This is a genomic window from Streptomyces sp. NPDC028635, assembly GCF_040637635.1.
Classification (GTDB): Bacteria; Actinomycetota; Actinomycetes; order Streptomycetales; family Streptomycetaceae; genus Streptomyces.
Genome location: NZ_JBEZWX010000004.1, coordinates 125,934 through 183,604, shown reverse-complemented (window position 1 = coordinate 183,604; position 57,671 = coordinate 125,934). Strand labels below are relative to the sequence as shown.

The window sequence follows — 57,671 nt, the reverse complement described above, 5'->3', positions numbered from 1 at the left end:
CGGCCTGTACGACGGCCGGCAGGGGGCGGCCTGGAAACGGATCGTGTCCTTCGTGCACGCGCAGTCGCCCGGTACGGCGATCGGTGTGCAGCTCGGCCACAGCGGCCGCAAGGGTTCGACGAAGCTCATGTGGGAGGGCATGGACGAGCCGCTGCCCGACGGCAACTGGCCGGTCCTGGCCCCCTCACCGCTGCCGTACAGGCCGGGCGGTCAGGTGCCGCGCGAGCTGTCACGGGCCCAGCTGACCGACATCCGGCAGCAGTTCACCGGCGCCGCCGTACGGGCCGCACGGGCCGGTTTCGACCTGCTCGAACTGCACTGCGCGCACGGCTACCTGCTCTCCGGCTTCCTGTCCCCGCTGACCAACCGCCGCACGGACGCCTACGGAGGCAGCCTCGGCAAGCGGCTGCGGTTCCCGCTGGAGGTCTTCGACGCCGTCCGCGAGACCTGGCCGGCCGAACGTCCCCTGACTGTACGGATCTCCGCCACCGACTGGGCCGACGGCGGCACCACCGCCGAGGACGCCGTGGAGATCGCCCGCGCCTTCGCCGCGCACGGCGCCGACGCGATCGACGTGTCCACCGGGCAGGTCGTCGCCGAGGAACGGCCCCGGTTCGGCCGCTCCTACCAGACGCCGTACGCGGACCGGATCCGGCAGGAGGTCGGCGTCCCGGTGATCGCGGTCGGTGCGATCTCCTCCTGGGACGACGTCAACTCCCTCATCCTCGCCGGGCGCACCGACCTGTGCGCGCTGGCCCGCCCGCACCTGTACGACCCGCACTGGACCCTGCACGCGGCCGCCGAGCAGGGCTACACCGGCCCGGGCGCCGTCTGGCCCGCCCCGTACCGCGCGGGCAGCCGCCGCCCCCAGACGGGCCGTACCGACGCGCCGAAGCCCCGGCTCGCGCTGAGCGGCGGCCGCTGAACCGGCCCGCACTGCCTCTTCCGAGGGGCGTGATGGCCTGTGTGTCAGGCCGCCGGCGGGCCGGGGGTCACGCCCGCGAACGCGCCGCCCGCGTCGCGCAGGCGCTCGTGCAGGGCGCGGAACACCGCCGCCGAGCGCACCCCCGGCCAGTCGGCGGGCAGCAGCCGCGCGGGCAGGCCGGGGTCGGCGTACGGCAGGTGGCGCCAGGTGTCGAGGGCGAGGAGGTAGTCGCGGTAGGCCTCCTCGGGCGGGGTGCCGGTGCGCTGCTGCCAGGCGTGCAGCACCCGTTCGTGACGGTCCAGGAACGCCTCGTGCTCCTTGGCGATCGCCGCGAGGTCCCACCAGCGGGCCACCGCCTCGGCCGTCGGCGCGTAGCCGAGGTGCTCGCCGCGGAAGAAGTCGACGTAGCCGTCGAGGTGCAGTCGCTGAAGGGTGTGCCGGGTCTCCTCGTACAGCCGGGCCGGGGCGATCCACACCCCGGGCGCCGCCGTGCCGAAGCCGAGACCGGCCAGCCGTGAGCGCAGCACGTGCCGCTTCTGCCGCTCGGACTCCGGTACCGAGAACACCGCCAGCACCCAGCCCTCGTCCTCGGGCGGAGCGGTGGCGTAGATACGGCGGTCGCCGTCCTCCAGCAGCTGCCGCGCCTCGGGGGAGAGCGCGTAGCCTGCCGCGCCGCGCTCCGTGCGGGCGGGCAGCAGCAGCCCGCGCCGTTTGAGCCGGGACACCGAGGAGCGCACCGAGGGCGCGTCGACGCCGACCGCGGCCAGCAGCCGGATCAGTTCGGCCACGGGCAGCGGGCCCGGGACGAAGCGGCCGTAGGCGCCGTAGAGCGTGACGATCAGGGACCGGGGAGCGTGCTGGTCGGACACGTTGATCATTTTAGGTCTTCGGTGTCGGTGCCGGTCACGTGCGGATGCCGGTCAGCCGTCGGTGCGCAGCCGGAACCGCTGGAGCTTGCCGGTCGCCGTGCGCGGCAGCGCGTCCAGGAAGACGATCTCCCGCGGGCATTTGTACGGTGCCAGCTCGGACTTGACGTGCGCGCGCAGCGCCTCGGTGTCCTGTGCCGCGCCCTCCGCGAGGACGACGTGGGCGACGACGACCTGCCCGCGGTCCTCGTCGGGCCGGCCCACGACCGCCGCCTCGACGACGTCGGGGTGGCGCAGCAGGGCGTCCTCGACCTCCGGTCCGGCGATGTTGTACCCGGCCGAGATGATCATGTCGTCGGCGCGGGCGACATAGCGGAAGTAGCCGTCCTCGTCGCGGACATAGGTGTCCCCGGTGATGTTCCAGCCGCCGCGGACGTACTCGCGCTGGCGCGGATCGGCGAGGTAGCGGCAGCCGATCGGGCCGCGCACGGCGAGCAGTCCCGGTTCCCCGGCGGGCAGTTCGCGGCCCTCGGCGTCCTGCACCCGAGCCTGCCAGCCGGGCACCGGAACGCCCGTCGTGCCCGGCCGGGCGTCGTCGTCGGCGGCGGAGATGAAGATGTGCAGCAGCTCGGTGGCGCCGATGCCGTTGATGATGCGCAGGCCGGTCCTCTCGTGCCAGGCGTGCCAGGTCGCGGCCGGCAGGTTCTCGCCGGCCGACACGCAGCGGCGCAGCGACGAGACGTCGTGGCCGTCGAGTTCGGCGAGCATCGCGCGGTACGCGGTCGGCGCGGTGAACAGGACCGAGACGCGGTGCTCGGCGATCGCGGGCAGCAGCTGCTTCGGGTGCGCCTGTTCGAGCAGCAGCGCGCCGGCGCCCGCGCGCAGCGGGAAGACCACCAGTCCGCCCAGGCCGAAGGTGAAGCCGAGCGGGGGAGAGCCGGCGAACACGTCGTCGGCGGTGGGTTTCAGCACGTGCCGGGAGAAGGTGTCGGCGATGGCGAGCACGTCCCGGTGGACGTGCATGCACCCCTTCGGGCGGCCCGTGGTGCCGGAGGTGAAGGCGATCAGCGCCACGTCGTCGGCCGCGGTGTCCACGGCCTGGTACGGCTCCTCGGGCGCGGGGCGGTTGAGCAGGTCGTCGGGGGCGTCTCCGCCGTAGGTGGCGAGGACGAGACCGGGTATCTCGGCCTTGGCCAGGTCGTCGACCGAGCGGATGTCGCACAGGGCGTGCCGGACCTGGGCGATCTCGCCGATCGTGGCCAGCTCGTGCGGGCGCTGCTGGGCCAGCACGGTGACGGCGACGGCGCCCGCCTTCAGCACCGCGAGCCAGCACGCGGCGAGCCAGGGGGTGGTGGGGCCGCGCAGCAGGACCCGGTTGCCGGGGACGACACCGAGATCGCGGGTGAGCAGGTGCGCGAGCCGGTCGACGCGGGCGCGCAGGTCGCCGTAGGTCCAGAGGTCCCCGGTGGGCGTGCGGAAGGCGGGGCGGCCGTCCGGGGGGCCGGTGAGCAGGGCGTCCGCGCAGTTCAGCCGTTCGGGGTAGTGCAGCTCCGGCAGGGCGAAGCGGAGCTCGGGCCACTGCTCGGGCGGCGGGAGGTGGTCGCGCGCGAAGGTGTCGAGGTGCGCCGAGGTGTTCATGGCGGGTCGCCCCCTTGCCGAGTCGGCCGTGATGGTGGGCTCGCTTACCGGGCTCGCTATCGGGAGCGTATCGCCTTGGTGACGACAGTCAACGGTACGCGATATCGTCGGTGCGAGCCCGTGGTCGAGCCCTTGGTCGAGCCCGGGGCCGACTCCGCGGGAGAGAGGACCGGCAATGCCCGCATTCTCGCTCGAACCGGAACAGACCGCCTGGTGTGCCGAGCTGCGCACCCTGGCCGCGCGGCGGCTGGGCTCGCTCGCCGAGAAGGGCGAACCCGGCCACGTCAACCGGGCCCTCGTCGCCGAACTGGGCCGGCTCGGCCTGCTGCGCCGCGTGTTCGCCTCCGGCGCGCTCGAGCTGTGCCTGATGCGGGAGTCCCTGGCGTACGCCTGCACCGAGGCGGAGACCGCACTCGCCCTCCAGGGCCTGGGCGCCCACCCCGTGCACGCCTACGGCACCGAGGCCCAGCGCACCCGCTGGCTCCCGGCGGTCACCGACGGCACCGCGATCGCGGCCTTCGCCCTGAGCGAGCCGGGAGCGGGCTCCGACGCGGGGGCGCTGCGCTTGGCTGCGGAAGGGGAGGCGCTGCGCTCGGCGGCGGAAGGGTCGGCGCTGCGTTCGGCGGCGCAAGGGGAGGGGCTGCGTTCGGAGGCGGAAGGGTCGGCGCTGCGTTCGGCGGCGCAAGGGGAGGGCGGCGGGGCCGGCGGTGACGACGAGACGGCGGTCGCCGAGGCCGACGGTTCGGGGCGCTGGCGGCTCACCGGGGAGAAGTGCTGGATCTCCAACGCCCCCGAGGCCGACTTCTACACCGTCTTCGCCCGCACGACCCCCGGCGCCGGCGCCCGTGGCGTCACCGCCTTCCTCGTGCCGGCCGATCGCCCGGGGCTGAGCGGCAGCGCCCTGGAGATGCTCTCCCCGCACCCCATCGGAGCCCTGCGCTTCGACGCCGTGCCCGTCACCGGGGACGACGTCCTCGGCGAGGTCGACCGCGGCTTCGCCGTCGCCATGGGCACCCTCAACCTGTTCCGCCCCAGCGTCGGCGCCTTCGCCGTCGGCATGGCCCAGGCCGCCCTCGACGCCACGCTCGCCCACACCGCCCGCCGCACCGCCTTCGGCGGCACCCTGAGCGACCTGCAGGCCGTCTCCCACCAGGTCGCCGAGATGGCCCTGCGCACCGAGGCCGCCCGCCTGCTGGTGTACGCGGCGGCGTCGGCGTACGACGAGAAGGCGCCCGACGTGCCGAAGCGCGCGGCGATGGCGAAACTGCTGGCCACCGAGACCGCGCAGTTCGTCGTCGACACGGCCGTCCAGCTGCACGGCGCCCGCGCGTTGCAGCGCGGGCACCTGCTGGAGCACCTCTACCGCGAGGTGCGCGCCCCGCGCGTCTACGAGGGCGCGAGCGAGGTCCAACGGGGCATCATCGCCAAGGAGTTGTACGCCCGACAGGAGGCCGCCGAGTGACCGCCGAGCGCATCAACCCGCCCGGGATGTCCCCGCCCGCCGGCTTCTCCCACGCCGTCGTCGCCACGGGCTCCCGCGTGGTCTTCCTCGCCGGGCAGACCGCCCTGGACGCCGACGGCAAGATCACCGGCGCCACCCTGCCGGAGCAGTTCGCACGGGCACTGGCCAATCTGCTGACCGCGCTGCACGCGGCGGGCGGCACCCCGGCCGACCTCGCCCGCGTCACCGTCTACGCCACGGACGTCGCCGCGTACCGCGCCCACGCGGGGGAGCTGGGGCGCATCTGGCGGGAGTCGGCGGGGCGCGACTACCCGGCGATGGCGGTCGTGCAGGTGGTGCGGCTGTGGGACGAGGAGGCACTGGTCGAACTGGACGGGTTCGCTGTGCTGACCTGAGCGGGTTGCCTGCGGCGCCGGGTGCTTTGTCGGGTGCGGGTGCGGGTGCGTTGTGGCCGGTCGCGCAGTTCCCCGCGCCCCTGGGAGCTGGGGTGCCTGGTCGTGTTTCGGGTGCGGGTGCGTTGTGGCTGGTCGCGCCGTTCCCCGCGCCCCTGAGAACTGCGGTCGTGTTTCGGGTGCGGGTGCGTTGTGGCTGGTCGCGCCGTTCCCCGCGCCCCTTTTGTGCCTGCGGCGGCCCCTCGCGGTGCGTGGTGGGCTGGTGTCGCGCCTGCGGCCGGTTTCCAGGGCGGGGCCGGGGTGGGGGGTCTCCGTCCTCGGTCCGGCCGGCCGTCACTCGGTACGGCGCCCTTGCCCGGTGCCGGACGCTGCGGGCGGACACCCCCCACCCCGGCCCCTTGCCGCCGTACGCGGCTGCGGGACGTCGCCTGTCGCCGTGCCCGGTTGGGGTGCCTCGCGTGGTGTCAGGCGGCCATCGTGAGGTGGTCCGGTGTCGTCCGGTGCGGGGCGACCGCGTGGCCGTCGGGGCGGAGCTCGCCCGTGTCGTCGAAGGCGATCGTGCCGTCGCACAGCAGGCTCCAGCCCTGCTCGGGGTGGGCGGCCACGACGTGCGCGGGGCGGCTGTCGGCCGCGGGGCACGAGGAGCGGTGGGAAGACATGGCGCACCTCCACGTGATGAGGCCGGTCGGGTGACCGTCCGTATGGCTCGACCATGCGCCCGCCGGGCGGTGCCTGCCCAGGGTCGGCCGGGAGACGTGACAGCCCTACGACACGGCGGGGACCGTCCCGGGACGGCCGGGGTGGGACGAAGACGCGCGGGCGGCCGAGGGACACCACCCGCAAAGCCGCGGGACGCGCCACCGAAGGGGTGACGATCACGCGCGCGGGCACGCCGGGCCGGTACCAGTGGAAACCCCCACCTCAGGAGGTTTCCGATGACCCTGTCCCCACTGCGCCGCACCTCGCTGCGCACCGTCCTCGGTACGGCGGCCGCCGCGCTGGCCCTGCTGACCGCTGCTCCCGCCGCCTCGGCCGACCCGTCCGAGACGATCACCGTCGACCCGGTCGGCCGTATCACCGCCGACGGCACCGTCACCCTGTCCGGGACCTACAGCTGCCTCGGCAGCTCCGGCCCGGTCTTCATCAGCGCCGCCGTCTCCCAGAACGCGCCGGCCAACGGCCCGTACGCCTCCACCCGGCGGTACGGCATCGGCGGCACCCGTGCCGTCTGCGACGGGGCCGAGCACACCTGGCAGAACACCGGCAAGGTCGCCACCGACGCCCTGGGCCCCGGCGCGGCCCATGTCGAGACCACCGTGCTGGAGCTGCGTCCCCAGGGCGGTCTCCCGCTGCCCCACTTCCACGCGGCTCGCCAGCAGGACATCACGCTGACGCAGGTCTGACCCGCGCCCGCCGCCCCGGCGGAGCGCCCGGGCACGCCGATGCCCCGGCGCGAGTCCCGCCGGGGCATCGGTCGTCTGTGCGTTCAGGGGCGCCGACGGGCTCAGTAGTCGATGCGGTCGGCCTTGGCCAGCCACGCGTCGAACGGCGCCGTGCGGTTCGGCAGGTCCAGCTGCTCGACCCGGGTCGGCCACTTCGACTGCGGCTGCTTCTCGAACAGGTCGTAGAACTTGCGGTCGTCGAAACCGGCCACCGCGGCGTCGTGGCGGTCGGCGGAGTAGACGATGGCGTCGACGCGCGCCCACAGGGCGGAGGACAGGCACATCGGACACGGCTCGCACGAGGTGACCAGGATGCAGCCGGCCAGCGAGAAGTTGCCCAGCTCCTTGCAGGCGGCCCGCATCGCGCTGACCTCGGCGTGAGCCGTCGGATCAAGAGACGCGGTGACCTGGTTGTTCCCGAGGGCGACGATCTCGCCGTCCTTGGCGACCAGCGCGCCGAACGGGCCGCCGCCGTTCGCGACGCTGTTGGTGGCCAGGCTGATCGCCTCTTCCATCCAGGCGCGCTTGAGGTCCTGGATGCTCGTTTCCTGAATGTGCGCGGTCACGGCCACTCCTTTTCGGATGCGGTGGGAACAGATGGGGCAGTCCGAAATGACCATCGCATTGCGGGTGCCGATCGGATCTACGACGCGTTGCAACTCGTGTCAGGAGTACACCGCCAATCAAGGGGTGTCAGCTAGGGGTGGAAGGCACGAAGACACCGCAGGCTGAGGCAGGGTCTTCGTAGACTTCTACAAGTGCCGTCCACCTGGAACCCACCGTCCGTGTGGCTGTTGTTCCACCTGAGGTCATGTGCGGTAAAAGCCGAAAGGAGCCACGGAGTGGCTCCTCGGAGGGGCAGGCGGGACCGCGCTCAGTGGCCGTCCTTCTCGAACGTCAGCAAGAGGTCCGCCGCGACGCTCACCGCGATCGTGGCGGGCTCCTTGCCCGTGATCTCGGTCAGTCCGATCGGCGTCTTGATCCGCTCGATGGTGGCGTCGTCGTGACCGCCCTCGGTGGACAGGCGGTGCCGGAACCGCGCCCATTTGGCGGACGAGCCGATCAGCCCGATCGACCCGAGACCCTCCGTGCGCAGCGCCGCGTCGGCCAGTGCGGCGTCCTCGGCGTGGTCGTGCGTCATGATCAGGACGTGGGTGCCCGGTGCCAGCTCCCCGAGCACTTCCTCCGGGAGCAGCGGGATGTGGTGCACATGAACCTGCGCCACCGCGTCCGAGAGCAGCACGCCGAGCCGTTCGTCGGTGAGCATGTCGGCGCGGGTGTCGGTCAGATGCAGATCCAGGTTGTGGCGGGCCAGGATGCGGGCCAGCTCCAGCCCCACATGGCCGATGCCGAAGATCGCCACCGCCGGCACCACCGGGAGCGGTTCGAGCAGGACGGAGACGGCTCCGCCGCAGCACTGCACGCCGTGCCGGTTGGTGACCTTGTCGTTGAGGGCGAAATCCATCAGCTCCGGCTCCGCGTCGGGCGTGCCGATCAGCTCGCGGGCCCGGTCGATCGCGACGGCCTCGATGTTGCCGCCGCCAATGGAGCCCCACGTCTCGGACGGTCCCACGACGAGTTTGGCGCCGGCCTTGCGTGGTGCGTGACCGCGCACGGTCGCGACGGTCACGAGCACACCGGGTTCCCGGTGGGCTCGCAACCGCGCGACCGCGGCCACCCAGGTCATGTCAGGCATTGCTCAGAGCGTTGACACCGGCGAGGACCGTGCGGCTGTCGCGGGCCTCGCCGTCGAGCTTGGCGACGCCGCTCAGCTGTGCGTCGCCCTTGCGGGCGTTCTCGATCGCCCAGTACACGGCCTCCGGCGTCGCGGGGGACGCGAGGTCCACACTGACGCCGGCCGGGCCGAACGCCGCCGCGGCCTGCCGCAGCGCCTCGCGCACCGAGAACGCCAGCATCAGCGGAGGCTCGCCGACCGCCTTGGAACCGAACACCGCGCCTTCCTCGGTGGCGTTCTCCAGCAGCGTGACGTTGAACTCCTCGGGCATCTCCGAGAAGCTCGGCAGCTTGTACGTGCTCGCCGCCTGGGTCAGCAGCCGGCCGCGGTTCGGACCGTCGCTGGTGTCCCAGCGCAGGTCCTCGAGCGTCAGCCACCCGGCGCCCTGGACGAAGCCGCCCTCGACCTGACCGATGTCGATCATCGGGGAGAGGCTGTCGCCGACGTCGTGCACGATGTCCACGCGGCGGATGCGGTAGGCGCCGGTGAAACCGTCGACCTCCACCTCGGTCGCGGCGGCGCCGTGCGCGAAGTACTTGAACGGCGAGCCGCGGAACGACTTCGCGTCCCAGTGCAGCCCCTCGGTCCGGTAGTAACCGGCCGCCGACAGCTGAACGCGCTGGAAGTACGCGGTGTGCACCAGGTCGTCCCAGGCCAGCTCCTTGTCGCTGCCGAGCGCGCGGGCGACGCCCTCGACGATGCGCACGTCCGAGGCGTTCGCACCGAGCTGGGAGGCGGCCACCTGAAGCAGACGCTCGCGCAGCTGCTCACAGGCGTTCTTGATCGCTCCGCCGTTGAGGTCCGCGCCGGAGCTGGCGGCGGTGGCCGAGGTGTTGGGGACCTTGTCGGTACGGGTCGGGGCGAGGCGCACCTTGTGCAGCGGGATGCCCAGCGTGGTCGCGGCCACCTGGAGCATCTTGGTGTGCAGGCCCTGGCCCATCTCGGTGCCGCCGTGGTTGATCAGGACCGAGCCGTCCTTGTAGATCAGCACCAGCGCGCCGCCCTGGTTGAAGGCGGTGAGGTTGAACGAGATACCGAACTTGATGCCGGTGATCGCCAGCGCCCGCTTGGTGTTCGGGTGCGCGGCGTTGAAGGCGGCGATCTCCCGCTTGCGGTCGGCGACACCGGCCTCGTCCAGCACCTGCTGCCAGACGGTGGAGATCCGCTCGGGCTGGGTGACCGGCTGGCCGTACGGCGTGGTGTGGCCCTGGCCCGGCTGGTAGAAGTTGCGCTCCCGCAGCTCCAGGGGGTCCAGGCCGAGCAGCGGCGCACAGCGGCCCAGGATGTCCTCGATCACCAGCATGCCCTGCGGTCCGCCGAAGCCGCGGAAGGCGGTGTTGGAGACCGTGTTGGTCTTGGCGATGCGGCCGGCGACCCGTGCGTTGGGGATCCAGTACGTGTTGTCGATGTGGCACAGCGCGCGGGCCAGCACCGGCTCGGACAGGTCCAGGCTCCAGCCGCCGTCGGCGACCAGGGTGGCGTCCAGCGCCTGGATACGGCCGTCCGCGTCGAAGCCGATCTTCCACGAGGCGTGGAAGCCGTGCCGCTTGCCGGACATGGTGAGGTCCTGCGTCCGGTTGAGCCGGAAGCGGACCGGGCGGCCGGTCAGCTTGGCGCCGAGCGCGGCGATGGCCGCGAACCCGTGCGGCTGCATCTCCTTGCCGCCGAAGCCGCCGCCCATCCGCAGGCACTGCACGGTGACCTCGTGGGCGGGCACACCGAGCACGTGGGAGACGATCTCCTGGGTCTCCGACGGGTGCTGGGTGCTGCTCTGGATGAAGATCTGGCCGTTCTCGTCGACCTGGGCGAGCGCCGCGTGCGTCTCCAGGTAGAAGTGCTCCTGGCCGGAGAACTGGAACTCGCCGGTGAACACGTGTGCCGAGTCGGCGAACCCGGCGTCGATGTCGCCGGCCTCCATCACGGGCTGGGCGCCGTGGTAGCTGCCGGCCGCCATGGCGTCCTGCAGCGTGACCAGGGCGGGCAGCTCTTCGAGCTCCACCTCGACGGCCGCGGCACCGAGCCGGGCCGCCTCCAGGGTCTCGCCGAGCACCCAGGCGACGGCGTGGCCGTGGAACATGACCTCGTCGGGGAACAGCGGCTCGTCGTGCTTCATGCCGGCGTCGTTGACGCCGGGCACGTCGGCCTTGGTCAGCACCCGCACCACACCGGGCACGGCGAGAGCCGGCTCGGTGTTGAGGGCGATGATCTGGCCGTGGGCCTTCATCACCTGCACCGGGTAGGCGTGCAGCACGTCCTTGGTGCGGTGGACCAGGTCGTCCGTGTAGAGCGCGGTGCCGGTGACGTGCAGGTTCGCGCTCTCGTGCGGCATCGAAACACCGACGACGGGCTTTTCGGGGCGCTCGGACAGATGGCTCATGACGACACCGCCTCGGGGGTCTGTGCGTACAGCTTCAGCAGGCTCTGGCCGAGCATCGCGGAACGGTAGAGGGAGCTGGCGCGATGGTCGTCCATCGGCGTGCCCTCACCCCGCAGCACCTTCGCCGCGGCCTCGACGGTCTCCGTCACCCACGGCTTGCCCTCCAGGGCCGCCTCGGTGGCGAGGGCACGGATCGGGGTGGCGGCGACGCCGCCCAGACCGATGCGTGCCTTGCGGACGATCCCGTCCTCGATGTCGAGGGCGAAGGCGACCGCCACGCTGGAGATGTCGTCGAAACGCCGCTTGGCGATCTTGTGGAAGGCCGTGACGGGCGCCAGCGGCAGCGGGATGCGCACCGCGCGGATCAGCTCGCCGGGCCGGCGCACGCTCTGCCGGTAGCCGGTGAAGTACTCGGCCAGCGGGACCACCCGCTCACCGTCCGCGCCGGCGAGCACCAGCGACGCCTCCAGCGCGAGCAGCACGGGCGGGCTGTCACCGATGGGGGAGCCGGTACCGAGGTTGCCGCCGAGGGTCGCGCTGTTGCGGATGAGGCGGGAGGCGAACTGCGGGAACAGCTCGGCCAGCAGCGGGACGGCGCCGTCGAGGCGGCGCTCGATCTCGGTGAGCGTCTGCGCGGCACCGATCTCGATGTGGTCGGACTCGACGCGCAGCTCCCGCAGCTCGGGCAGGCGGTCGACGGCGACGACACAACCGGCCCGGCGGGCGCGGATGTTCACCTCCACGCCCCAGTCGGTGCTGCCGGCGACCACGACCGCGTCGGGGCGCTCGCTCAGCACCCGCACCGCGTCGGCCAGGGTGGCCGGCCGCACGAAGGTGCTGTCGTCCTGGGCGTACTCGGTGGCGACCGGCTCCGGCGGGGCCTGCTCGCGACGCTGCGCCAGCGGGTCGTCCTCGGCGGGCGCGCCGACCGCGTACGCGGCGTCGCGGATCGGGCGGTAACCGGTGCAGCGGCACAGGTTCCCGCTCAGCGAGTGCAGGTCGAAGCCGTTCGGACCGTGCTCGGCGTCGGTGCCCTCGGCCGCGTCGGCGTCCGAGTGCGCGTGCGCGCAGCGGTCGGGCCGGTAGTACTCGGCGGCCATGCTGCAGACGAAGCCCGGCGTGCAGTAACCGCACTGGGAGCCGCCGCGGACCGCCATCTCCTCCTGCACCGGGTGCAGCGTGGGCGCCGTACCCGGCTCGCCGGGGGTGGCGAGGCCCTCGGAGGTGACGATCTCCTGACCGTCCAGGGCCGCGACCGGCACCAGGCAGGCGTTGATCGCCACCCAGTCGGTCGGCTTGTTCACGCCGGGACGGGCCACCAGGACCGAACACGCACCGCACTCACCCTCGGCACAGCCTTCCTTGGTGCCCGTGAGTCCACGGTCCCGGAGGAAATCAAGAACCGTCGTGTGGGGTGCGGCCGGGGAAATCGGAGTGGTCTCCCCATTGACCGTGATCCGCGCCGCTACCATGGCACGTCCTCATTTCGGAGCGCGGTCGTACAGATGATGCTAGTCGCCATTTCAGGGCTTTCTCTTTCGGCGGCGAAGCTGAAGCGTAAGAACCCGCAGCGCAAATCAGCACGCGCAGACGTGCCGCAGGCGGGTGAAGACATCAGAAGGCACCGGGGCCACTAACGGGCACGCCGGAGAAGAGGGCTGTTCAGCAGCCGTGTGCTACGCGACCCGGGACCCAGACGGTCCGCTGGGCGAGGCGATGCAGGTCGGAGATGATCGACATCCGACTTCGCCTCCTTCCAGCAGTTTCTCAAGTCGGTTCGTTCGAAAATACGATGCGCCGGGCCCCACGGTCAAGGGTCCGCGCACCGGGATCCGCACAGCTCACGACGGGTCTCCGGGGCTCGCCGGGGCGTCGCGGGGAGCGGCGGTGCGGACGTGTACCCGCCGATGCGCCTCGCACATGCGGGACCCGATGAGCGAAGCCCATCGCATATGCGGATCCCTGTCCGATCGCGGATGCGGGGTCCGGATCAGGTGGTGATCGGCGCCGACGCATTCCTCTGCGGCGGGCGGTGTGGGAAATCGTCACCTCGAGCGGCACCGACGGAAGAGATCCCCGATCTCCCGGCGCCGGCCGGCGGGCCCACACATCCCCCGATCCCCTCACCCACGACGAAGGCGCCGCCGCAGCCCTCACCGGCCCCGCGCTCACGCGGGACGGGCAGGGGAGCGGCGGCGCCTCGCGAGCGCCCCTCTTCGACGGCCCTCAGATGTCCCGGAAGATCTCGATCTGCGCGCCGATCGAGTTCAGGCGTTCGGCGAGGTCCTCGTAACCGCGGTTGATGACGTACACGTTGCGCAGGACCGACGTGCCCTCCGCCGCCATCATCGCCAGCAGGACGACCACCGCCGGGCGCAGGGCCGGCGGGCACATCATCTCGGCGGCGCGCCAGCGGGTCGGGCCCTCGACCAGGACCCGGTGCGGGTCCAGCAACTGCAGACGGCCGCCGAGGCGGTTGAGGTCCGTCAGATAGATGGCCCGGTTGTCGTAGACCCAGTCGTGGATGAGGGTCTTGCCCTGCGCGGTGGCCGCGATCGCCGCGAAGAACGGCACGTTGTCGATGTTCAGGCCCGGGAACGGCATCGGGTGGATCTTGTCGATCGGCGCCTCCAGCTTGGAGGGGCGCACGGTCAGGTCCACCAGGCGGGTACGGCCGTTGTCGGCGAAGTACTCGGGGGTGCGGTCGTGGTCGAGGCCCATCTCCTCCAGGACCGCCAGCTCGATCTCCAGGAACTCGATCGGGACGCGGCGCACCGTCAGCTCGGACTCGGTGACGACGGCAGCGGCCAGCAGGCTCATCGCCTCGACCGGGTCCTCGGAGGGCGAGTAGTCGACGTCCACGTCGATGTCCGGCACGCCGTGCACGGTGAGCGTCGTGGTGCCGATGCCCTCGACCCGTACGCCCAGCGCCTCCAGGAAGAAGCACAGGTCCTGGACCATGTAGTTGGAGGACGCGTTGCGGATGACGGTCACGCCGTCGTGGCGCGCGGCGGCGAGCAGCGCGTTCTCGGTCACCGTGTCGCCGCGCTCGGTCAGCACGATCGGGCGGTCCGGGCGCACGGAACGGTCGACCTGGGCGTGGTACTGACCCTCCGTCGCCGCGATGTCCAGACCGAACCGGCGCAGCGCGATCATGTGCGGTTCGATGGTGCGGGTGCCGAGGTCGCAACCGCCGGCGTAGGGAAGCTTGAAGCGGTCCATGCGGTGCAGCAGCGGACCGAAGAACATGATGATGGAGCGGGTGCGTACGGCGGCGTCGGCGTCGATGGCGCCCATGTCCAGCTCGGCCGGCGGCGCGATCTCGAGGTCCACGCCGTCGTTGATCCAGCGGGTGCGCACACCGATGGAGTTGAGCACCTCCAGCAGGCGGTACACCTCCTCGATCCGCGCCACCCGGCGCAGCACCGTGCGGCCCTTGTTGAGCAGGGACGCGCACAGCAGGGCCACACAGGCGTTCTTGCTCGTCTTGACGTCGATGGCCCCCGACAGCCGGCGGCCGCCGACGACCCGCAGGTGCATCGGGCCGGCGTAACCGAGCGAGACGATTTCGCTGTCCAGCGCCTCACCGATGCGAGCGATCATCTCAAGGCTGATGTTCTGGTTGCCGCGCTCGATGCGGTTGACGGCGCTCTGGCTGGTTCCGAGCGCCTCGGCCAGCTGCGACTGCGTCCAGCCCCGGTGTTGCCGGGCGTCGCGGATGAGCTTGCCGATGCGTACGAGGTAGTCGTCTGCCATGAGGCTGAGGTTATCTCAGATATGAGATGGCGCTCGTCGGGGGGTCCATTCGGGTGAGTCCGTGACGGCCCGTCAATGACGCCTGGGACGACGGGTACCCCGGCGACCGAAAGATACCGGCAAATCGGTCGATGTCCTGATGAGGCACTCTGTGCGGCATGGAACCCCGCTCTGTGAGCGGCCCTCTCATCCCCCGAAAGGGGGACACAGATGAACACCCACATACGGCGACTCGCCGTCGCCGCGGCGCTCGCCTGCTGCTGCGCGCTGACCTCGTGCGGCACGGAGCGCGCGGGCGGCCCCGCGGCGGCCGCCGCGCCGGCGTCGCCGCGTCCGTCCATCTCCGACACGTCCTGCGACCCGCAGGTCCCGGAGAACACGGACGAGAACACGGACGAGGAGAGCGGCCAGACGCTCCCGGACACCACATCGGACGATCAGGGCGGCCAGACGCTCCCCGACACCACCTCCGACGACCAGGGCGGCCAGACCCTCCCCGACACCACCTCCGACGACCAGGGGCCGCCCCCGGTGGACACCGAGGAGGACGGGGACCTCTCGGACCGCTGGTACTCCATGACCCGCGAATTCCTCGCCTACCTGAGGACGGACGCCCCGAAGGCGGACGCCGCCCTCGCCGCCCATGTGCACAGCGCGAGCGTCTGCACGACCCAGGGCGGCGCCCGCACCCTGGCCAGGGTCCGGGCCGACTACGACGTGGGGCAGCAGGAGCCGCTGGACCGCACGGCCCGGGTCTTCGCTCGCTGGCGGAAGTCCCTGTACGGCGACCACGGCCATGTGCAGGTCCTGGCCCCGGCCAAGATGACCGCCGAGCTGGACTGGTAGGCGCGAGGGCGGCTGGACCGACGAGCGGAGGGGGAAGGGCCGGCAGGGCGCGCAGTGCCCGGCCCCGGCCCGGGTCGGACCGGGTCGGGCATGACCAACCAGCGCCCATGTACTACTGTTATCTCGACATCGAGATATCTGCCGAGGCGCACCGTAGCCGCCACTCCGGTAAGGCGACCCTAACTTAGTCGGACCTTACCGGACGGCCCAGCCGGCGTGGCGGCACGATTGACGGTGGTACGCGCACATCAATGAAGGAGACTGTCGTGTCGGCGAACAGCTTCGACGCCCGCAGCACGCTGCAGGTGGGCGACGAGTCGTACGAGATCTTCCGGCTGGACAAGGTCGAGGGCTCCGCGCGCCTTCCCTACAGCCTGAAGGTGCTGCTGGAAAACCTCCTCCGCACCGAGGACGGCGCGAACATCACCGCCGACCACATCCGCGCGCTCGGCAACTGGGACTCCCAGGCCCAGCCGTCGCAGGAGATCCAGTTCACGCCGGCCCGCGTGATCATGCAGGACTTCACCGGTGTGCCGTGTGTGGTGGACCTCGCGACCATGCGTGAGGCCGTGAAGGAGCTGGGCGGCGACCCGGCGAAGATCAACCCGCTCGCCCCGGCCGAGCTGGTCATCGACCACTCCGTCATCGCCGACAAGTTCGGCACCAACGACGCCTTCAAGCAGAACGTCGAGCTGGAGTACGGCCGCAACAAGGAGCGCTACCAGTTCCTGCGCTGGGGCCAGACCGCCTTCGACGAGTTCAAGGTCGTCCCGCCCGGCACCGGCATCGTCCACCAGGTGAACATCGAGCACCTGGCCCGCACGGTCATGGTCCGCAACGGGCAGGCCTACCCCGACACCCTCGTCGGCACCGACTCGCACACCACCATGGTCAACGGCCTCGGCGTCCTCGGCTGGGGCGTCGGCGGCATCGAGGCCGAGGCCGCCATGCTCGGCCAGCCGGTCTCCATGCTGATCCCGCGCGTCGTCGGCTTCAAGCTGACCGGTGAGCTGCCCACCGGCACCACCGCCACCGACCTCGTGCTCACCATCACCGAGATGCTGCGCAAGCACGGCGTCGTCGGCAAGTTCGTCGAGTTCTACGGCGAGGGCGTGGCCGCCACCTCCCTGGCCAACCGCGCCACCATCGGCAACATGTCGCCGGAGTTCGGCTCCACCGCCGCGATCTTCCCGATCGACGACGAGACCCTGAACTACCTGCGCCTGACCGGCCGCTCCGACCAGCAGGTCGCGCTCGTCGAGGCGTACGCCAAGGAGCAGGGCCTCTGGCTGGACCCGAAGGCCGAGCCGGACTTCTCCGAGAAGCTCGAGCTGGACCTGTCCACGGTCGTCCCGTCCATCGCCGGCCCGAAGCGCCCGCAGGACCGCATCGTCCTCGCCGAGGCCGCCCAGCAGTTCGCCAAGGACGTCCTCAACTACGTCGAGGCCCCCGCCGCCCAGCCGGCCGCCGCCGCCTCGCCGGTCGACGAGGCGAGCGACGAGTCCTTCCCGGCCTCCGACGCCCCGGCCTACGGCCGCGACGAGAACGGTGCGGGCGCCCCGCAGCACGGCCAGGGCACCGGCGCCGTACCGTCCAACCCGGTCCAGGTGACCGCCCCCGACGGCACCACCTACGAGCTGGACCACGGTGCGGTGACGGTCGCGGCCATCACCTCCTGCACCAACACCTCCAACCCGTACGTCATGGTCGCCGCCGCCCTGGTGGCGAAGAAGGCGGTCGAGAAGGGCCTGACCCGCAAGCCGTGGGTCAAGACCACCCTCGCCCCGGGCTCGAAGGTCGTCACCGACTACTTCGACAAGGCCGGCCTGACGCCGTACCTCGACAAGGTCGGCTTCAACCTGGTCGGTTACGGCTGCACCACCTGCATCGGCAACTCCGGCCCGCTGCCGGAGGAGGTCTCCAAGGCGGTCAACGACCACGACCTCGCCGTCACCTCGGTCCTCTCCGGCAACCGGAACTTCGAGGGCCGTATCAACCCCGACGTCAAGATGAACTACCTGGCGTCCCCGCCGCTGGTCGTCGCCTACGCCATCGCGGGCTCCATGAAGGTGGACATCACCCGTGAGGCCCTGGGCACCGACCAGGACGGCAACCCGGTCTTCCTGAAGGACATCTGGCCCTCCGAGGCCGAGGTCAACGACGTCGTGGCGAACGCCATCGGCGAGGACATGTTCAACAAGTCCTACCAGGACGTCTTCGCGGGCGACGCCCAGTGGCAGTCGCTGCCGGTCCCGACGGGCAACACCTTCGAGTGGGACGCGGAGTCCACCTACGTCCGCAAGCCCCCGTACTTCGAGGGCATGACGATGGACCCGGCCCCGGTCGAGGACATCTCCGGCGCCCGCGTCCTGGCCAAGCTGGGCGACTCGGTCACCACCGACCACATCTCCCCGGCCGGTGCCATCAAGGCCGACACCCCGGCCGGCAAGTACCTCACGGAGCACGGCGTCGAGCGCCGCGACTTCAACAGCTACGGCTCGCGCCGAGGCAACCACGAGGTCATGATCCGCGGTACGTTCGCCAACATCCGCCTGCGCAACCAGATCGCGCCGGGCACCGAGGGCGGCTACACGCGTGACTTCACGCAGGACGGCGGCCCGGTCTCCTTCATCTACGACGCCTCGCAGAACTACCAGGCCGCCGGCGTCCCGCTGGTCGTCCTGGCCGGCAAGGAGTACGGCTCCGGCTCGTCCCGCGACTGGGCGGCCAAGGGCACCGCGCTCCTCGGCGTCAAGGCCGTCATCGCCGAGAGCTACGAGCGCATCCACCGCTCGAACCTCATCGGCATGGGCGTCCTGCCCCTGCAGTTCCCGGAGGGCCAGTCGGCGGACTCCCTCGGTCTGACCGGCGAGGAGACCTTCTCCTTCTCCGGCGTCACCGAGCTGAACGACGGCACCACGCCGCGCACGGTCAAGGTCACCACCGACACCGGTGTCGAGTTCGACGCGGTCGTCCGCATCGACACCCCCGGTGAGGCGGACTACTACCGCAACGGCGGCATCATGCAGTACGTGCTGCGCAGCCTGATCCGCAAGTAAGCGGTACGGCGGCGGACGGGAGGGCCGCATCCCCGGCGACGGGGGTGCGGCCCTCCCGCGTGTGCGGGGGCTTGGGCGGCACTGGGGCGCGACAACGTTGTCGGTTTTGGTCTGAACATGACTGTAACGCCTCAACCGACAACGATGTCAACCCACTTGACGCCCACCCCCTCGACGGCTCGTCCGGCCGGGTGACCGGTACCGCACGCCTCCCCGTCCCCACGCCCTCTTCCGTGGTACCGCTGGCTCACGGTACTGTCCGTGCGGCTTGTGCGACCTGTGGTGCGCGACCCGTCCGCAATGAGGAGGGGCCGCGTCATGCGCTTCCGTCCCGTGTCCCTGCTGCTGGCCGCCGTGCTCGCGGCCGCAGGCTCCACCCCCGCCCTCGCGGCGCCCGCCGCGCCACCCCCGGGCCAGGCCCCCCGCCTGGTCGAGGACCCCACCGCGTACGTCGATCCGCTGATCGGCACCAGGAACGGCGGCAACGTCTTCCCCGGCGCCGTCGTGCCCTTCGGCATGTTCTCCTTCAGCCCCGAGAACACCCGCGGCGACGCCACCAGAACCGCCGCACCCGGCGGCTACCAGTACGACGCCACCCGTATCCGCGGCTTCAGCCTCACCCACATGTCCGGCACCGGTTGCGCCGGCGGCAGCGGCGACATCCCGCTCTTCCCCTACGCCGGAGAGGTCACCTCCTCCCCGGCGAGCGACACCAAGGACGCGGTCTACGCCGCCGGCTTCCGTCACGAGGACGAACGCGCCGAGCCCGGCCACTACCGGGTCGGCCTGGACTCCGGAGTCACCGCCGACCTCACCGCCACCACCCGCACCGGCTCCGCCCGCTTCACCTTCCCCACCGGCAAGCCCGCCTCGCTGCTGGTGCGCACCGCCAACTCCGAGGTGGGCTCGACCGGTTCGACCGTCGAGATCGACCCCGCCGCCCGTACCGTCTCCGGGTCCGTGACCTCCGGGAACTTCTGCGGCTTCCTCGACCCGGAGGGACAGCGGTCGTACTACACCCTGTACTTCACCGCCCGCTTCGACCGGCCCTTCCAGACCACCGGCACCTGGCAGGACGACCGGCTGAACCCCGGCTCCCGCACCGCCGACGGCTCCACCGGCGGCTTCACGCACGGCGGCCGGCCCGTCGCCGGCAAGGGGTCCGGCGGCTATGTGCAGTTCGCGCCCGGCACCGGCGAGGTGAACGTCAAGGTCGGCATCTCCTACGTCAGCCGCGCCGGCGCCGAGGCCAACCTGGCCGCCGAGAATCCGCCCGGCCGCTCCTTCGACGCCGTCCGCGACGCCGCCCACCGCGCCTGGCGCGGCCGCCTCGGCGCCGTCCGGGTCAGCGGCGGCACCGACGCCGAACGCACCACGTTCTACACCGCGCTCTACCACGCCCTGCTGCACCCCAACGTCATCGACGACACCGACCGCAGGTACCGGGGCCCGGACGGCCGCGTGCACACCGTCGGCGCCGGCCACCGCGCCCAGTACGGCACCTTCTCGGGCTGGGACGTCTACCGGGGCCAGGTCCAGCTGCTCACCCTGCTCGATCCGCGGATCGGCTCGGACATCGCCCAGTCCCTGTACGAGCTGGCCCGGCAGAACGGCGGCGTCTGGGACCGCTGGCTGCACGGCGCGGCCGGCACCCACGTCATGAACGGCGACCCCTCGGCGCCCGCCCTCGCCGGCATCCACGCCTTCGGCGGCACGCGCTTCGACCTCCACGGCGCGCTGGAGTCCCTCGTCCGGGCCGCCACGGTCCCGACCGAGCAGGACCTGTCCGCCGCCGGAAAGCCCGTGCTCTCCGTCGGCCAGCGCCCCTCCCTCGACAAGTATCTGAAGCTGCACTACATGCCGTCGGTGTCCAACGCCTGGGGCGGCGCGGCCGAGACCCTGGAGATGTCCACCGCCGACTTCGCGCTCTCCCAGCTCGCCAAGGCCGCGGGGGAGAAGGACACCGCTGACGCCTTCCAGCGCCGCGCCCAGTGGTGGCAGAACAACTTCAACATCGCGGCCCACGGAAGCGACGGCTACATCGCCGACCGCAAGGCCGACGGCAGCTGGGTCACCGGCTTCACCCCGGCCACCGGCACCGGCTTCGTGGAGGGCACGGCCGCCCAGTACACCTGGATGGTCCCGCACGATGCCGCCGGTCTGTTCGCCGCGATGGGCGGCCGGGACAAGGCCGTGCAGCGCCTCGACGCCTTCTTCCACACCGCCGACGGCGCCTGGGCGTTCACCGGGGCCGGCGGCGACAAGTCCGAACTGGACAACGAGCCGTCGATCGACGTGCCCTACCTGTACGCCTACGCGGGCGCTCCCCACAAGACGCAGCAGACCGTACGGGCCGCGATGCGGCAGCTGTGGTCGACGGAGCCCGGCGGCATCCCCGGCAACGACGACCTCGGCGCGATGTCGTCCTGGTACGTCTTCTCCGCCCTCGGCATGTACCCGCAGGTGCCCTCCCGCGCCGAACTGGTCCTCAACTCACCGCTGTTCGAGCGCATCGAGATCCACCGCCCCTACGGCAACGACATCTCCGTGCGCGCCCGGGGAGCCGCGGCCGACGCCCCCTACGTCCACTCCCTGCGCGTCGACGGCCGTACCACCGAACGGCCCTGGCTGCCCGCGTCCTTCGTCCAGCGGGGCGGGCACCTCGACTACACCCTGTCCACGACGCCGGACCCCGCCTGGGGGAGCGACCCGGCCGACGCGCCGCCGTCCTTCCGGGCGGGCGAGCAGCCGTACCAGATCGGCGTCGGGCCGACCACGGCGACGATCCCGCCGGGCGGCAGCACGACGACGACCGTGCGGGCCGTGGCGCTGAACGGCGGCGCCGGACCCGACGTCCGCTTCCGCGTCGAGACCCCGGCCGGTGTCACCGCCACCCCGGCCGAGGGCACGGTCGCCTCGGAGGCGCGGGAGATCACCCTCACCGCGGGGCCGGACACCCCGCAGGGCTTCTACGACGCGCAGATCACGGTGACCTCCGACGGCACGGCGTACCGGCAGCCGGTGACGCTGACCGTGGCCGCGCCCGGCAGCCTGCTCGCCGCCTACGACACCACCGGCATCTCCGACGACACCGGTGATCACGCCGAGGCCGACTACGACGGCGGCGGCTGGAGCTACTCACGCCAGGCCCTCGCCGCGGCGGGCCTCGCCCCGGGCGCCGACGGCACCGTGGCCGGGCTGTCGTTCACCTGGCCGGGCTCCCCGGACGGCCGGCCCGACAACGCCTCCGGGGCCGGCCAGACCCTGCGGCTGACCTCCCCGGCCGCCCGGCTGTCCTTCGTCGGCAGCGCCGTCAACGGCAATCAGCGGGCGACGGCCGCCGTCACGTACACCGACGGCACCACCGGCACGCTCGAGCTGGCCTTCACCGACTGGACCGTCGGCGGCGGGGGCGGCACCGTCCAGTACGGCAACGAGGTCGTCGCCCGCACCGCGTACCGCAACGTCGCCGGCGCCGACCGCGACCCGGTGGCCACGTACGTCTTCGCGACGAAGCCGTTCACGGCGCCCGACGGCAAGCGGATCGCCTCCGTGACGCTGCCGAAGAACGCGGACCTGCACGTGTTCACGCTCGCCGTCGGATGAGGCGGGGGCGTGAGTATCCGTACTCAGGCCCCGTGCCCGCCGTTCGGGAAAGCTGGCGGCATGAACACCGTGCGCACACGGATCCGCCCCGTGCTGCCCCGCCTCGTCGGCGTGGCGGTCACCGGGGCGGTCCTGGCCCTGGGGGCCGAGCAGTTCCGGGCCTGGATCGACCGGCGGAGCAGCCGGGGGTGCGGGGACGTGGAGAGCGTGTGCATCACCTGGTGGGGCCTGGCCTTCGTGCCGCTCACCGTGCTGGCGGCCGTCGCCGTGCTGGCCACCGCGTACAAGGCCCTGGACATCGGGCCACGCCTGGTGATCGTCCCGCCGACCGTGCTGCTGGCTCCGATGCCGCTGGGCGCCGCACAGACGCTCGCCGGTCCCGGCGCCGTCGTGCTCGCCGGCGGGCTGTGGTGCTCCGTCCTCGCCCTCGCCGCCTGGAACCGCCACCGGGTCCTGGCACTGTCGGGCGCGGCGGCCCTCCTGCTCGTGTCCCTCGTGCAGTTGTACGGCTGACCGTGGGACGGCCGGCACCGGACCCCTGGGCCGGTGCCGGCCGCACCGCGTCAGGGACGCGCGAGCAGCTCGACCTCCGACAGCGTCGCCGCTGCGGTCAGCACCAGGCGGTACTTCGCGTACGCGCCGGGGTGGGCCACCGTGAACGCCCGGGTCTGCCGGTCCCAGGTGAAGGACTCACCGGAGCGTTCGTCGAGGGTCTGCCAGGTGGTGCCGTCGGCGGAGCCCTCCAGGCGCCAGCCGGACGGTGCCTTCGTGTGGTCCTTCGGCGAGGTCAGCGTGTACTGGACGGCCTCGGCCCGGCCGGTGACCGGCAGGTCGGCCGTCGTCACCGCGGCCTCGGTCGCCGACGTGTCGTCGAACAGGGCGCCGTCGCCCTTCAGCACGTCCGCGCGCGGGGCGGGCGCCGCGTCGTCGGTCGTGATCGACGCGGGGGCGGCGTTCTTCCCGGTGCCCCACGCCGAGGGCCGGGCGCCCATGTCGAACTCCAGGACCCCGCCGCGGGCGAGGAGGGAGTGGGGCAGCGCGGTGGACGTCCAGGTCCGGCCGTTCACCTTCAGGCCCTGCACATAGACGTTGCGGGCGCTGTTCTTCGGGGCCTTCACCACCAGGTCACGGCCGTTCTCCAGGTGCACGGTCGCCTTGGTGAACAGCGGGGAGCCGACGGCGTACTCGCCGCTGCCCATGACCAGCGGGTAGAAGCCGAGCGCGGAGAACAGGTACCAGGCCGACTGCTCGCCGTTGTCCTCGTCGCCGTGATAGCCCTGCCCGATCTCGCTGCCGACGTACAGCCGGGACAGCACCTCGCGGACCTTCTCCTGCGCCTTCCACGGCTGCCCGGCCGCGTCGTACATGTAGATGACGTGGTGGGCGACCTGGTTGGAGTGCCCGTACATGCCCATGCGGACGTCGCGGGCCTCCGTCATCTCGTGGATGACACCGCCGTAGGAGCCGACGACCTCGGGCGAGGCGGTCTCCGGAGTGGCGAAGTACTGGTCGAGCTTGTCGCCGAGGCCGCTTCGGCCGCCGTAGAGGTTGGCCAGGCCCCGGCTGTCCTGCGGGGCGGTGAAGGCGTAGCCCCAGCCGTTGGTCTCGGTGTAGTCGTAGCCCCACACCCGCGGGTCGTACTTCTCCGACGGCACTCGCCAGTTCCCCTTGGCGTCGCGGCCCTGGAAGAAGCCGGCCTTGGGGTCGAACAGGTTCACGTAGTCGCGGGCGCGGTTGAGGAAGTACGCCGACTCCTCCTGGTAGCGCTTCTCGCCCGTCTGCGCGTACAGCTTCTGGCCCATCCTGGCGATGCCGTAGTCGTTGAGGTAGCCCTCCAGCGCCCAGGACAGGCCCTCGTGCGTGTCGGTGCTCGTGTAGCCGAGGAACGGCGAGGTCGCCATGCCCTTGCGGCCCACGCCCGAGGCGGGCGGGACGACCGTGGCGTTCTTCACGGCCGCGTCGTACGCCGCCTTCGCGTCGAAGTCGACGCCCTTGACGTAGGCGTCGGCGAACGCCACGTCCGAGGAGGTGCCGGTCATCAGGTCGGCGTAACCGGGGGAGGACCAGCGCGAGGTCCAGCCGCCGTCCTTGTACTGCTGCACGAACCCGTCGACCAGCTCCCCGGCCTGAGTGGGCGTCAGGAAGGAGTACGCCGGCCAGGTGGTGCGGTAGGTGTCCCAGAAGCCGTTGTTGACGTACACCTTGCCGTCGACGATCTTCGCGCCGGTGTGCGTCGGGGTGTCCTGGGCCGGCATGGGGGAGAAGGGCGAGGCGTACCGGTCCTTGCCGCCGACCTTCTCGTAGCCGGAGTTCGGGTACAGGTACAGCCGGTAGAGGCTGGAGTACAGGGTGGTCAGCTGGTCCGGGGTCGCGCCCTCCACCTCGACCCGGCCGAGGAGGTCGTCCCAGGCCTTGCGGGCGCGGTTCTTGACCCCGTCGAAGGACATGCCGTCCGGGATCTCCTGGCGCAGGTTGTCCTTGGCCTGGTCCAGGCTGATCAGGGACGTCGCCAGGCGCAGGGTGACCGTGCGGTCGTCCCCCGCCCTGAAGCGCAGCCAGCCCTGCACACCGCTCGACGACCCGTCGGTCACCGGCCGGTCGAAGACGCCGTACACGAACAGCCGGGTCGCGCCGGTGGACAGCCCGGACTTGACGTCGGAGTACCCGGTGACGACGCCGTGCTCCTTGTCGAGGGTGAGGCCCGCCTGCTCGGTGACGTTGTCGAACAGCACGCTCGCGTCGTCACCGGGGAACGTGAACCGCAGTGCGGCCGCGTGATCGGTGGGGGCCATCTCGGTCTTCAGGCCGTTCTCGAACCGCACCCCGTAGTAGTACGGCCGGGCGGTCTCGTTCTCGTGCCGGAAGGGCAGGGCGCGTCCGGTGCGCGAGGTGTCCGGGGTGCCCGGTGTGACCGAGGGCATCACCTGGAAGGTCTGCCGGTCGCCCATCCACGGGCTCGGCTCGTGGCTCGCGCTGAACGCCTGGATCGTCGGCAGGTTGTCCGCGTCGTTCATCCGGGCGTAGTCGTAGAGCCAGCTCAGCGAACCGGCGTTGGTGACCGGCGTCCAGAAGTTGAAGCCGTGCGGCATCGCGGTCGCGGGGAAGTCGTTGCCGCGGGAGAAACCGCCGCTGGAGTTGGTGCCGCGGGTGGTCAGCGCGTAGTCCGCGAGGTGCGCCTTGGGGCGCTCCGGCGCGACGGGCCGCAGGGCGATGTCGTCCAGCCAGCCGCGGAAGCGTGCCGGGCCCTTGGGGGAGTCGTACGCCACCAGGATCCGGTCGACGGTCTTGCCGGCCGCGACCGGGCCGATCGCCGAGACCACGTCGTTCCACTGGTTGACGTAGAGCACCTTGGCGGCGCCCTGGCCCTGCGGAGTGAGCGCGAACCCGTGCTGGTCCGTGGCGCCGAGGCCGCTCAGATAGGTGCCGTCGGTGAAGGCGAGGTCGACGGAGACGTTCGTGGCGTCGTAGTCGCGGTCGCCGTCGGCCATCGACGGGAAGATGCGGTAGGACAGCCGCGTGGCCCGGGTGACGCGCACATCGACGTCGAAGACCTTGTTGTACGAGTACGCGCGGCCGTCGGCCGTGTGCCGTCCGGCGTAACGCAGGGCGCGCTTTCCGGTGAATCCGGCGCCCGCCTTCGCCGTCGGCGACCCGCTCGGACCGCGGTCGACGAGCGAGAGCATGTCCTGCGGCACCGGCCCGTCCGCGGCGCCGGTGGAGAACTGCACGTCGGCCAGTTGCACGATGTCCGCGCCGCTGTTGCGCGTGATCTCCAGCCGGAAGTGCGCGTACTCGGCGGGCTCGGCCAGGCCGTAGGTCTTGGTCTGGAACCGTTCGCCGAAGGATTCACCGGCGCGGGTGTCGAGCGTCTTCCAGTCCTTGCCGTCGGTGGAGCCCTTCAGGGTCCAGTCCCTGGGGTCGCGTTCGGCGGCGTCATTGGCCGAGGTGAGCGCGTATGTTGTGATTTTCTGCGGTTTGTCCAGGTCGAACTCGACCCAGCCCGTCGGCTCGAAGGTGAGCCATTTGGTGCTCGGTTCGCCGTCGACGAGGTTCTCCTTCACCTCGCCCGCGCCCGTGTTCTCCCCGCTCGCCCGCACGTCCGTGACATGGTCGGTGACGTTGCCCGGTATGCCGCTCGCGTAGCCGCCGTCCACGCCGGACGCGCGCTTGCCGCCGTCGGGCGCGGTGTCGACGGTGTTGAGCCAGTCGGGGGCCGGGTCGCCCGCCTCGAAGGACGAGGCGAAGGACTTCGCGGCCGCCGGAGCCTGCCGGGGCAGCGCCACCGCCGCCCCCTGGGCACCTGCCGTCATGACAAAGGCGGCCGTGAGAACGACCGCCGGACCGTATCTGTGCCGAGTTCTGCGCTGCATCGACGAGCACACCCTCCCTGCGCAGTGGACAACGTTGTCAGCTTCATCGCGCAGGAACCAGTAGGGGGTGAAGTGGCCAGGGGTGTCAAGGGTGTTGAGTGCGCCGTTCGGGGGCTATGTCGGTACTTTTTCCGGCACGGGATCCACAGGCGGTTCATATTTCCGCGAGGTCTCAACTCGGAAAAGACCCATGGCCAACCTTGCATTCGATCTTGCTCCGGCGGCCGGAAGTGGACTATACCTGTCGGCGATTCACACGATCTGCACGACCTCGCAGCACCTCCGGTACGACCACTTGCACCACCTCCTGCACCACCCTTGCACCACCCTTCGCTCCACCCTGTTCCACTCCTGTTCCACCTGCTTCACCCTGCTTGACCCGACCGCGGTGCCGGGGAGGATCCGGTTCACCGCCTGAGTCCTGTGAGAAGGCGAGGACTTGAGCATGGGATCCACTTCCGCAGCAAACAACGGCACCGGTGGTGTCGGCCGCCGCGCTCTGATCAAGCGGTCAGCCGCGCTGGGCCTGGTGTCCGTGCCCGCGATGGGCTTCTTGTCCGCGTGTGCCAGCGGCGGCGGCAGCGACAACAACGAGAAGGCGAAGGCGGGCAAGAAGACCGCCCAGAACCCGCTGGGCGTCAATGACACCGCCCAGATGGAGTTCGTCCTCTTCGACGGCGGTTTCGGCAAGGAGTACGCCGAGGACGCCACGAAGATCTACGCCAAGAACTTCCCCAAGGCGCACGTCAAGTTCTCCGCCACCCAGAAGATCCAGTCCACCCTGCAGCCCCGCTTCAACCAGGGCACCCCGCCGGACCTCATCGACAACTCCGGCGCCGAGCAGATGGACATGGGCGTCCTGGTCGGCAAGAACCAGCTCGCCGACCTCACCCCGCTGCTGGACGCCCCCTCCTACGACGACCCCAACAAGAAGGTCCGCGACACCCTGCGCCCGGGCATCGTGGAGATGGGCCAGTTCGACGGCCAGCAGGTCTGGATCCTCTACTACGCCTACACCGTGTACGGCGTGTGGTACTCGCAGAAGGCACTGGACTCGCTCGACGAGAAGTACCCCGAGACCTGGGACCAGATGCTCGCGGTGTGCGAGAAGGCCAAGAAGAAGGGCATGGCCGGCTGGACGTACGCCGGCAAGTACCCGTACTACCTGCCCTTCTCCCTGTACCCGATGATCGGCAAGGTCGGCGGCCGCGAGGTCCTCGACGCGATCGACAACCTCGAGCCGAACGCCTGGAAGCACCCGGCCGTCAAGGCCTGCTTCGAGGCGTACTACGAGCTGTACAAGAAGGGCTACGTCCTCCAGGGCACGCCGGGCCTGGACCACATCCAGTCGCAGACCGCGTGGGCCAAGGGCAAGGCGCTGTTCATCCCGAACGGCTCCTGGGTGGAGAACGAGTCGGCCAACGTCATCCCCGCCGACTTCAACCTCGCCGTGTCCGCGCCGACCGGCCTCGACGCCTCCGACAAGATGCCCTTCGGCACCATCTGGGCCTCCGGCGGCGAGCCGTTCATCGTGCCCGCCAAGGCGAAGAACGGCACCGGCGGGATGGAGCAGCTGCGCATCATGCTCAGCGAGGCGTCCTCGAAGAACTTCACCGCCAAGGTGAAGTCGCTGACCGCGTACAACGGCGGCACCGACGGCATCACCCTCACGCCCGGACTGAAGTCGGGTGTGGCGGCGCTGGACAAGGCCGGACAGAACGTGGTGAACCCGCGGCTGCAGGACTGGTACGTGCAGCTCCAGAAGGAGAAGATCGGCGTGGCCGGTCTCGGCGAGATGATGGCCGGCCGCCTCACCCCGGCCGAGGCCATCAAGAAGATCCAGGGCTTCGCCGACGAAGCCGCCAAGGACAGCTCGATCAAGCACTACAAGCACCAGTGACGAACCGTCACCAGAGTCCGCCCGGAGCCCTGACCAGCCCGGGCGGACCTGGCGGCAGAGCCCGCCCAGAGATCGGGGTCGGTAGTAATGCAGCACGGTAAATACCGGTTCATCGTGGGGTTCCTCGCGGTGCCCCTGGGGCTGTACGCCCTGTTCGTGGTGTGGCCCTTCATCCAGTCCATCTACTACTCGTTCACGGACTGGACGGGCCTGAGCCCCGAATTCAAGATGGTCGGCTTCGACAATTACAAGAGGATGCTCGACGACGACATCTTCTGGAAGTCGTTGCAGCACAGCCTGGTGTTCGCGCTGGTGCTGCCGCTGGTGACACTCAGTCTGGCGCTGTTCTTCGCCTTCATGATCAATGTGGGCGGGCGGCGGAGAAGGGGCGGGCCGGTCATTTCCGGCGTCCGGGGGTCGTCGTTCTACAAGATCGTGTACTTCTTCCCGCAGGTGCTCTCCATCGCGATCGTCGCCCTGCTCTTCGCCTTCGCGTACAACCCGGAGAGCGGCGCCATCAACTCGGTCCTGCGGGGCATCGGGCTGGACAGCGTGCAGCCCCTGTGGCTGGGTGATCCGAGCCTGGCGCTGTGGTGCGTGATGGCCGTTCTCGTCTGGTCGACGGTCGGCTTCTTCGTGGTGCTGTTCTCGGCGGGCATGGCGTCGATCCCGGCGGACCTGTACGAGGCCGCGCTGCTGGACGGGGCGAACCGCTTCACCACGTTCTTCCGCATCACGCTGCCCCTGCTGTGGGACACCGTGCAGTCCGGCTGGGTGTACATGGGCATCCTGGCGCTCGGCGCCGAGTCGTTCGCGGTCGTGCAGATCATGACGACCGGACCGGGCGGCCCCGACTACTCGACCACCGTCATGGTCCTCTACGTGTACCAGAAGGCGTTCCGTGACGGGCAGGCCGCCTACGCCACCACGATCGGCGTCGCCCTGCTCGTCGTCACGCTGGCCTTCGCGGCCCTCGTGATGCGGCTGGGCCGGCGCGAGCGGCTGGAGTTCTGATGAAGACGACCGAGTCCCCCGCCCCGATCCCGGCCGAGTCGGGCCTGCCGGTCACCAAGGTGGACGTACCGGCGACGAAGCCGCGTGCGGCGAAGAAGGAGGGCGGTGCCCTCAACGTCTTCTCGCACGGCATCCTCGTCGTCTGGGCGATCATGGTGGTCATGCCGCTGCTGTGGGCGGTGATGACGTCCTTCAAGGACGACAGCTCCATCTTCGGCTCGCCCTGGTCGCTGCCGGACACGCTGCACTTCGACAACTGGTCGCGGGCCTGGACCGACGCCCATATGAGCGACTACTTCCTGAACACCGTCCTGGTGGTCGGCGGCTCGCTCATCGGCACGCTGGTGCTGGGCTCGATGGCGGCGTACGTCCTCGCCCGCTTCGACTTCCCCGGCAACCGCTTCATCTACTACCTGTTCGTCGGCGGCATGAGCTTCCCGATCATGCTGGCGCTGGTCCCGCTGTTCTACGTCGTGAACAACATGGGACTGCTGAACACCATCCACGGCCTGATCCTCGTGTACATCGCGTACTCGCTGCCGTTCACGGTGTTCTTCCTGACCGCGTTCTTCCGCTCGCTGCCGTCGTCGGTGGCGGAGGCGGCGTTCGTGGACGGCGCCTCGCACAGCCGGACGTTCTTCCAGATCATGCTTCCGATGGCCAAGCCGGGCCTGATCAGCGTGGGCATCTTCAACTTCCTGGGCCAGTGGAACCAGTACATGCTCCCGACGGTCCTCAACACGGACCCCGACAAGCGGGTCCTCACCCAGGGCCTGGTCCAGCTGGCCGTCAGCCAGGGCTACAAGGGTGACTGGTCGGGCCTCTTCGCGGGCCTGGTGATGGCGATGCTGCCGGTCCTGGCGGCGTACATCGTCTTCCAGCGCCAGGTGGTCCAGGGGCTGACCGCGGGGGCGCTGAAGTAGCCCGGCGGCGGCCGGCGGGCCGCACCGGACGACGTACGCCGCTCCTGAGGGGGCGGCGTACGCGTGCGAGGGGTGCTCCGGGGCGTTTCGGGGTACTCCGGAGCCGACATCACCGGCCCGGACGGCGCCCTTGCCCCCATGCTCTCCGTAGCCCTGTGCGACCGTGTGGACGCGCCCCGTTCCGCCGCCGGGGACTGCCCGTGAGGGGCTGTGCACGGAGGTGGAAAGTGTTCAACCTCTTGACGGGAGTCACCCCGAACAGCTCAGCTTAGAGTTCACTAGTTGGACATAGAGCGGGGCCTCACCGAAGCGGCCCCGTGCGCAGGAGGTCGTCGTGGAGACTCCGGGGTCGCAGTCGTCGCTGCACCGAGCCAACCTGGAGCGGGTCGTACGCGCCGTTCGGCTGGCGGGATCGCTCACCCAGGCGGAGATCGCGAGGACCACGGGCCTGTCCGCGGCAACGGTCTCCAACATCGTCCGGGAGCTCAAGGACGGCGGAACGGTCGAGGTCACGCCCACCTCGGCGGGCGGGCGCAGGGCCCGCAGCGTCAGCCTCAGCGGCGACGCGGGCATCGTCGTCGGCGTGGACTTCGGGCACACCCATCTGCGCGTCGCCGTGGGCAACCTCGCCCATCAGGTGCTCGCCGAGGAGTCCGAGCCGCTGGACGTCGACGCCTCCTCCGCACAGGGCCTGGACCGGGCCGAGGAGCTGGTGAATCGCCTGATCGCAGCAACGGGGGTCGACCGGTCCAAAGTCGCCGGCGTGGGCCTCGGCGTACCGGGTCCGATCGACGTCGAGTCCGGCACCCTGGGGTCCACCGCGATCCTGCCGGGGTGGACCGGCACCAAGCCCGCCGAGGAGCTCAACCAGCGCCTGGGCGTGCCCGTGTACGTGGACAACGACGCCAACCTCGGCGCCCTCGGCGAGCTGGTCTGGGGCAGCGGCCGGGGCGTGCGGGACCTGGCGTACATCAAGGTCGCCAGCGGCGTGGGCGCCGGTCTGGTGATCGACGGCAAGATCTACCGCGGCCCGGGTGGCACTGCGGGAGAAATCGGACATATTACTCTTGATGAATCCGGACCGGTCTGCCGCTGCGGGAACCGCGGCTGCCTGGAGACCTTCGCGGCCGCGCGCTATGTGCTGCCGCTGCTCCAGTCCAGCCACGGCACCGACCTCACCATGGAGGGCGTCGTACGGCTGGCCAAGGACGGAGACCCGGGCTGTCGTCGGGTGATCGCCGACGTCGGCCGCCACATCGGCAGTGGAGTGGCCAATCTCTGCAACTTGCTGAACCCGAGCCGGGTGGTCCTGGGCGGTGATCTCGCCGAGGCCGGTGAGCTTGTGCTCGGGCCGATCAGGGAGTCCGTCGGCCGCTACGCGATCCCCAGCGCGGCGCGCCAACTGTCCGTTCTCCCGGGGGCACTTGGGGGCCGTGCGGAGGTGCTCGGAGCGCTCGCGCTCGCACTCAGCGAGATGGGCGATTCGACACTTTTGGACGGCACGCCGGCTGCGGCAGTGCCTGCCTTCACTTAGAGAACGGATGGCACCGTTGCCATCTCGTTAAGGATTTACTTCTTGACGTCGTACGTGTGGCCGAGTTGACTTCCAGCCACCTCGGCCGCAACGACGCGGCCTCGTCAGGGAGGTTTTTCGAAGTGAACACGCGTATGCGTCGTGCCGCTGTAGCCGTGGCCGCTGGTGCAATGGCTGTTTCGCTCGCCGCCTGTGGCAGCGCGAAGGAGTCCGGCGGCAGCAAGACCGAGTCCTCCGGCTCCGCCGCCGGCAAGGGCGACAACATCAAGGTCGGACTGCTCCTGCCGGAGAACAAGACCGCTCGCTACGAGAAGTTCGACCGGCCCCTGATCGAGAAGAAGATCAAGGAGCTGACCAACGGCAAGGCGACCATCCAGTACAACAACGCCCGCCAGGACGCCAACCTCCAGGCCCAGCAGGTCGACACCATGATCACCAACAAGGTGGACGTGCTGATCCTGGACGCGGTCGACGCCAAGGCCATCCAGAACTCCGTCAAGAAGGCCACCGACGCCGGCATCAAGGTCGTCGCCTACGACCGCCTCGCCGAGGGCCCGATCAGCGGCTACACCTCGTTCGACAACGAGGAGGTCGGCAAGACCCAGGGCAACGCCCTGCTCAAGGCGCTGGGCGACAAGGCGACCAAGGCCTCCAAGATCGTCATGATCAACGGCTCGGTCACCGACCCGAACGCCGCCCAGTTCAAGAAGGGCGCGCACTCCGTCCTCGACTCCAAGGTGACCATCGCCAAGGAGTACGACACCAAGGAGTGGTCGCCGGACAACGCCAACTCCGAGATGGAAGCCGCGATCTCCGCGGTCGGCAAGAACAACATCGCGGGCGTCTACTCCGCCAACGACGGCATGGCCGGCGGTATCATCACCGCCCTCAACGCCGCCGGAGTGAAGGTCCCGGTCACCGGTCAGGACGCCGAGCTGGCGGGCGTGCAGCGCATCGTCACCGGCGACCAGTACATGAGCGTCTACAAGCCGTACGCGCCGGAGGCCGACGCCGCCGCCGAGATGGCCGTCGCGCTCGCCCAGGGCAAGTCGCTCGACTCCATCGCCAAGGACAAGGTCAACAGCGCCAGCGAGAAGGACATCCCGTCCGTCCTGGTCCCGGTCACCTCGCTGACCCAGGCCAACATCAAGGACACCGTCGTCAAGGACGGCATCTACACCGTCGACGAGATCTGCACCGCCAAGTACAAGGCGGCCTGCGACAAGATCGGTCTGAAGTAGTACCGCGGCCGTCCGTGCCCGCCGGAACGCCCCGAGCGGCCCCGGCGTACACGGACCGGCCCCCACAAGCAGCACACGCTGCTTCCCCGCTCCTCCGGCGCCCCGCGCATCGGACAGCCCCGCAAGCTCAGTGGCGGGGCGCCGGACGGAACACCCCCCATAACTCTTCTGCACAACCCTTCCGCCGGGTCAGGCGGCGAAGGAGATGGTTCACGTGTCCGCTACGCCCGTGCTGGCGTTGCGCGGGGTCTCCAAGCGGTTCGGTGCCGTTCAGGCGCTCACCGACGTAGAGCTTGAGGTCCACGCCGGTGAAGTGGTCGCCCTGGTGGGCGACAACGGCGCCGGAAAGTCCACGCTGGTCAAGACGATCGCCGGCGTGCACCCGATCGATGAGGGCGCCATCGAATGGGAGGGCAGGAAGGTCTCGATCAGCAGGCCGCACGACGCCCAGGCCCTGGGCATCGCGACGGTCTACCAGGACCTCGCGCTCTGCGACAACATCGATGTCGTCGGCAACCTCTTCCTCGGCCGTGAGCTGAGGAAGTGGGGCGTCCTCGACGAGGTCGAGATGGAGCGCCGCTCGCAGGAACTGCTGCGCACCCTCTCGATCCGCATACCCAGCGTCCGGATCCCGATCGCCTCGCTCTCCGGCGGTCAGCGCCAGACCGTGGCCATCGCGCGTTCCATGCTCGGCGAGCCCAAGCTGGTCATCCTCGACGAGCCCACCGCCGCCCTCGGCGTCGAGCAGACCGCACAGGTGCTCGACCTGGTGGAGCGGCTGCGGGAGCGCGGGCACGCCGTCATCCTCATCAGCCACAACATGGCCGACGTCAAGGCCGTCGCCGACAAGGTCGCGGTCCTGCGTCTCGGCCGTAACAACGGTGTCTTCGAGGTCAAGACGACCTCGCAGGAAGAGATCATCTCCGCCATCACCGGCGCCACCGACAACGCAGTGACCCGCCGTGCGGCCCGCACGACCAGCGCGACCGGGGAGGTTTCCAAGTGAGCATCGACAAGACCTCCGCGACCGAGCAGGACGAGCAGGTCGTGAACCCCGAGGCGGCCGCCGGCGCCGACGTCGCCGTCGACCCCCGGCTCCTCGTCCGCGAGCAGGGTCTCGCGGGCTACCTGGGTGAGTTCAAGCGCAAGGTGAAGGCGGGCGAGCTGGGCTCCATGCCCGTCATCCTCGGCCTGATCATCATCTGCATCGTCTTCCAGAGCCTGAACTCCGAGTTCCTGTCCTCGCAGAACATCAGCGACATCACCGTCACGATGGTCGGCACGGGCATGATCTCCGTCGGCATCGTGTTCGTGCTGCTCCTCGGCGAGATCGACCTCGCGGTCGGCTCGGTCAGCGGCGCGGCCAGTGCCATCGCCGCCGTCCTCGCCGTCAACCAGGGCTGGCCCGAATGGGCGGCCGTGCTCCTCGCGATCGTCGCCGGCTGCGCCATCGGCGCCGCGCACGGCTTCTTCTTCGCCGTCCTCGGCGCTCCCGCCTTCGCCGTCACCCTGGCCGGTCTGCTGTTCTGGCTCGGCTTCATGCTGAAGATCCTCGGCGAGAACGGCACGATCAACCTCGACAGCGAGGGCTTCATCGGCAAACTGACCACGTACTTCTTCACCGACGTGGCCGCCGCGTACGGGCTGGCCGCCGTCGTCGTGGTGGTGTTCTTCCTCTCCTCCTTCCTCGGCAACCGGCGCCGCGAGGCCGCGGGCATCCCGTCCCGGCCGCTGAGCGACACCGTGCTGCGGACGGTGCTGCTCGCGGTGATCTCCTTCGCCGCGGCGTACATGTACAACCAGTACAAGGGCCTGCCGCTGGCCACGGTGATCTTCCTCGCGTTCCTGATCGCCACGGACTTCCTGCTGCGCCGTACCACCTACGGCCGCAAGGTGTTCGCGCTCGGCGGCAGCGTCGAGGCCTCCCGGCGTGCGGGTATCAACGTCACCGCCGTGCGGATCTCCGTGTTCGCGATCTCCGGTGGGTTCGCGGCGATCGGCGGCTTGTTCCTGGCGTCGAAGATCGCCTCGGCCAACCAGAGCGCCGGCACCGGTGACCTGCTGATGAACGCCATCGCCGCGGCGGTCATCGGTGGTACGTCGCTGTTCGGCGGCCGCGGGCGCACGTGGAACGCGCTGCTCGGTGTGCTGGTGATCGTCTCCATCCAGTACGGCCTGCAGCTGGAGTCCATCGCGGAGCCGGTGAAGTACATGATCACGGCGGCTGTGCTGCTGACCACGGTGGTCATCGACTCCATCACCCGTAAGACGCAGAAGACCGCCGGTCGGGCCTGACGCGTCATCGCCGTGAAGGTGCGGGTGTGACTGCGCGTGCCGGTCCGTCGTGGCTGGTCGCGCAGTTCCCCGCGCCCCTTCGGGCGGGACCGGTGCCCGGTGCCTTTCAGGTGCCGGGCACTGCTGTGTCATGGGGGCGGACATCGTTTCCGCGGGCGGAACATTAGACTCGACAAGCCCGGCAATTGCTCGATCAGCTCTACTGCAAGGAGGCACGGGTGCCGCTGCTGACCCGCATCACGGGACCGCGCGATCTGGACCGGCTCACCCTGGAGGAGCTGGACCAGCTGGCCGGGGAGATCCGGACCTTCCTCGTCGAGGCGGTCTCCAAGACCGGCGGCCACCTCGGTCCGAACCTCGGCGTGGTGGAGCTGACCATCGCCCTGCACCGCGTCTTCGAATCGCCCAAGGACAAGGTGCTGTGGGACACCGGCCACCAGTCCTACGTGCACAAGCTGCTCACCGGCCGGCAGGACTTCTCCAAGCTGAAGATGAAGGGCGGCCTGTCGGGCTACCCCTCGCAGGCCGAGTCCGAGCACGACGTCATCGAGAACAGCCACGCCTCCACGGTGCTCGGCTGGGCCGACGGCATCGCCAAGGCCAACCAGCTGCTCAAGCGGGACGCCCACGTCGCCGCCGTCATCGGTGACGGCGCGCTGACCGGCGGCATGGCCTGGGAGGCGCTGAACAACATCGCCGACGCCAAGGACCGCCCGCTCGTCATCGTCGTCAACGACAACGAGCGCTCCTACGCGCCGACCATCGGCGGCCTCGCGAACCACCTCGCGACCCTGCGCACCACCGACGGCTACGAGCGCTTCCTGGCCCGCACCAAGGACCTCCTGGAGCGCACCCCGGTCGTCGGCCGCCCCCTCTACGACACGCTGCACGGCGCGAAGAAGGGGCTGAAGGACTTCATCACCCCGCAGGGCATGTTCGAGGATCTCGGCCTGAAGTACGTCGGCCCGATCGACGGCCACGACATCGAGGCCTTGGAGTCCGCGCTGGCCCGCGCCAAGCGGTTCGGCGGCCCGGTGATCGTGCACTGCCTCACCGAGAAGGGCCGCGGCTACCAGCCCGCCCTGCAGGACGAGGCCGACCGCTTCCACGCCGTCGGCAAGATCCACCCGGACACGGGCCTGCCGATCGCCACCTCCGGTGCCGACTGGACGAGCGTCTTCGGCGACGAGATGGTCAAGCTCGGCAAGGAGCGCAAGGACATCGTCGCCATCACGGCCGCGATGCTCCAGCCCGTCGGCCTGGACCGCTTCGCCAAGGCGTTCCCGGAGCGCGTCTACGACGTCGGCATCGCCGAGCAGCACGGCGCCGTCTCCGCGGCCGGCCTCGCCCACGGCGGGCTGCACCCCGTCTTCGCGGTGTACGCCACCTTCCTCAACCGCGCCTTCGACCAGGTCCTCATGGACGTGGCCCTGCACAAGTGCGGGGTGACGTTCGTGCTGGACCGGGCCGGCGTCACCGGCACCGACGGCGCCTCGCACAACGGCATGTGGGACATGTCGATCCTCCAGGTCGTGCCCGGCCTGCGGCTCGCCGCGCCGCGCGACGCCGACCAGGTCCGCGCCCAGCTGCGGGAGGCCGTCGAGGTCGAGGACGCGCCGACCGTGGTCCGCTTCTCCAAGGGCGCCGTCGGCCCCGCCGTACCGGCCGTGGGCCGCGTCGGTGGCATGGACGTGCTGCGCGAGCCGGGCACGGACCGCCCGGACGTGCTGCTGGTCTCGGTGGGCGCGCTGGCCCCGATGTGCCTGGAGATCGCCGGCCTGCTGGACAAGCAGGGCATCTCCACCACCGTCGTCGACCCGCGCTGGGTGAAGCCGGTCGACGAGGCGATGGCCCCGCTGGCCGAACGCCACCGGGTCGTCGTCACCGTCGAGGACAACAGCCGCGTCGGCGGTGTCGGCTCCGCCGTCGCGCAGGCCCTGCGCGACGCCGGGGTGGACGTGCCGCTGCGCGACTTCGGCATCCCGCCGCGCTTCCTCGACCACGCCTCCCGCGCCGAGGTGCTCGCCGAGATCGGGCTGACCGCGCCGGACATCGCACGCCAGGTCACCGGCCTCGTGGCCAAGCTCGACGGCCGGTTCGAGCGCGCCGCCGCCGAGGTCGAGCCGGTCCGCGACTAGCCCCGACGTGCCGGAATGGGCCGGTTGCGCCACTGTGAAGAGTGGTGCGACCGGCCCGTTTGCGTGATGAGGCCCACGGTGGGGCATACGCACCACACCCCCTCTCGACCCTGTCGAGGACGACACAGCGTGGGAGGTCACCGTGAGCAGCACCCTCTTCCGGACGAAAAGGGTCGAGCAGTCGATCGCCGACACCGAGGAACCCGAGCACGCGCTCAAGAAATCCCTGTCCGCGCTGGACCTGACCGTCTTCGGCGTCGGTGTGATCATCGGCACCGGCATCTTCGTCCTCACCGGGACGGTCGCCAAGAACAACGCGGGTCCGGCGACGGCGCTCGCCTTCGTCGTGGCGGGCGTGGTCTGCGCCCTGGCCGCGCTGTGCTACGCCGAGTTCGCCTCCACGGTCCCGGTCGCCGGGTCGGCGTACACGTTCTCCTACGCCTCCCTGGGCGAGTTCCCCGCCTGGATCATCGGCTGGGACCTCGTCCTGGAGTTCGCCCTCGGCACGGCGGTGGTCGCCGTCGGCTGGTCCGGTTACATCGCCTCGCTGCTGGACAACGCGGGCTGGCACCTGCCCGCGGCGCTCGGCACCCGCGACGGCGCCCACGGCTTCGGCTTCGACATCCTCGCGGCCGCGCTGGTCCTCGTCCTCACCGGCATCCTCGTGGTCGGCACCAAGCTCTCCGCGCGCGTGACCTCGGTCGTCGTGGCGATCAAGGTGACGGTCGTCCTCATCGTCATCATCGCGGGCGCCTTCCTGGTCAACGGCGACAACTACCACCCCTTCATCCCGCCGCAGAAGGCGGTGGAGGCGGGCGGCAGCCTGAAGTCGCCGCTGATCCAGCTGATCTTCGGCTGGGCTCCGTCCAACTTCGGGGTGATGGGCATCTTCACCGCGGCGTCCGTCGTCTTCTTCGCCTTCATCGGGTTCGACGTCGTCGCCACGGCCGCCGAGGAGACCAGGAACCCGCAGCGCGACATGCCGCGCGGCATCCTCGGCTCGCTGTTCATCTGCACGGCGCTCTACGTCGCCGTGTCGATCGTCGTCACCGGCATGGAGCACTACACCAAGCTGTCCATCACCGCGCCGCTCGCCGACGCCTTCAAGGCCACCGGGCACCCGTGGTTCGCCGGCCTGATCAGTTTCGGCGCCGCGGTGGGCCTGACCACGGTGTGCATGATCCTGCTGCTGGGCCAGACCCGGGTCTTCTTCGCGATGAGCCGCGACGGGCTGCTGCCGCGCTTCTTCTCGCACGTCCACCCGCGGTTCAGGACCCCGCACCGGCCCACGATCCTGCTCGGCGTCCTCATCGCGATCCTCGCCGGCTTCACCCCGCTCAGCGAGCTGGCCGAGCTGGTGAACATCGGCACGCTGTTCGCGTTCGTGGTGGTCGCCATCGGTGTGATCATCCTGCGGCGCTCCCGGCCCGAGCTGCCCCGCTCCTTCCGCACGCCGTGGGTGCCCGTGATCCCGATCCTGTCGGTGTGCGCCTCGCTGTGGCTGATGCTCAACCTGCCGGCCGAGACATGGGTCCGCTTCGGCATCTGGATGGCGATCGGCTTCGTCGTCTACTTCCTGTACGGCCGCACCCACAGCCGCCTGGCCCGCGGCGAACGGGTCCCGGCGGGCGAGTCGGCGGGCCCCGGCACCGGCACGAGGCCGTGACTGCGCAGCAGGAAGGCGGACCGGCCGGGCCGCACGCCTCGGGCGCGTAGCGCCCCGCCCGGGGCGGCGGCTCAGCCGCGTACCGCTCGCGGGCCGGTGACCTCCGCGCCGAGTTCCGTGACGCGGCGGCGCAGTTCGCGGTCGGCGGTGACGACCAGGCAGCGGCGGCCCGTGGCGCGGGCGACCAGGTCGACCATGTGGTCGTCGCCGCTGCCGGGGGCGTCCTCGACGCGGACACCGGGCACGGAGGGCACGCCGCGGGCGGCGCCCTCGACGACGAGGACGATGTCCACGGCCCCGCCGTCGGCGTCGTATCCGGGAAGCCCCCGCTGCGCCAGCCGGTCCCGCAGCCGTTCGGCGGCGCCGCGCCGGTCGCGCCACCAGCCGTCGGGCACCGACCCGACGACGTTGGCGCCGTCGACGATCACGAGCAGGGGGGTGCTGTCGTCCATGGGGCCAGCCTCGCACGGCGCCCCGGAGCACGGGGCCGGGCGGTCGCGGTGCTGCGGCGGGCTCAGCCGCCCTTCGCGGGGGACTTCTTCGCGGACTCCGGGATCTCGGTGTCGCTGCGCAGCGCCTTCCACAGCGACGACGCTTGCGGCTCGGCGGCCACGACACGGTTCGGGTCGACCTTGTCGTACGCCACCGGGAGCATGATCGTCTCCATGGTGTCCGGGTTCACCCCGTTCAGGCTGCGGCCGAACTCCGCGAGCTTCGTCAGCGAGGCGAGGTCGGAGTCGGTGGTCAGCGCGGCGGTGAGCTTGTCGGCGATCTTGTAGGTCTTCGTCGGGCTGCCCAGCAGGTCCTGCTTCTTGATCTCGGAGAGCAGCGCCATCATGAACTGCTGCTGCAGTCCGATACGGCCGAGGTCGCTGCCGTCGCCGATGCCGTGCCGCGTGCGTACGAACTGCAGGGACTGCGTGCCGTCGAGGCGGTGGGTGCCGGCGCTCAGGTTCAGTCCGCTGGACTTGTCGTGGATGTCCTGGTCGACGGTGACGGTGACTCCGCCTATGGCGTCCACCAGTCCCTTGAAGCCGGCGAAGTCGATCTCCACGTAGTGGTCCATGCGGACGCCGGACATCTGCTCGACGGTCTTCACCACACAGGCCGGACCGGCCAGCGAGTAGATGGAGTTGAACATCACACGCTTCGCGGAGGCCACCGCCGAGCCGTCCGACCTGGTGCACTCGGGCCGGGTCACCAGGGTGTCGCGGGGGATGCTGACGGCGACGGCCTGGGTGCGGCCCTCGGGTATGTGCATCACCAGCGCGGTGTCCGAACGGGCCCCGGAGACATCGGCCTTGTCCAGCGCGGCGTTGGCCCCCGCGCGCGAGTCGGAGCCGAGGATCAGGATGTTCTGCCCGGAGGTCGGCAGCTTCTCGGGCCGGTCGTCACCGATCGCCTTGTCGATGTCGACACCCTTGATGTTCCCGTCGAGGTCGCTGTAGAGCCAGTAGCCGGTGCCGCCGGCGACGAGCACGAGGACCCCGAGGGCGAGGAGGATCTTACGACCGGTGCGGCGCTTTCCGGTTCTGCGCTTGCCCCCTCTGCCGCCACGGCGCCTGGACGGCGCGTCCGCATCGCTGCTCTGGGGCGTCGAGACGTGGCTCATCCTGCTTCGAGTCCTCGTGAGGTCATGGCCCGTCAGGGCCGCTGCTGTGGGGCGTTGAGGACTCGGGTGTGGGGAGAGCCGGTCCGTGGGCTGCCAGAACGATCGTGTCACTATAGGCAGCCGATCAACCGATCATGCGCTAGATATGACGCATTTGTAAACGCGCAGCGAAGAATTAGTATGCGCGCATGACCTGGCTGATCACTGGCGGAGCGGGATTCATCGGAGCGCACGTCGTCCGCGCCATGCTGGAGGCGGGTGAGGCCGTGGCGGTGTACGACGACCTGTCCACCGGCGACCCCAAGCGCGTACCCGACGGCGTGCCCTTCGTCCACGGCTCGGTCCTGGATCCGGAGCTGCTCCGCTCGACCCTGTCCGACCTGCGCATTTCCGGCATCGTCCACCTCGCGGCCAAGAAGCAGGTCGGGGAGTCGGTGGAACGGCCGCTGTACTACTACCGCGAGAACGTGCAGGGCCTGCAGACGCTGCTGCAGGCTGCCGCCGACGCCGGTGTGCGGCGCTTCCTCTTCTCCTCCTCGGCCGCGGTGTACGGCATGCCCGATGCCGACCTCGTGACCGAGGACACACCCTGCTCGCCCGTGAACCCGTACGGGGAGACCAAGTTGGCGGGGGAGTGGCTGGTGCGGGCGGCCGGCCGGGCCCATGGCATGACCACGGCCTGCCTGCGGTACTTCAACGTCGCGGGGTCGGCCGCCGACCACCTCGCGGACACCGGGGTCTTCAACCTGGTCCCGATGGTGTTCGAGAAGCTCATGCAGGGCGCCGCGCCCGTCGTCTTCGGGGACGACTACGACACCGAGGACGGCACCTGCGTACGGGACTTCATCCACGTCGAGGACATCGCCTCGGCGCATGTGGCCGCCGCGCGTGCCCTGGGGGACCGGGAGCCGGGCAGTGACCTGACGGTCAACATCGGTCGCGGTGAAGGCGTTTCGGTGCGCGAGATGATCGCGCTGATCGGCGAGGTGACGGGCCATGGCCCGGCCGCGGCACCCCTGACGGCGCCGCGTCGCGCCGGGGACCCGGCCCGCGTCGTCGCGTCGGCCGAGCGCGTACGCGCCGAGCTCGGCTGGACCGCGCGTCACGACGCGCGAGCGATGGTCGCCTCCGCGTGGGCCGGCTGGTGCGCGCGCCATCCGGCGGCCCGCGCCTGAGCGGAAGGCACTGCCGCCGGCGGCGGTGAACCGGCTCCGGGGCCGCGGCCCCGCGTCGCACGCCCCGGGGACCGGTCGGTGGCCGTGCATGCCCTCCGGCAGTCGAACATATGATGCAGTGGCCAGGCCGCGGTCCGATCGGGGCCCGGCCGACGGGAAGGACGACGACGGACCATGCGGGCCACTAGCGCGCTCGACCACGGGCGACGGCAGCGGGCCGACGGCATCGCACCGGGCCCGTCGGGCACGCTCCCGGCAGTGTTGTCCGGACCGTGGGCGGTGCTCGGGCACGACGGCAGGCTCATGGTGTTCGCCCACGTCGACCAGGCCGTGCTGCGCTGGACCGAGACCAGGCCCGCCGGCCCCGGCTGGTCGGGCCCGGACGTCCTGCCGGCAGAGGGCGTGGGCCAGATCGCCCTCGCCCAGGGCGGCAACCGCTATGTGCATCTGATCGGGCGACGTGTGCGCGGCGCCGACGACGCCGCGCCGGACGTGGACCTCGTCTACGCGGTGCAATATCAGGCCGGGCGTCCGCTCAGCGAGTGGCGCTCGGTCGGCAATCCCCATGCCAAGCGGGAGCGGACGGCTCAGATGGGGGCGCCGGCCGCCACGGTGGACGCCGCCGGCACGCTGTACGTCTTCGTCCCCACGGCCGAGGGACGGGTGGCACTGCGCCGCGAGGACGCCCAGGGGCGCTGGGAGCCCTGGCGCGATCTGCAGGTGGCCGCCGCTCTGGACACGCCGGCGGCGGGCGCCACGTCGACGGGCGGGGTGGAAGTCCTCGCCCCTGCTTTCGACGGGGCCCTGACCTGGTATCAGCGGCAGCCTGGCGGGCCGCTGGAGCGAGGGCACGATCTCGCGGTGGCGCCGCTCCCCGGTTCGGTGACCGCGGTGGAGACCTCGCCCGGCCGCCTCACGTACCTGCTGACCGATGTACGCGGCGGCGGGATCGTCGTCGTGCGGCCCGGCGAGTGGCCGGTGCGGGTGGGCGGGAACCCGGGCGACGGGCGCCATGCGGGGCTCGTCACCGTGCTCGACGGCTACCCCTGCATGGTGCTCGCCCACCGCGACGCCGCGGGGCGGATCGTGCTCGGCGTCTGTCCCGTGGAGGACGAGCGCAACGGGGTCTGGTGGATCGACACCGCCATGGCGTGCCTGGGCGACCCGGTGCTCGCCCTGGACGGGCACGGCCGGGTCGTGGTCCTCGCCGTCGCACCGGACGGCGACGTGATGCTGGCCCGCCAGGAGGAGGGGCCGGGGCTGACGCTCGGGGACTGGAAGCGCATATGACCGTGCCGGGAGCCGCTCCCGCGCCGAGGGACGTGAGGACATGACGCGAAGGACCGACCGCCGACCGGGAGCCGCCGCCGGCCCGACGGCGACCGGGCAGACGGTCGCCGTCGTCGTTCCCGAGCCCGCCGACGCGGTGCCGCTCGTCGCGCTGCAGCCGTCCGGCGCGCGGATCGCGGTGGTCTGCATGCGGGCGGGCGGCAAGGAGTCGCGTGCAGCGCTCGATCGCGCCCTCACGGCGGCCGGCGAACGCGGCTGCCGGCCGCTCGGGGCCGTACGCGTGCTGGGCGCCGGCTCCGGCGGCGAGGTCGCGGCGCTGCTCGGCGCGCTCCGGGAGATCGAGCCGGAGCGTCTGCACACCCTGGACCCCGACCCCGTGCACGTCGCCCTCGACGAGGCGAGCGGAGTGCCGTCGTACGACGTGCCGGCACCGCACGCGGACACGGCGGCGCAGGCGCTGGCGGCTGCGCGCGCCTGGCAGCGGGAGACGGGGCGGCCAGTGTTCGCCGACTGTCACCGGGCCGGCTCGGACCCGGCGCTGGGGGCCGCCTCCTGCCGGCGCTACCCCGAGCCGGTGCACTGGCTGTCGGCGGGATTCGACGGCAGGTTGACCGCCTTCGCCCCGACGGCGGGTGGTGTGGTGCGCTGGTGGCAGGAGACGCCGGGCGACGCCTGGCGCGGACCGCAGGCGTGGGAGGGCGCGGGTCTGCTGCCGGGCCTGTGCGTGGTGCCCGACGCGCACGGGTTCCCGCACCTGTTCGGGCTGCGCCGGACCGCCCGTGCCGACGGCGGCGCGGACGTCGAGGTGGTCCACGCCGCCCAGTACGGCACGGGTCGGCCGCTGACGCCGTGGCTCTCGCTCGGGGGTCCGAACGTCGCCGCCCGGCTCAAGGGGCGGGAAGTCGGTTTCCCCGCCGCGGCCTTCGACGCGGCGGGCGCGCTGTTCGTCTTCGTCCGTAACTTCGGGCACAGCATCAGCTACCGCTGCCGGTCGGCCGACGGCTCCCTCACCGACTGGAACCACCTGGGCGGTACGCGGGTCGCCGACGACCTCGTCGCGGTGACGTCCGCGCACGGCGGAGTCGAGGTGTTCGCGCGGGCGCGTGACACCGCCGCGGTCGTGAGGTGGTACCAGCGCGCGGACGGCACCTGGACCGAGGACCGGACAGTGCCGTTCGCCGCCCGGCCCGGCACCCTGGCACCGGGAGCGGAGCCCGGTACTGTGTGCTATCGCGAATTCCACACCAACGAGGCGTTCGTGTGGGCTCCGGGCGCCCCGGCCCCGTACCCGCTGGGTGACGCCGGGGGGACCGGCCCCGTGGCGGCCGCACGGCCCGTGGAGGTCGACGGCTGGGCGTACTCGGTGCTGGCGCGCACGGGATCCGCGGGCGCCGGTTCGGTCGGCCTTCATCCCGAGGGCCGGCCGGACGCGGGGGTGTGGTGGCAGGACATCGCCGGCGAGGCGTACGGCACGCCATCGGTCGCCGTCGACCGGACGGGACGGCTCAGCGTCGCGTGCCGGACGCCGGGCGCCGGCCTGACCGTCGCCCACCGGGACGAGCGGGCCGGGTCGCTCACCTTCGGGGACTGGCGCTCGGTCGGCTGACCGGCATCCGGCGGGGCCCGCACTCGCGCGCAGTCGTCAGGGGCGGCGCGCACAGCCGTCAGGGTTGGCGCGCACAGCCCGGTCCTGAGGCCCGACGGCCTGACGCAGCGTAAGGCGGATGGCACGCCTCGTGTTGTTGTCTCCTGCGAAGACTGCAAATGGTTGTACGCAACACCATGTGATCCACATCGCGGTGTACACCAGGACGATTCAGATCGACATTCAAGTTAAAGATTGGTTAGAGTTCACGCTGTTCATGTGATCGAGGTGTGAAAATCTGTCCGATCTCTTGAATCCCTGCGGTGCATTGGTGTGTCCACAGGGCGATATGTCCTGCCTTGTGTGTACCGAGGGGTTATGGCCAAGCTGTCGCTGCGGGCTGTCCAAAAACTGACCTGCAAGAAGCGCGATGCCTGGTGGACCGTCTTCCTGGTCGACCCCGTGGCCACGCGCATGCTGATCGTCCTGGCCCGCTTCCGGTTCATCACGCCCAACCGTGTCACCTGGGCCGCGCTCTTCATCGGGCTGGCCTCGGCCGGCTTCTTCCTCAAGGGCGACACGCGGTCGCTGCTCATCGGCGCCCTGCTGTACCACCTGAGCTTCATCCTCGACTGCATCGACGGCAAGCTCGCCCGGCTCAAGGGCAACGGCACCGTCTTCGGCGGCTGGCTCGACTACGTCTTCGACCGCATCCGCGTGCTGTTCTGCGCACTGGCCCTGATGGGCGGTCAGTTCCTGCGCACGGACGACGAGCGCTTCCTGGTCGCCGCGCTGGTCGTGGTCTTCCTCGACATGCTGCGCTACGTCGACGCGCTGCAGATCTACAAGATGCGCCAGTCGATGCGCACCAAGATCGAGAAGGTCACCCGGGAACGCGCCGAGGCCGAGCGCGCCGAGGCCGAGCGCGCCGCGGCGGAGCACGCCGAGCGGGAGGCCCGCGCCGAAGCCGCCCGCGCCCGGCACCAGGCCGGCGACACCGCCGTACGGAGCGACGCGCCCCAGGTCGTCTTCATGGAGGACCTGCTGCGCGACAACCCCGGCACCCCTGTGGAGACACTCCGTCAGGAAGCCGGCGCCGGCAACGTGGTCGACCTGCACGAGCAGTTCCGCGGACAGTTCCCGTGGTACACCCGCATCCGCCGGATGATGCTGCGCACCCGGATCCGCCCCCACCTGATCAGCGGCATCGAGTTCCAGATGTTCATCTTCATCGTCGGTCCGCTGATCGGCCGGATCCTGCTGACCACCGTGGTCTCGGCGGCCCTGCTGATGCTCTTCGAGCTCGTGATCATGTACAAGTTCTGGCTCTCCACCCGTGACTTCACCCGTGTCATGGAGGAGCTCGACCCCACCCCGGTCACCGCCGGCACCATCGCCCCGCACCTGTACCGCGGCCGCCACCGTCAGGCCGCACAGGAGGCCCTGCTCGCCGACGAGCGATTCAGGGCCCCGGAACCGGACGACGATCCCGGCTTCCGGCCCTACCCGCAGCCGAACGACACCTCCCGCGAGTCCGACCTGCCCCAGGTCGCCCACGGACTCCCGCACGTACCCCGGCAGCCCGGCGACACCATGCCGCTCACCCGGTTCGGGTACGCGGCCTCCGCCGAGCAGTCGGGGAGGCCGGGGCTCCAGGACCACTCGCGATGACGCCAACCGCAGGACGACTTCCCATGCAGCAGGTGCACAACGGCGACAACTACTGGGTGACGGTGGTCATACCGGCCTACAACGCGGCCACCACCATCGGCAAGGCCCTCCAGTCCGCCGTGAACCAGACCTACGAGCTGGTCGAGGTGATCGTCGTCGACGACGCCTCCACCGACGGCACCCTCGAGGTCGTTGCCAACTTCGCCGGCAGCAACCCCCGGGTCCGGGTGCTGCGCCGCCCCGAGAACAGCGGAGGCGTCGGCGCCCCCCGCAACTGGGGCATCGCCCAGGCGGGCGGACGCTGGGTGATGTTCCTCGACGCCGACGACGAACTGCCGCCCCGCGCCTGCGAGCGGCTCGTCGAGAGCGCGCTGGAGACCGGCAGCGACATCACCGCGGGCAAGGCGCTGCGCGTCAACCGGGCCACCGGCGAGTCCGAGCCATGGGCGCCGGAGGTCTACGCCCTGGGCCGCACGGTGGCCGGCCTGGAGGAGTTCCCGCTGCTGCTGTCGGACCCGATCGCCGCCGCCAAGCTCTACAGCGTGGAGTTCCTGCGCTCGGCCGACGTGTGGTTCCCCGAGGGCGTCTACTACGAGGACACCTACTTCTCCACCGTCGCGGGCTGCCTCGCCCGGGGCATCACGGTGATCACCGAGCCCGTCTACCGCTGGATGTGGGAGACGGACGGCTCCTCGATCACCGGACGCACCGGTGAGCTGCGCAGCATCACCGACCGCATCGCCGTGCACCGGGCCACGGACGCGTTCCTGCTGGAGCGGGGCCTGTGGTCGCTGAAGGTCCGCAAGGACTCCAAGTTCCTCTCGCACGACCTGCGCCTGTACATGCGGGCCCTCGCCGAGGGCGACGCCGAGTTCCAGCAGCGGTTCGCCACCATCGTCAGCTCCTACCTCTTCTCCATCAGCGAGGAGGCGTTCGAGATGTGCGGCCCGGTGGACCGGGTCCGCGCCTTCCTGCTGCGGTACGAGGAGATCGAAGCCGCTCTCACCACGCTGGACTACACGCAGCGCAAGAGCGTCTTCTCCTCGCACCTGATGGAGGAGGACGGCCGGGTCTACTGGTCCGCCGACCACCTGCACCTGCCGGGTGCCCGCCGCATGCTGGACGTCACCGAACTGGGTCTCGCCGCCGCGTCGGTCTCCCAGGTGCCGCTCTTCGCCCAGCTCACCGAGTGGCGGCTCGACGGCACCGAGCTGGCCTACGCCGGCGAGCTCGTCAACCGCTTCGGCCGGATCGCCCGGGGCGACGCCCTGACCCTGCGACTGGCCGTGCGCAACCGGCACACCAAGACGGACGTCCTGGTGCCGGTCCCGAAGGTCTCCGTCGACGAACGCCACGTCACCTTCACCGGCACCGCCGACCTGGCCGGGCTGCTCGGAGACGACGCCGCCGACGACACGGTGTGGAACGTGTCGGTCGTCGTCGAGTGGAACCGCAGCCGCTCCCGCTCTCCACTGAACGTGCGCGACACCGACCTGCGCGGACTGGACTTCACCCGCGACGGCGAGGAGTTCGAGGGCTACCGCACCGTCAGCGGCAACCTCGCCTTCCGCTCGGCCGCGGCCGGCCGCCGTACCTTCGAGTCCGAGCAGAACGACCCCGGCGCCCCCTGGATGTGGTGGCGGGACCGGATCCACCCCCCGATCCCCTCGCTGACCCGTCCCTTCGAGCTGGCCGTGGTCGTGCCCTGCTACAACGTCGCCAAGTATGTGGACGACTGCCTGGGCTCCATCGCCGCGCAGCGGGGCTTCGAGACGACCCAGGTCATCCTGGTCGACGACGGCGCCACCGACGACACGCCGAAGATGCTCGACCACTTCGCCCGGTACTACGCCAACGTCACGGTCGTCCACCAGCAGAACGGCGGCCTGGGCAACGCCCGCAACAACGGCCTCGCCCATGTCACGGCGCCGTTCGTGACGTTCCTGGACTCGGACGACATCCTCGGCGAGGACGCTCTCGCCGCGATGCTCGAAGCGGCCCTGCGCGACCGTTCCGAGATCGTCATGGGCGACCTCGTCAACTTCCCCGACCGGCCCTACGGCCCGTGGAAGCAGTACTTCGGCGGCGGGGACCGCGTCTTCGACGACTTCGCCGAGATCCCTGACATGATCTTCAGCGGCTCCGCCTGCAACAAGCTCTTCAGCACCGATCTGCTGCGCCGGCTCGGCCTGCGCTTCGGCGAGGGCGTGCACTTCGAGGACGCGTGGCTCACTCTGCCGGCGATGCTCCGCGCCGGCCGTATGAGCCTCGTCGACCAGCCGGTCTACTGGTACCGAGGCCGCCCCGACGGCTCGTCCATCATGGACAGCCTGTGGAGCAAACCCGCCAACTACCGGGACCACCTGCGGCTGAACCACTTCCTGCTGAACTACAGCGCCGAGGAAAGCCCCGCGATCCGCCGCATGTTCCAGCGCTACGCCACGCGCACCTACAAGGGCTTCCTGTGCAACGCCCGCAACGTCATGGGCCGTGGACAGCTCGCGGAGATGTTCCCCGACATCCACCGGCACTACGCGGAGATCCCCGACGACGTCATCACCGAGTTCGTCACCAGCGCGGCCCAGCAACTCGATCACTACGCCGCCAAGACCGGCAACTTCGAGATGTTCTGTGACCCCGAGCCGGTCCTCGCCGCGGCCCCGCTCGTCGTCGAGATCGACGACGACGGCTTCTACCGCACCTTCCCCGGGGGCGTGCGCGCCAGCACGGCGGCCCGGGTGAACGACCCCAACGTCGTCGTCGAGAGTGTCCGCAGCCGCGGCGACGTGCTCGTCCTGGAAGGCTGTATGGCCTTCCCCGGCATGAACCTCGCCGGCCCCCTCGCCAACCGCCTGGAGCTCGTCTACCAGAGGAGCGACCAGAAGGTCACCGTGCCGATCACCCAGGTGTACCGGCGTGACCTGTGGAACGCCCGGTCGGGACGCGATCTCTACGCCGGCTGGTACGCCGAAATCCCCGAACGGGTGCTGGCACAGGCCGGTGCGGGCGTCGGTGACTTCAGGCTCCGGGTGCACCGCATCGACGGCGAACGGCACCGCAACGTGGTGATGAAGGCCCGCCTCGCGCTGCACCGGCTGAAGGGCCCCGGGCAGGTCGGCCGTCACCGCTACCTGCTGACCATCGGCGCACGCGATGCCCTGCACCTGCGTCTGGTGGGCACCGGTGCGATCGCGCGTATGCGCCACGCCCGTTGGCGCACGGCCCGCGAGCTGCGCATCCTCAAGACGCGCAACCCCGGCTGGCGGATGAGGCTCGCCTACTGGCTGACGTACCCCTTCCTGAACTCCAAGGAGATCTGGCTCATCGGCGAGCGCTCCGACACAGCGCAGGACAACTCGTACCACCTCTTCAAGTGGATCCGGCAGAACCGCCGGCGCCGCAACGCGTACTACGTCATCGACGCGGCGTCCGCCGACTACGCCAAGGTGGCGCAGTACGGCCATGTCCTGAAGCTCGGTTCGTTCAAGCACCGCATGTACTTGCTGCACGCGACGAAACTCATCGGCTCCTACGACTCCGAGTCCTACCTGGTGCCCAAGGGCTACAAGAAGGCGCTCTACCTGCACCGTTTCGGTGAACTGATCAAGTATCAGCGGGTGTTCCTGCAGCACGGCGTCACGTACAACGACGTGACGACCGGTGCCGACCAGCGCATCTCGAGCAACGACCTGCTGGTGACGGCGGGCCGGCAGGAGAGCGAGTTCATGGCCCAGGAGGCGGGATTCGGTGACCGGGCGCAGCCGGTGGGCTTCCCCCGCTTCGACGCGCTGAAGCGCGAACCCAGGGACAGACCCCGCATCCTGCTGATGCCGACCTGGCGCCAGTGGATCGTCACCGCCTCCTACAAGAAGGCCTCCGGCCCCGCCCGCACCAGCTTCACGCAGTCCGAGTACTACCGCTTCTACCGGTCCCTGCTGGCCGACCCGCGCCTGGGCCGGGCCCTCGAGCACTTCGGCGTCGACCTCGAGTTCTTCCCGCACTACGAGATCCGGCCCTATCTGCACACCTTCCAGCTGTCCTCGCCCTCCATGCACGTGGCCGACCCGCAGACGCGCAACGTGCAGCAGGCGATGAAGGAGTGCTCGCTGATGGTGACCGACTACTCCTCGGTGTTCTTCGACGTGGCGTACATGGGCATCCCGCTGGTGTACGTCCCGTTCGACGAGGAGGACTTCTACGGCCGCCACTACAAGCGCGGTTACTTCACCCTCTCCGAGGACGGCTTCGGCCCCGTCTGCCGCACCGTCGACGAAGCCGTCGACGAGATCATCGCGGCGGTGGAGCGCGGCTTCACGGTGGAAGAGGTGCACCGGGCACGGGTGGAGGAGTTCTTCGTGCATCGCGGCGGCGGCAACTGCGAGCGGGTCTACGCGGCGATCGCCGCCCTCGGTACGGCCTCGGCGGCCGCACTGGCACCCGCCGGACCCGTCGGTGCGCTGCGACCGGACGTGAGCGTGTCGACGAGGTGGACCGATGCTGCGTGACGGGACCGCGCGCATCTTCGTCGCCGGTGACTCCAGCGTGTGCACCCGCGAGCTGTCGAGGGCGCCCATGACGGGCTGGGGCCAGGTGCTGCCGCTGTTCTTCACCTCCGCGGTCGAGATCGTGAACTGCGCCCGGGCGGGGGCGAGTTCGCGCACCTTCGCCGAACGCGGACGCCTCGGCTGGATCCTGGACCACATCCGCCCGGACGACTACCTCATCACCTCCTTCGGCCTGAGGGACCACAAGCCGGAGAAGGAGTGGCGCACCGAGGCCTTCCACGACTACCAGCGCCACCTGCGGGCCTTCGTCGACGGGGCCCGCGACCGGGGAGCCCACCCGGTGTTCGTGAGCTCCCACGAACGCTGCACCTGGGACGAGCACGGCAATCTGCGGCAGGTGTTCGGGGAGTACCCGATGGCCATGCGGGAACTCGCCGCGGAGACCTCCACTCCCTACGTCGACCTGTACGCGCAGAGCCTCGAGTGGTGGGCGCAGCTCGGTCCGCAGGGCACCCGGGACCTGTTCATGTACCTCGCCCCCGGCCTGTACCCCAACTATCCCGAGGGCATCGAGGACAGCACGCACCTGCTGCCCGAAGGGGCCGTGGCCTGCGCGCGGTTCGTCGCCCATCAGCTCGCCGCCCGGCAGATCGTGCCCCCGCACTGGGTCACCGCGCTCGACGTGCCGGCCTTCCCGCCGACCGCGCTGGGCTGGATGGACGACGCGGAACACGCCGCCCTGGTCCGGGCGCGGACCAGGGGACAGGGGAGCACCCTGTGACCGAGGAACCGCAGCAGACCGAACCGTTCCTCCTCGCCCGGGTGCACGGAGTCCAGCCCGACGCGCCGCACATCCGGCTGACCGTGGAGCTCACCGCCGGGGCCGACCCCCGGCTGCCGCTGGCCCCGGGGCAGGAGGTCCGCTTCGCCGTCAGCCTGCTCCCCGAGGGCCCCGGCCACCGCTACTACGGCTATGTGATGACGCAGCCCTTCGACCGCGTGGCCCGGGTCGACGGGCTCGCCGGCATCAGCCTGCTGCCGGCCGGCGACCGCTACGCCACCTCCGTGGAAGCGGGCGCCACCCGCATCGCCCGGTTCACCGCGGTCGTCCACCACGACGTGCCCGCGGGCGCCTTCCTCATCCCGCAGGTGCGCGCGGGGATCATCGCCCACGGCGGATCGAGTCTCACCAGCAGCACGCATTCGGTGAAGCAGTACGGCTACCGGATCGCCTCCCTGCCCGCGCAGGGCCGTGTGCTGCAGGTGGCCCCCGGCTGTCCCGGAGTGCTGCGCGGGCTGACCGAGGGGCTCGGGGAGCGGGTGCGGCTCGTGGGTGTGGGACCCGCGCTGCGTGGCGCCACCACCGTGGAGCCCGACGGCACCGTCGTCTACACCCCGTTCCCGGGCCAGGCCGGTTACGACCGTTTCGCCTACGTCCTGGACGACGGAGACGGCCGCCTGACCCGAGGGCAGGTCACCGTGTTCATCGGCGAGCTGCCCGCGGCGCCGGGCGTGCTCGGCGGCTGACAACCGGCCGGGACCGGACCGCACAGCAAGGAGGGCCCCCGCTCGGTGCGGGGGCCCTCTTCAGCTGTCCGTTGTCACGCCGGGACCGACGCCACGCCCTGGGCCAGGAACGTCTTGCCGTTGACGCGCTCCGAGACGCCCTCGCGGTCCAGGTACGGCGTGATGCCGCCCAGGTGGAAGGGCCAGCCGGCGCCGGTGATCAGGCACAGGTCGATGTCCTGGGCCTCGGCGACGACGCCCTCCTCGAGCATCAGGCCGATCTCCTGCGCCACCGCGTCCAGGACGCGGGCGCGCACCTGCTCCTCGGTCAGGACGACATCGCCCTGCTTCAGCAGCGCGGCGACCTCCGGGTCCAGCTCCGGCTTGCCGCTGTCGTAGACGTAGAAGCCGCGCTTGCCCGCCTCGACGACCGCCTTGAGGTTCGGGGAGACCTTGAAGCGGTCCGGGAACGCGCCGTGCAGCGTCTCGGAGACGTGCAGGCCGATCGCCGGGCCGACCAGCTCCAGCAGGACCAGCGGGGACATCGGCAGGCCGAGCGGCTCGATCGCCTTCTCGGCGGTCTCGACCGGGGTGCCCTCGTCGATGACGTTCTGGATCTCGCCCATGAAGCGGGTCAGGATGCGGTTCACGACGAACGCCGGGGCGTCCTTGGTGAGGACCGCGGTCTTCTTCAGCTTCTTGGCGACGGCGAAGGCCGTGGCCAGCGAGGCGTCGTCGGTCTGCTCGCCGCGGACGATCTCCAGCAGCGGCAGGATCGCGACCGGGTTGAAGAAGTGGAAGCCGACGACCCGCTCGGGGTGCTTCAGCTTCGACGCCATCTCCGACACCGACAGCGAGGAGGTGTTGGTGGCGAGGATCGCGTGCGCCGGGGCGACCGCCTCCACCTCCGCGAACACCTTCTGCTTGACGCCCATCTCCTCGAACACGGCCTCGATGACGAAGTCCGCGTCCGCGAAGCCCTCGGCCTTGTCCAGGACGCCGGTCACCAGCGCCTTGAGGCGGTTGGCCTTGTCCTGGTTGACACGGCCCTTGCCGAGCAGCTTGTCGATCTCGGCGTGGACGTAGCCCACACCCTTGTCGACGCGCTCCTGGTCGATGTCGGTCAGCACGACCGGCACCTCGAGGCGGCGCAGGAAGAGCAGGGCGAGCTGCGAGGCCATCAGACCCGCGCCCACGACGCCGACCTTGGTCACCGGACGGGCCAGCGACTTGTCCGGCGCCCCGGCCGGGCGCTTGCCGCGCTTCTGCACCAGGTTGAAGGCGTAGATGCCGGAGCGCAGTTCGCCGCCCATGATGAGGTCGGCGAGCGCCTGGTCCTCGGCGTCGTAACCCTGCTGGAGGTCGCCGTTCTTGGCGGCGGCGATGATGTCCAGGGCGCGGTAGGCGGCCGGGGCCGCGCCGTGCACCTTGGAGTCGGCGATGAACCGGCCCTTGGCGACGGCCTGGTCCCAGCCCTCACCGCGGTCGATCGCCGGACGCTCGACGACGATCTCGCCCTTGAGGACGGCCGCCGTCCAGATCAGCGACTGCTCCAGGAAGTCCGCGCCCTCGAACAGCGCGTCGGCGATGCCGAGCTCGTAGACCTGCTTGCCCTTGAGCTGCTTGTTCTGGTTGAGGCTGTTCTCGATGATGACCGTGACGGCCTTCTCGGCGCCGATCAGGTTCGGCAGCAGCGTGCAGCCGCCCCAGCCGGGGACCAGGCCGAGGAAGACCTCGGGCAGGGAGAACGCCGGCAGCGCCGCGGACACCGTGCGGTAGGTGCAGTGCAGGCCGACCTCGACGCCGCCGCCCATGGCCGCGCCGTTGTAGTACGCGAAGGTCGGGACCGCGAGGCCCGAAAGGCGCTTGAAGACGTCGTGGCCGCCCTTGCCGATGGCGAGCGCGTCCTTGTGCTCCTTCAGCAGCTCGACGCCCTTGAGGTCGGCGCCGACGGCGAAGATGAACGGCTTGCCGGTGATGCCGACGCCGACGATCGTGCCCTCGGCCGCCTCCTTCTCGACCTGGTCGACGGCGGTGTTCAGGTTCGCCAGCGACTGGGGGCCGAAGGTGGTCGGCTTGGTGTGGTCGTGGCCGTTGTCGAGCGTGATGAGCGCGAAGCGCCCGGCGCCCAGCGGCAGGTCGAAGTGGCGGACGTGCGCCTGCGTGACGACCTCGTCCGGGAACAGCTCGGCCGCGCCCTTCAGGAGTTCAGCGGTGGTGCTCACTTGTCGCCTCCGTCGAAGTGCGGGTTCTCCCAGATGACCGTCGCGCCCATGCCGAAGCCGACGCACATGGTGGTCAGGCCGTAACGGACGTGCGGCTGCTCCTCGAACTGGCGGGCCAGCTGCGTCATCAGGCGGACGCCGGAGGAGGCCAGCGGGTGGCCGAACGCGATGGCGCCGCCGTACTGGTTGACACGGGCGTCGTCGTCGGCGATGCCGTAGTGCTCGAGGAAGGCCAGCACCTGCACGGCGAAGGCCTCGTTGATCTCGAACAGGCCGATGTCCGAGATGGACAGGCCCGCCTTGGTGAGGGCCTTCTCGGTGGCCGGGATCGGGCCGTAGCCCATGACCTCCGGCTCCACGCCCGCGAAGGCGTAGGAGACCAGGCGCATCTTGACCGGCAGGCCGTGCTCGCGGGCGAAGTCCTCGCTCGCGATGACGGAGGCGGTGGCGCCGTCGTTCAGACCGGCCGCGTTGCCCGCGGTGACCCGGCCGTGCACACGGAACGGCGTCTTCAGGCCCGCGAGGCTCTCCAGCGTGGTGCCCGGGCGCATCGGCTCGTCGGCGGTGACCAGGCCCCAGCCCGTCTCGCCGCCCTCGGGGTTGGTGCGGCGCACCGAGATCGGCACCAGGTCGGCCTGGATCTTGCCGTTGGCGTACGCCTTGGCGGCCTTCTCCTGCGAGCGCACCGCGTACTCGTCGGCGCGCAGCTTGGTGATCGAGGGATAGCGGTCGTGCAGGTTCTCCGCGGTCATGCCCATGAACAGGGCGGACTCGTCGACCAGCTTCTCGCTCACGAAGCGCGGGTTCGGGTCCACGCCCTCGCCCATCGGGTGGCGGCCCATGTGCTCGACACCGCCGGCGATGGCGACGTCGTAGGCGCCGAAGGCGACGGAGCCGGCGACCGAGGTGACGGCCGTCAGGGCGCCGGCACACATGCGGTCGATGGAGTAACCGGGGACGGACTGCGGCAGGCCCGCGAGGATGCCGGCCGTGCGGCCGATGGTCAGGCCCTGGTCACCGATCTGCGTCGTCGCGGCGATGGCGACCTCGTCGATCGTCTTCGGGTCGAGGCCGGGGTTGCGGCGCAGCAGCTCCCGGATCGCCTTCACGACGAGGTCGTCGGCACGGGTCTCGTGGTAGATGCCCTTCGGGCCCGCCTTGCCGAACGGGGTGCGGACGCCGTCGACGAAGACGACGTCCCTGACGGTACGAGGCACGATGGCTCTCCTCCAGGGTGCGGGGTGGCACTGCTGCGGCACGCATGCACTGAGCGCGCGCTCAGCCCCATGCTACTTATGAGTAACGTAGCTGCCCAGTCCCCACGACCGGAGCGGCGAAGGTCACACCTAGGGGGACGGTGAGGAAGCCGAGCTTGGCGGACGGTGAGGAAGCCGAGCTTGGCGAGATCCCGACGGCGCGTCCGCCCGGGCGCGAGGGCCGCGCGGTCCCCGAGCGGCGCGGGACCGCGTCGACGAGCGGCTGCCGCCGCGTGGCCGCGAGCAGCCACCGCGCACCAGCGGCCGCCGTACGGCCCACATCCCCCGGCGCCTAGGCGGACAGCGCCGCCACCAGCACCGGCGTCACCAGCTCCACCTGCCAGGCCCGCGCCCCGTGCCCCGCCAGCGCCGCCGCGACGGCATCCGCGTCGACGGCCTTCGGCGGCTCCCAGCACACGCGCCGCACGGTGTCCGGCGTGATCAGATTCTCCTGCGGCAGATTCAGCCGTTCGGCCAGCGCGGACACCCCGGCCTTCGCCGCGGACAGCCGCGCCGCGGCCGCCGGGTCCTTCTCCGCCCACGCGCGTGGCGGCGGCGGCCCGGTCACCGGCTGGCCCTGCTGCGGCAGCTCCGCCTCCGGCAGGGCCTTCGCCCGGTCGACGGCCGCCTGCCACTGCTCGAGCTGGCGCCGCCCCACGCGGTGCCCGAAGCCGCTGAGCGCGGCGAGCGCGTGCACGTTGGACGGCAGTGCCAGCGCCGCCTCCACGATGGCCGCGTCGGAGAGCACCTTGCCGGGCGAGACGTCGCGGCGCTGCGCGATCCGGTCCCGGGTCTGCCACAGCTCGCGCACCACGGCCAGCTGCCGGCGGCGGCGGACCTTGTGCATGCCGGACGTGCGCCGCCAGGGGTCCTTGCGCGGCTCGGCCGGCGGGGCGGAGGCGATCGCGTCGAACTCCTGGCGGGCCCACTCCAGCTTGCCCTGGCGCTCCAGCTCCTTCTCCAGGGCGTCGCGCAGGTCGACGAGCAGCTCGACGTCGAGGGCGGCGTAGCGCAGCCAGGGCTCGGGCAGCGGGCGGGTGGACCAGTCGACGGCGGAGTGGCCCTTCTCCAGGCTGAAGCCGAGGACGTTCTCGACCATCGCGCCGAGGCCGACGCGCGGGAAGCCGGCGAGGCGGCCGGCCAGCTCGGTGTCGAACAGGCTGGTCGGCACCATGCCTATCTCGCGCAGACACGGCAGGTCCTGGGTGGCGGCGTGCAGCACCCACTCGGTGCCGGCCAGTACCGCGCCCAGCTCCGACAGGTCGCCGCAGGCCACCGGGTCGATCAGGGCCGTCCCCGCGCCCTCGCGGCGCAGCTGGACGAGGTAGGCGCGCTGGCCGTAGCGGTAGCCGGAGGCGCGCTCGGCGTCGACGGCGACCGGTCCGGAACCGGCCGCGAAGGCGGCGACCACCTCGGCGAGCGCCGCGGGGTCCGCGACGACGGGCGGAATGCCCTCGCGCGGCTCCAGCAACGGGATCGGCGCCTCCGTAGCAGAAGATCCGCCGTCGTCCGGAGGGGCGCCTCCGGTGGTTCGCAGTGAAGTGTCTGCTGCGGTGTCGTGGGCGTCGGTCACGTGTCAAGGGTATCCATGCATGGACGGCGCCCCGCCACGGGACCTTAACTAGAGGGGGGCCCGGGGGGCGGAAAACCGTCAGCGGGCG

General features: G+C 70.8%; 38 protein-coding genes (1 of these 38 only partly in view). 24 read left to right on the top strand and 14 right to left on the bottom strand.

The window, feature by feature from the left end; genetic code table 11:
- Window positions 1-925 carry the end of a bifunctional salicylyl-CoA 5-hydroxylase/oxidoreductase gene (locus AB0E88_RS06540; RefSeq protein ID WP_361624808.1) on the top strand. It extends 1,472 nt beyond the left edge of the window, so 925 of the gene's 2,397 nt are visible here — the last part of the coding sequence; the start codon falls outside the window, past its left edge; the stop codon is at window positions 923-925.
- A gap of 44 nt (window positions 926-969) precedes the next feature.
- Here AB0E88_RS06540 and AB0E88_RS06535 read toward each other — a convergent pair whose 3' ends face one another.
- Together AB0E88_RS06535 and AB0E88_RS06530 are read right to left on the bottom strand one after the other, a co-directional pair.
- Complete coding sequence (locus AB0E88_RS06535) at window positions 970-1,803, bottom strand: PaaX family transcriptional regulator C-terminal domain-containing protein (protein ID WP_361624805.1); 834 nt, start codon at window positions 1,801-1,803, stop codon at window positions 970-972.
- A gap of 42 nt (window positions 1,804-1,845) precedes the next feature.
- A complete protein-coding gene (locus AB0E88_RS06530) occupies window positions 1,846-3,429 on the bottom strand; it encodes an AMP-binding protein (RefSeq protein WP_361624802.1) in 1,584 nt (527 codons plus the stop codon).
- Window positions 3,430-3,604: 175 nt separating this feature from the next.
- Here AB0E88_RS06530 and AB0E88_RS06525 point away from each other — a divergent pair, with 175 nt between their 5' ends.
- Both AB0E88_RS06525 and AB0E88_RS06520 read left to right on the top strand, forming a co-directional pair.
- Window positions 3,605-4,891 (top strand): acyl-CoA dehydrogenase family protein, encoded by a 1,287-nt coding sequence (locus AB0E88_RS06525; RefSeq protein ID WP_361624799.1) that lies wholly within the window; start codon window positions 3,605-3,607, stop codon window positions 4,889-4,891.
- A complete protein-coding gene (locus tag AB0E88_RS06520; protein ID WP_361624796.1) occupies window positions 4,888-5,286 on the top strand; it encodes a RidA family protein in 399 nt (132 codons plus the stop codon). Before AB0E88_RS06525 ends, AB0E88_RS06520 begins: the two co-directional genes overlap by 4 nt.
- A gap of 461 nt (window positions 5,287-5,747) precedes the next feature.
- Here AB0E88_RS06520 and AB0E88_RS06515 read toward each other — a convergent pair whose 3' ends face one another.
- Window positions 5,748-5,942 carry a DUF5999 family protein gene (locus AB0E88_RS06515; RefSeq protein WP_361624793.1) on the bottom strand — a complete coding sequence of 65 codons (195 nt, stop codon included), beginning with the start codon at window positions 5,940-5,942 and terminating at the stop codon, window positions 5,748-5,750.
- Window positions 5,943-6,218: 276 nt separating this feature from the next.
- On the opposite strand from AB0E88_RS06515, the gene AB0E88_RS06510 reads away from it, so the two are divergent.
- Complete coding sequence (locus tag AB0E88_RS06510) at window positions 6,219-6,686, top strand: DUF6299 family protein (RefSeq protein ID WP_361624790.1); 468 nt, start codon at window positions 6,219-6,221, stop codon at window positions 6,684-6,686.
- 101 nt (window positions 6,687-6,787) lie between these two features.
- Here the strand turns inward: AB0E88_RS06510 and AB0E88_RS06505 are convergent, their stop codons facing one another.
- The 5 genes from AB0E88_RS06505 to AB0E88_RS06485 form a co-directional block, all read right to left on the bottom strand.
- Window positions 6,788-7,240 carry a nucleoside deaminase gene (locus AB0E88_RS06505; protein WP_361625157.1) on the bottom strand — a complete coding sequence of 151 codons (453 nt, stop codon included), beginning with the start codon at window positions 7,238-7,240 and terminating at the stop codon, window positions 6,788-6,790.
- A gap of 359 nt (window positions 7,241-7,599) precedes the next feature.
- Window positions 7,600-8,412, bottom strand: a complete 813-nt coding sequence (gene xdhC, locus AB0E88_RS06500) for a xanthine dehydrogenase accessory protein XdhC (protein ID WP_361625154.1) — start codon at window positions 8,410-8,412, stop codon at window positions 7,600-7,602.
- A gap of 1 nt (window position 8,413) precedes the next feature.
- A complete protein-coding gene (xdhB, locus tag AB0E88_RS06495) occupies window positions 8,414-10,837 on the bottom strand; it encodes a xanthine dehydrogenase molybdopterin binding subunit (RefSeq protein ID WP_361624787.1) in 2,424 nt (807 codons plus the stop codon).
- The gene (locus AB0E88_RS06490; RefSeq protein WP_361624784.1) at window positions 10,834-12,309 is read right to left on the bottom strand and encodes an FAD binding domain-containing protein; all 1,476 of its coding nucleotides are present in this window, start codon (window positions 12,307-12,309) and stop codon (window positions 10,834-10,836) included. Before AB0E88_RS06490 ends, xdhB begins: the two co-directional genes overlap by 4 nt.
- Window positions 12,310-13,063: 754 nt before the next feature.
- On the bottom strand, window positions 13,064-14,593 hold the full coding sequence (locus AB0E88_RS06485; RefSeq protein ID WP_361624781.1) for a UDP-N-acetylglucosamine 1-carboxyvinyltransferase: 1,530 nt from the start codon (window positions 14,591-14,593) through the stop codon (window positions 13,064-13,066).
- Window positions 14,594-14,803: 210 nt separating this feature from the next.
- Between AB0E88_RS06485 and AB0E88_RS06480 the strand changes: the two genes are divergently transcribed.
- The 4 genes from AB0E88_RS06480 (at window position 14,804) to AB0E88_RS06465 (ending at window position 22,617) form a co-directional block, all read left to right on the top strand.
- Window positions 14,804-15,439: a hypothetical protein gene (locus tag AB0E88_RS06480; protein ID WP_361624778.1), complete on the top strand. Its 636-nt coding sequence runs from the start codon at window positions 14,804-14,806 to the stop codon at window positions 15,437-15,439.
- Window positions 15,440-15,705: 266 nt separating this feature from the next.
- Window positions 15,706-18,498: an aconitate hydratase gene (locus tag AB0E88_RS06475; protein WP_361624775.1), complete on the top strand. Its 2,793-nt coding sequence runs from the start codon at window positions 15,706-15,708 to the stop codon at window positions 18,496-18,498.
- 318 nt (window positions 18,499-18,816) lie between these two features.
- The gene (locus AB0E88_RS06470) at window positions 18,817-22,104 is read left to right on the top strand and encodes a GH92 family glycosyl hydrolase (protein ID WP_361624772.1); all 3,288 of its coding nucleotides are present in this window, start codon (window positions 18,817-18,819) and stop codon (window positions 22,102-22,104) included.
- 60 nt (window positions 22,105-22,164) lie between these two features.
- Window positions 22,165-22,617, top strand: a complete 453-nt coding sequence (locus AB0E88_RS06465; protein ID WP_361624769.1) for a hypothetical protein — start codon at window positions 22,165-22,167, stop codon at window positions 22,615-22,617.
- Window positions 22,618-22,667: 50 nt separating this feature from the next.
- Here the strand turns inward: AB0E88_RS06465 and AB0E88_RS06460 are convergent, their stop codons facing one another.
- Window positions 22,668-26,414: a GH92 family glycosyl hydrolase gene (locus AB0E88_RS06460; protein WP_361624767.1), complete on the bottom strand. Its 3,747-nt coding sequence runs from the start codon at window positions 26,412-26,414 to the stop codon at window positions 22,668-22,670.
- 505 nt (window positions 26,415-26,919) lie between these two features.
- On the opposite strand from AB0E88_RS06460, the gene ngcE reads away from it, so the two are divergent.
- From ngcE to AB0E88_RS06415, 9 genes are all read left to right on the top strand, one after another.
- A complete protein-coding gene (gene ngcE / locus AB0E88_RS06455; RefSeq protein ID WP_361624764.1) occupies window positions 26,920-28,374 on the top strand; it encodes an N-acetylglucosamine/diacetylchitobiose ABC transporter substrate-binding protein in 1,455 nt (484 codons plus the stop codon).
- Window positions 28,375-28,461: 87 nt separating this feature from the next.
- Window positions 28,462-29,388, top strand: coding sequence for a sugar ABC transporter permease (locus tag AB0E88_RS06450; protein WP_361624761.1), 927 nt, complete (start codon window positions 28,462-28,464; stop codon window positions 29,386-29,388).
- A complete protein-coding gene (locus AB0E88_RS06445) occupies window positions 29,388-30,311 on the top strand; it encodes a carbohydrate ABC transporter permease (RefSeq protein ID WP_361624758.1) in 924 nt (307 codons plus the stop codon). The genes AB0E88_RS06450 and AB0E88_RS06445 overlap by 1 nt, the downstream gene beginning before the upstream one ends.
- A gap of 334 nt (window positions 30,312-30,645) precedes the next feature.
- Window positions 30,646-31,845, top strand: a complete 1,200-nt coding sequence (locus AB0E88_RS06440) for an ROK family transcriptional regulator (RefSeq protein ID WP_361624755.1) — start codon at window positions 30,646-30,648, stop codon at window positions 31,843-31,845.
- A gap of 134 nt (window positions 31,846-31,979) precedes the next feature.
- Window positions 31,980-33,086, top strand: a complete 1,107-nt coding sequence (locus AB0E88_RS06435) for a substrate-binding domain-containing protein (RefSeq protein WP_361625151.1) — start codon at window positions 31,980-31,982, stop codon at window positions 33,084-33,086.
- A 205-nt stretch (window positions 33,087-33,291) separates the two neighbouring features.
- Window positions 33,292-34,092, top strand: a complete 801-nt coding sequence (locus AB0E88_RS06430) for an ATP-binding cassette domain-containing protein (protein ID WP_361624752.1) — start codon at window positions 33,292-33,294, stop codon at window positions 34,090-34,092.
- Window positions 34,089-35,381, top strand: coding sequence for a sugar ABC transporter permease (locus AB0E88_RS06425; RefSeq protein ID WP_361624749.1), 1,293 nt, complete (start codon window positions 34,089-34,091; stop codon window positions 35,379-35,381). The genes AB0E88_RS06430 and AB0E88_RS06425 overlap by 4 nt, the downstream gene beginning before the upstream one ends.
- 218 nt (window positions 35,382-35,599) lie before the next feature.
- Window positions 35,600-37,519, top strand: a complete 1,920-nt coding sequence (gene dxs / locus AB0E88_RS06420; protein ID WP_361624746.1) for a 1-deoxy-D-xylulose-5-phosphate synthase — start codon at window positions 35,600-35,602, stop codon at window positions 37,517-37,519.
- A gap of 142 nt (window positions 37,520-37,661) precedes the next feature.
- On the top strand, window positions 37,662-39,185 hold the full coding sequence (locus AB0E88_RS06415; RefSeq protein ID WP_361624743.1) for an amino acid permease: 1,524 nt from the start codon (window positions 37,662-37,664) through the stop codon (window positions 39,183-39,185).
- Between the two features lie 71 nt (window positions 39,186-39,256).
- On the opposite strand, the gene AB0E88_RS06410 is transcribed toward AB0E88_RS06415, so the two are convergent.
- Window positions 39,257-39,637: an NTP pyrophosphohydrolase gene (locus AB0E88_RS06410; RefSeq protein ID WP_361624740.1), complete on the bottom strand. Its 381-nt coding sequence runs from the start codon at window positions 39,635-39,637 to the stop codon at window positions 39,257-39,259.
- A gap of 62 nt (window positions 39,638-39,699) precedes the next feature.
- On the bottom strand, window positions 39,700-40,797 hold the full coding sequence (locus AB0E88_RS06405) for an LCP family protein (protein WP_361624737.1): 1,098 nt from the start codon (window positions 40,795-40,797) through the stop codon (window positions 39,700-39,702).
- Window positions 40,798-40,985: 188 nt separating this feature from the next.
- Between AB0E88_RS06405 and galE the strand changes: the two genes are divergently transcribed.
- From galE to AB0E88_RS06370, 7 genes are all read left to right on the top strand, one after another.
- Window positions 40,986-41,972: a UDP-glucose 4-epimerase GalE gene (galE, locus tag AB0E88_RS06400; protein ID WP_361624734.1), complete on the top strand. Its 987-nt coding sequence runs from the start codon at window positions 40,986-40,988 to the stop codon at window positions 41,970-41,972.
- 174 nt (window positions 41,973-42,146) lie between these two features.
- Window positions 42,147-43,262 carry a hypothetical protein gene (locus tag AB0E88_RS06395; protein ID WP_361624731.1) on the top strand — a complete coding sequence of 372 codons (1,116 nt, stop codon included), beginning with the start codon at window positions 42,147-42,149 and terminating at the stop codon, window positions 43,260-43,262.
- Between the two features lie 40 nt (window positions 43,263-43,302).
- The gene (locus tag AB0E88_RS06390) at window positions 43,303-44,868 is read left to right on the top strand and encodes a hypothetical protein (protein ID WP_361624728.1); all 1,566 of its coding nucleotides are present in this window, start codon (window positions 43,303-43,305) and stop codon (window positions 44,866-44,868) included.
- Between the two features lie 357 nt (window positions 44,869-45,225).
- Window positions 45,226-46,518, top strand: a complete 1,293-nt coding sequence (locus tag AB0E88_RS06385; protein ID WP_361624725.1) for a CDP-alcohol phosphatidyltransferase family protein — start codon at window positions 45,226-45,228, stop codon at window positions 46,516-46,518.
- Window positions 46,519-46,541: 23 nt separating this feature from the next.
- Window positions 46,542-51,023, top strand: a complete 4,482-nt coding sequence (locus tag AB0E88_RS06380; protein WP_361624721.1) for a glycosyltransferase — start codon at window positions 46,542-46,544, stop codon at window positions 51,021-51,023.
- Entirely contained in the window at window positions 51,013-51,804 is a 792-nt protein-coding gene (locus AB0E88_RS06375; protein WP_361624718.1) for a rhamnogalacturonan acetylesterase, read from the top strand. Before AB0E88_RS06380 ends, AB0E88_RS06375 begins: the two co-directional genes overlap by 11 nt.
- On the top strand, window positions 51,801-52,550 hold the full coding sequence (locus AB0E88_RS06370; RefSeq protein ID WP_361624715.1) for an Ig-like domain-containing protein: 750 nt from the start codon (window positions 51,801-51,803) through the stop codon (window positions 52,548-52,550). Before AB0E88_RS06375 ends, AB0E88_RS06370 begins: the two co-directional genes overlap by 4 nt.
- Before the next feature lie 74 nt (window positions 52,551-52,624).
- On the opposite strand, the gene AB0E88_RS06365 is transcribed toward AB0E88_RS06370, so the two are convergent.
- From AB0E88_RS06365 to AB0E88_RS06355, 3 genes are all read right to left on the bottom strand, one after another.
- Window positions 52,625-54,754 (bottom strand): 3-hydroxyacyl-CoA dehydrogenase NAD-binding domain-containing protein, encoded by a 2,130-nt coding sequence (locus AB0E88_RS06365; protein WP_361624712.1) that lies wholly within the window; start codon window positions 54,752-54,754, stop codon window positions 52,625-52,627.
- Window positions 54,751-55,971, bottom strand: a complete 1,221-nt coding sequence (locus AB0E88_RS06360) for an acetyl-CoA C-acyltransferase (RefSeq protein ID WP_361624709.1) — start codon at window positions 55,969-55,971, stop codon at window positions 54,751-54,753. The genes AB0E88_RS06365 and AB0E88_RS06360 overlap by 4 nt, the downstream gene beginning before the upstream one ends.
- Window positions 55,972-56,302: 331 nt before the next feature.
- On the bottom strand, window positions 56,303-57,583 hold the full coding sequence (locus AB0E88_RS06355) for a ribonuclease D (protein WP_361624706.1): 1,281 nt from the start codon (window positions 57,581-57,583) through the stop codon (window positions 56,303-56,305).
- Window positions 57,584-57,671: the final 88 nt, after the last annotated feature.

What these genes read in the sequence shown, in the direction of transcription:
- AB0E88_RS06535 (WP_361624805.1), bottom strand. Translation starts at nt 1,803, where the DNA reads ATGATCAACGTGTCCGACCAGCACGCTCCCCGGTCCCTGATCGTCACG.
- AB0E88_RS06530 (WP_361624802.1), bottom strand. Translation starts at nt 3,429, where the DNA reads ATGAACACCTCGGCGCACCTCGACACCTTCGCGCGCGACCACCTCCCG.
- AB0E88_RS06525 (WP_361624799.1), top strand. Translation starts at nt 3,605, where the DNA reads ATGCCCGCATTCTCGCTCGAACCGGAACAGACCGCCTGGTGTGCCGAG.
- AB0E88_RS06515 (WP_361624793.1), bottom strand. Translation starts at nt 5,942, where the DNA reads ATGTCTTCCCACCGCTCCTCGTGCCCCGCGGCCGACAGCCGCCCCGCG.
- AB0E88_RS06510 (WP_361624790.1), top strand. Translation starts at nt 6,219, where the DNA reads ATGACCCTGTCCCCACTGCGCCGCACCTCGCTGCGCACCGTCCTCGGT.
- AB0E88_RS06505 (WP_361625157.1), bottom strand. Translation starts at nt 7,240, where the DNA reads ATGGAAGAGGCGATCAGCCTGGCCACCAACAGCGTCGCGAACGGCGGC.
- xdhC (WP_361625154.1), bottom strand. Translation starts at nt 8,412, where the DNA reads ATGACCTGGGTGGCCGCGGTCGCGCGGTTGCGAGCCCACCGGGAACCC.
- xdhB (WP_361624787.1), bottom strand. Translation starts at nt 10,837, where the DNA reads ATGAGCCATCTGTCCGAGCGCCCCGAAAAGCCCGTCGTCGGTGTTTCG.
- AB0E88_RS06490 (WP_361624784.1), bottom strand. Translation starts at nt 12,309, where the DNA reads ATGGTAGCGGCGCGGATCACGGTCAATGGGGAGACCACTCCGATTTCC.
- AB0E88_RS06485 (WP_361624781.1), bottom strand. Translation starts at nt 14,593, where the DNA reads ATGGCAGACGACTACCTCGTACGCATCGGCAAGCTCATCCGCGACGCC.
- AB0E88_RS06480 (WP_361624778.1), top strand. Translation starts at nt 14,804, where the DNA reads ATGAACACCCACATACGGCGACTCGCCGTCGCCGCGGCGCTCGCCTGC.
- AB0E88_RS06470 (WP_361624772.1), top strand. Translation starts at nt 18,817, where the DNA reads ATGCGCTTCCGTCCCGTGTCCCTGCTGCTGGCCGCCGTGCTCGCGGCC.
- AB0E88_RS06465 (WP_361624769.1), top strand. Translation starts at nt 22,165, where the DNA reads ATGAACACCGTGCGCACACGGATCCGCCCCGTGCTGCCCCGCCTCGTC.
- AB0E88_RS06460 (WP_361624767.1), bottom strand. Translation starts at nt 26,414, where the DNA reads ATGACGGCAGGTGCCCAGGGGGCGGCGGTGGCGCTGCCCCGGCAGGCT.
- ngcE (WP_361624764.1), top strand. Translation starts at nt 26,920, where the DNA reads ATGGGATCCACTTCCGCAGCAAACAACGGCACCGGTGGTGTCGGCCGC.
- AB0E88_RS06450 (WP_361624761.1), top strand. Translation starts at nt 28,462, where the DNA reads ATGCAGCACGGTAAATACCGGTTCATCGTGGGGTTCCTCGCGGTGCCC.
- AB0E88_RS06445 (WP_361624758.1), top strand. Translation starts at nt 29,388, where the DNA reads ATGAAGACGACCGAGTCCCCCGCCCCGATCCCGGCCGAGTCGGGCCTG.
- AB0E88_RS06435 (WP_361625151.1), top strand. Translation starts at nt 31,980, where the DNA reads ATGCGTCGTGCCGCTGTAGCCGTGGCCGCTGGTGCAATGGCTGTTTCG.
- AB0E88_RS06430 (WP_361624752.1), top strand. Translation starts at nt 33,292, where the DNA reads ATGGTTCACGTGTCCGCTACGCCCGTGCTGGCGTTGCGCGGGGTCTCC.
- AB0E88_RS06410 (WP_361624740.1), bottom strand. Translation starts at nt 39,637, where the DNA reads ATGGACGACAGCACCCCCCTGCTCGTGATCGTCGACGGCGCCAACGTC.
- AB0E88_RS06405 (WP_361624737.1), bottom strand. Translation starts at nt 40,797, where the DNA reads ATGAGCCACGTCTCGACGCCCCAGAGCAGCGATGCGGACGCGCCGTCC.
- galE (WP_361624734.1), top strand. Translation starts at nt 40,986, where the DNA reads ATGACCTGGCTGATCACTGGCGGAGCGGGATTCATCGGAGCGCACGTC.
- AB0E88_RS06395 (WP_361624731.1), top strand. Translation starts at nt 42,147, where the DNA reads ATGCGGGCCACTAGCGCGCTCGACCACGGGCGACGGCAGCGGGCCGAC.
- AB0E88_RS06390 (WP_361624728.1), top strand. Translation starts at nt 43,303, where the DNA reads ATGACGCGAAGGACCGACCGCCGACCGGGAGCCGCCGCCGGCCCGACG.
- AB0E88_RS06385 (WP_361624725.1), top strand. Translation starts at nt 45,226, where the DNA reads ATGGCCAAGCTGTCGCTGCGGGCTGTCCAAAAACTGACCTGCAAGAAG.
- AB0E88_RS06380 (WP_361624721.1), top strand. Translation starts at nt 46,542, where the DNA reads ATGCAGCAGGTGCACAACGGCGACAACTACTGGGTGACGGTGGTCATA.
- AB0E88_RS06375 (WP_361624718.1), top strand. Translation starts at nt 51,013, where the DNA reads ATGCTGCGTGACGGGACCGCGCGCATCTTCGTCGCCGGTGACTCCAGC.